This is a genomic window from Neopararhizobium haloflavum (assembly GCF_002750855.1).
GTDB classification, from domain to species: Bacteria; Pseudomonadota; Alphaproteobacteria; order Rhizobiales; family Rhizobiaceae; genus Georhizobium; species Georhizobium haloflavum.
In genome coordinates this window covers 1-50,654 of record NZ_NWUC01000013.1, presented here as the reverse complement: position 1 = coordinate 50,654, position 50,654 = coordinate 1, and the positions used below count along the sequence as shown (strand labels likewise).

At 59.0% G+C, this 50,654-nt stretch carries 53 protein-coding genes and 4 pseudogenes; 23 read left to right on the top strand and 34 right to left on the bottom strand.

The window, feature by feature from the left end; all coding sequences use genetic code 11:
• Positions 1 to 1,213 precede the first annotated feature (1,213 nt).
• The 4 genes from CN673_RS19680 to CN673_RS19665 all read left to right on the top strand — a co-directional run bounded on the left by CN673_RS19680 (position 1,214) and on the right by CN673_RS19665 (position 3,436).
• Positions 1,214 to 1,720 (top strand): YciE/YciF ferroxidase family protein, encoded by a 507-nt coding sequence (locus tag CN673_RS19680; RefSeq protein WP_099868120.1) that lies wholly within the window; start codon positions 1,214 to 1,216, stop codon positions 1,718 to 1,720.
• Positions 1,721 to 2,454: 734 nt separating this feature from the next.
• Positions 2,455 to 2,664, top strand: a complete 210-nt coding sequence (locus tag CN673_RS19675; RefSeq protein ID WP_099868119.1) for a cold-shock protein — start codon at positions 2,455 to 2,457, stop codon at positions 2,662 to 2,664.
• Between the two features lie 135 nt (positions 2,665 to 2,799).
• Positions 2,800 to 3,024 (top strand): hypothetical protein, encoded by a 225-nt coding sequence (locus CN673_RS19670; RefSeq protein WP_099868118.1) that lies wholly within the window; start codon positions 2,800 to 2,802, stop codon positions 3,022 to 3,024.
• Between the two features lie 31 nt (positions 3,025 to 3,055).
• Positions 3,056 to 3,436, top strand: a complete 381-nt coding sequence (locus CN673_RS19665; protein ID WP_099868117.1) for a DUF6481 family protein — start codon at positions 3,056 to 3,058, stop codon at positions 3,434 to 3,436.
• A 273-nt stretch (positions 3,437 to 3,709) separates the two neighbouring features.
• Here CN673_RS19665 and CN673_RS19660 read toward each other — a convergent pair whose 3' ends face one another.
• The 6 genes and pseudogenes from CN673_RS19660 to CN673_RS19640 all read right to left on the bottom strand — a co-directional run bounded on the left by CN673_RS19660 (position 3,710) and on the right by CN673_RS19640 (position 8,907).
• On the bottom strand, positions 3,710 to 4,474 hold the full coding sequence (locus CN673_RS19660; RefSeq protein ID WP_198586076.1) for a Crp/Fnr family transcriptional regulator: 765 nt from the start codon (positions 4,472 to 4,474) through the stop codon (positions 3,710 to 3,712).
• A gap of 89 nt (positions 4,475 to 4,563) precedes the next feature.
• Complete coding sequence (locus tag CN673_RS19655) at positions 4,564 to 4,806, bottom strand: DUF6894 family protein (protein ID WP_099868115.1); 243 nt, start codon at positions 4,804 to 4,806, stop codon at positions 4,564 to 4,566.
• 334 nt (positions 4,807 to 5,140) lie between these two features.
• Positions 5,141 to 5,356: a DUF6894 family protein gene (locus tag CN673_RS21000; protein ID WP_157928972.1), complete on the bottom strand. Its 216-nt coding sequence runs from the start codon at positions 5,354 to 5,356 to the stop codon at positions 5,141 to 5,143.
• A 379-nt stretch (positions 5,357 to 5,735) separates the two neighbouring features.
• Positions 5,736 to 6,017 carry a hypothetical protein gene (locus CN673_RS20995; RefSeq protein WP_157928971.1) on the bottom strand — a complete coding sequence of 94 codons (282 nt, stop codon included), beginning with the start codon at positions 6,015 to 6,017 and terminating at the stop codon, positions 5,736 to 5,738.
• Between the two features lie 249 nt (positions 6,018 to 6,266).
• A complete protein-coding gene (locus CN673_RS19645) occupies positions 6,267 to 7,379 on the bottom strand; it encodes an AI-2E family transporter (RefSeq protein WP_099868113.1) in 1,113 nt (370 codons plus the stop codon).
• 352 nt (positions 7,380 to 7,731) lie between these two features.
• Positions 7,732 to 8,907 (bottom strand): annotated as a pseudogene (locus tag CN673_RS19640) (IS3 family transposase).
• Between the two features lie 118 nt (positions 8,908 to 9,025).
• Between CN673_RS19640 and CN673_RS21395 the strand changes: the two are divergent.
• Positions 9,026 to 9,984 (top strand): annotated as a pseudogene (locus CN673_RS21395) (IS3 family transposase); the annotation flags it as partial.
• A gap of 83 nt (positions 9,985 to 10,067) precedes the next feature.
• On the opposite strand, the gene CN673_RS19630 reads toward CN673_RS21395, so the two are convergent.
• The 4 genes and pseudogenes from CN673_RS19630 to CN673_RS19615 form a co-directional block, all read right to left on the bottom strand.
• Positions 10,068 to 12,140 (bottom strand): recombinase family protein, encoded by a 2,073-nt coding sequence (locus tag CN673_RS19630; RefSeq protein WP_099868112.1) that lies wholly within the window; start codon positions 12,138 to 12,140, stop codon positions 10,068 to 10,070.
• Positions 12,130 to 12,327 carry a hypothetical protein gene (locus tag CN673_RS19625; protein WP_099868111.1) on the bottom strand — a complete coding sequence of 66 codons (198 nt, stop codon included), beginning with the start codon at positions 12,325 to 12,327 and terminating at the stop codon, positions 12,130 to 12,132. Before CN673_RS19625 ends, CN673_RS19630 begins: the two co-directional genes overlap by 11 nt.
• Before the next feature lie 749 nt (positions 12,328 to 13,076).
• A complete protein-coding gene (gene katE / locus CN673_RS19620; protein ID WP_099868110.1) occupies positions 13,077 to 15,179 on the bottom strand; it encodes a catalase in 2,103 nt (700 codons plus the stop codon).
• Positions 15,180 to 15,345: 166 nt separating this feature from the next.
• Positions 15,346 to 16,493: pseudogene (locus tag CN673_RS19615) on the bottom strand (IS3 family transposase).
• Between the two features lie 206 nt (positions 16,494 to 16,699).
• Between CN673_RS19615 and CN673_RS19610 the strand changes: the two are divergent.
• The 5 genes from CN673_RS19610 to CN673_RS19590 all read left to right on the top strand — a co-directional run bounded on the left by CN673_RS19610 (position 16,700) and on the right by CN673_RS19590 (position 20,548).
• Entirely contained in the window at positions 16,700 to 16,996 is a 297-nt protein-coding gene (locus tag CN673_RS19610; RefSeq protein ID WP_099868108.1) for a BON domain-containing protein, read from the top strand.
• Between the two features lie 2 nt (positions 16,997 to 16,998).
• Positions 16,999 to 17,406 carry a DUF427 domain-containing protein gene (locus tag CN673_RS21625; protein ID WP_503128310.1) on the top strand — a complete coding sequence of 136 codons (408 nt, stop codon included), beginning with the start codon at positions 16,999 to 17,001 and terminating at the stop codon, positions 17,404 to 17,406.
• A gap of 127 nt (positions 17,407 to 17,533) precedes the next feature.
• Positions 17,534 to 18,322 (top strand): trehalose-phosphatase, encoded by a 789-nt coding sequence (gene otsB, locus CN673_RS19600; protein WP_099868106.1) that lies wholly within the window; start codon positions 17,534 to 17,536, stop codon positions 18,320 to 18,322.
• A complete protein-coding gene (locus CN673_RS19595) occupies positions 18,319 to 19,704 on the top strand; it encodes an alpha,alpha-trehalose-phosphate synthase (UDP-forming) (protein WP_099868105.1) in 1,386 nt (461 codons plus the stop codon). Before otsB ends, CN673_RS19595 begins: the two co-directional genes overlap by 4 nt.
• Positions 19,705 to 19,772: 68 nt before the next feature.
• Positions 19,773 to 20,548 (top strand): IS5 family transposase gene (locus CN673_RS19590; RefSeq protein ID WP_099868104.1). Its coding sequence is split into 2 segments (ribosomal slippage): positions 19,773 to 20,100 and positions 20,100 to 20,548, totalling 777 coding nucleotides; the frame shifts between segments, so codons are not numbered across the junction.
• A 650-nt stretch (positions 20,549 to 21,198) separates the two neighbouring features.
• Here CN673_RS19590 and CN673_RS19585 read toward each other — a convergent pair.
• The 13 genes and pseudogenes from CN673_RS19585 to CN673_RS19525 form a co-directional block, all read right to left on the bottom strand.
• Positions 21,199 to 21,436, bottom strand: a pseudogene (locus CN673_RS19585) (transposase); the annotation flags it as partial.
• A gap of 323 nt (positions 21,437 to 21,759) precedes the next feature.
• Positions 21,760 to 21,963, bottom strand: coding sequence for a cbb3-type cytochrome oxidase assembly protein CcoS (gene ccoS, locus CN673_RS19580; protein WP_099868103.1), 204 nt, complete (start codon positions 21,961 to 21,963; stop codon positions 21,760 to 21,762).
• The gene (locus CN673_RS19575) at positions 21,960 to 24,176 is read right to left on the bottom strand and encodes a heavy metal translocating P-type ATPase (RefSeq protein ID WP_245410013.1); all 2,217 of its coding nucleotides are present in this window, start codon (positions 24,174 to 24,176) and stop codon (positions 21,960 to 21,962) included. Before CN673_RS19575 ends, ccoS begins: the two co-directional genes overlap by 4 nt.
• Before the next feature lie 37 nt (positions 24,177 to 24,213).
• Positions 24,214 to 25,032 (bottom strand): DUF2189 domain-containing protein, encoded by an 819-nt coding sequence (locus tag CN673_RS19570; RefSeq protein WP_099868101.1) that lies wholly within the window; start codon positions 25,030 to 25,032, stop codon positions 24,214 to 24,216.
• A gap of 11 nt (positions 25,033 to 25,043) precedes the next feature.
• Positions 25,044 to 25,238, bottom strand: a complete 195-nt coding sequence (locus tag CN673_RS19565) for a hypothetical protein (protein WP_099868100.1) — start codon at positions 25,236 to 25,238, stop codon at positions 25,044 to 25,046.
• Entirely contained in the window at positions 25,235 to 26,116 is an 882-nt protein-coding gene (gene ccoP, locus CN673_RS19560) for a cytochrome-c oxidase, cbb3-type subunit III (RefSeq protein WP_099868099.1), read from the bottom strand. The genes CN673_RS19565 and ccoP overlap by 4 nt, the downstream gene beginning before the upstream one ends.
• Complete coding sequence (locus CN673_RS19555) at positions 26,104 to 26,277, bottom strand: cbb3-type cytochrome c oxidase subunit 3 (RefSeq protein WP_099868098.1); 174 nt, start codon at positions 26,275 to 26,277, stop codon at positions 26,104 to 26,106. Before CN673_RS19555 ends, ccoP begins: the two co-directional genes overlap by 13 nt.
• Before the next feature lie 17 nt (positions 26,278 to 26,294).
• The gene (gene ccoO, locus CN673_RS19550) at positions 26,295 to 27,047 is read right to left on the bottom strand and encodes a cytochrome-c oxidase, cbb3-type subunit II (RefSeq protein ID WP_099868097.1); all 753 of its coding nucleotides are present in this window, start codon (positions 27,045 to 27,047) and stop codon (positions 26,295 to 26,297) included.
• Between the two features lie 3 nt (positions 27,048 to 27,050).
• On the bottom strand, positions 27,051 to 28,688 hold the full coding sequence (gene ccoN, locus CN673_RS19545; protein WP_099868096.1) for a cytochrome-c oxidase, cbb3-type subunit I: 1,638 nt from the start codon (positions 28,686 to 28,688) through the stop codon (positions 27,051 to 27,053).
• A 36-nt stretch (positions 28,689 to 28,724) separates the two neighbouring features.
• On the bottom strand, positions 28,725 to 29,189 hold the full coding sequence (locus CN673_RS19540; protein WP_099868095.1) for an RrF2 family transcriptional regulator: 465 nt from the start codon (positions 29,187 to 29,189) through the stop codon (positions 28,725 to 28,727).
• A gap of 483 nt (positions 29,190 to 29,672) precedes the next feature.
• Positions 29,673 to 30,113, bottom strand: coding sequence for a group III truncated hemoglobin (locus tag CN673_RS19530; RefSeq protein ID WP_099868123.1), 441 nt, complete (start codon positions 30,111 to 30,113; stop codon positions 29,673 to 29,675).
• Positions 30,114 to 30,445: 332 nt separating this feature from the next.
• Positions 30,446 to 30,586, bottom strand: a complete 141-nt coding sequence (locus CN673_RS20990) for a hypothetical protein (protein ID WP_157928970.1) — start codon at positions 30,584 to 30,586, stop codon at positions 30,446 to 30,448.
• A gap of 264 nt (positions 30,587 to 30,850) precedes the next feature.
• Positions 30,851 to 31,090, bottom strand: a complete 240-nt coding sequence (locus tag CN673_RS19525) for a DUF6894 family protein (protein WP_099868094.1) — start codon at positions 31,088 to 31,090, stop codon at positions 30,851 to 30,853.
• 159 nt (positions 31,091 to 31,249) lie between these two features.
• Between CN673_RS19525 and CN673_RS19520 the strand changes: the two genes are divergently transcribed.
• On the top strand, positions 31,250 to 31,957 hold the full coding sequence (locus tag CN673_RS19520) for a Crp/Fnr family transcriptional regulator (RefSeq protein WP_099868093.1): 708 nt from the start codon (positions 31,250 to 31,252) through the stop codon (positions 31,955 to 31,957).
• Positions 31,958 to 32,141: 184 nt separating this feature from the next.
• On the opposite strand, the gene CN673_RS19515 is transcribed toward CN673_RS19520, so the two are convergent.
• Together CN673_RS19515 and CN673_RS19510 are read right to left on the bottom strand one after the other, a co-directional pair.
• Positions 32,142 to 32,381 (bottom strand): SOS response-associated peptidase family protein, encoded by a 240-nt coding sequence (locus CN673_RS19515; protein WP_198586074.1) that lies wholly within the window; start codon positions 32,379 to 32,381, stop codon positions 32,142 to 32,144.
• Between the two features lie 7 nt (positions 32,382 to 32,388).
• Entirely contained in the window at positions 32,389 to 32,622 is a 234-nt protein-coding gene (locus CN673_RS19510; RefSeq protein WP_099868092.1) for a hypothetical protein, read from the bottom strand.
• Positions 32,623 to 33,078: 456 nt separating this feature from the next.
• Between CN673_RS19510 and CN673_RS19505 the strand changes: the two genes are divergently transcribed.
• The 4 genes from CN673_RS19505 (at position 33,079) to CN673_RS19490 (ending at position 38,695) form a co-directional block, all read left to right on the top strand.
• Positions 33,079 to 34,734 (top strand): pilus assembly protein TadG-related protein, encoded by a 1,656-nt coding sequence (locus CN673_RS19505; protein WP_099868091.1) that lies wholly within the window; start codon positions 33,079 to 33,081, stop codon positions 34,732 to 34,734.
• 715 nt (positions 34,735 to 35,449) lie between these two features.
• The gene (locus CN673_RS19500) at positions 35,450 to 37,888 is read left to right on the top strand and encodes a heavy metal translocating P-type ATPase (protein WP_099868122.1); all 2,439 of its coding nucleotides are present in this window, start codon (positions 35,450 to 35,452) and stop codon (positions 37,886 to 37,888) included.
• Position 37,889: 1 nt separating this feature from the next.
• A complete protein-coding gene (cueR, locus tag CN673_RS19495) occupies positions 37,890 to 38,282 on the top strand; it encodes a Cu(I)-responsive transcriptional regulator (RefSeq protein ID WP_099868090.1) in 393 nt (130 codons plus the stop codon).
• A complete protein-coding gene (locus CN673_RS19490; RefSeq protein WP_245410010.1) occupies positions 38,279 to 38,695 on the top strand; it encodes a c-type cytochrome in 417 nt (138 codons plus the stop codon). Before cueR ends, CN673_RS19490 begins: the two co-directional genes overlap by 4 nt.
• 107 nt (positions 38,696 to 38,802) lie before the next feature.
• Here CN673_RS19490 and CN673_RS19485 read toward each other — a convergent pair whose 3' ends face one another.
• The gene (locus CN673_RS19485) at positions 38,803 to 39,228 is read right to left on the bottom strand and encodes a DUF7282 domain-containing protein (RefSeq protein ID WP_099868089.1); all 426 of its coding nucleotides are present in this window, start codon (positions 39,226 to 39,228) and stop codon (positions 38,803 to 38,805) included.
• A 119-nt stretch (positions 39,229 to 39,347) separates the two neighbouring features.
• On the opposite strand from CN673_RS19485, the gene CN673_RS21510 reads away from it, so the two are divergent.
• The 3 genes from CN673_RS21510 (at position 39,348) to CN673_RS19475 (ending at position 40,310) form a co-directional block, all read left to right on the top strand.
• Positions 39,348 to 39,470, top strand: coding sequence for a hypothetical protein (locus CN673_RS21510; RefSeq protein WP_280951209.1), 123 nt, complete (start codon positions 39,348 to 39,350; stop codon positions 39,468 to 39,470).
• A 98-nt stretch (positions 39,471 to 39,568) separates the two neighbouring features.
• Entirely contained in the window at positions 39,569 to 39,817 is a 249-nt protein-coding gene (locus CN673_RS19480) for a glutaredoxin domain-containing protein (RefSeq protein WP_099868088.1), read from the top strand.
• 7 nt (positions 39,818 to 39,824) lie between these two features.
• Complete coding sequence (locus tag CN673_RS19475) at positions 39,825 to 40,310, top strand: DUF305 domain-containing protein (protein WP_099868087.1); 486 nt, start codon at positions 39,825 to 39,827, stop codon at positions 40,308 to 40,310.
• A gap of 328 nt (positions 40,311 to 40,638) precedes the next feature.
• On the opposite strand, the gene chrA is transcribed toward CN673_RS19475, so the two are convergent.
• From chrA to CN673_RS19440, 7 genes are all read right to left on the bottom strand, one after another.
• Positions 40,639 to 42,030, bottom strand: a complete 1,392-nt coding sequence (gene chrA / locus CN673_RS19470) for a chromate efflux transporter (RefSeq protein WP_099868086.1) — start codon at positions 42,028 to 42,030, stop codon at positions 40,639 to 40,641.
• Between the two features lies 1 nt (position 42,031).
• Positions 42,032 to 42,847 carry a chromate resistance protein ChrB domain-containing protein gene (locus CN673_RS19465; RefSeq protein ID WP_099868085.1) on the bottom strand — a complete coding sequence of 272 codons (816 nt, stop codon included), beginning with the start codon at positions 42,845 to 42,847 and terminating at the stop codon, positions 42,032 to 42,034.
• Between the two features lie 146 nt (positions 42,848 to 42,993).
• On the bottom strand, positions 42,994 to 43,734 hold the full coding sequence (locus CN673_RS19460; RefSeq protein ID WP_099868084.1) for a class I SAM-dependent methyltransferase: 741 nt from the start codon (positions 43,732 to 43,734) through the stop codon (positions 42,994 to 42,996).
• Between the two features lie 161 nt (positions 43,735 to 43,895).
• Positions 43,896 to 44,618, bottom strand: a complete 723-nt coding sequence (locus tag CN673_RS19455) for a nickel/cobalt transporter (protein WP_099868083.1) — start codon at positions 44,616 to 44,618, stop codon at positions 43,896 to 43,898.
• A gap of 6 nt (positions 44,619 to 44,624) precedes the next feature.
• The gene (locus CN673_RS19450; protein ID WP_099868082.1) at positions 44,625 to 45,062 is read right to left on the bottom strand and encodes a YqaA family protein; all 438 of its coding nucleotides are present in this window, start codon (positions 45,060 to 45,062) and stop codon (positions 44,625 to 44,627) included.
• A gap of 18 nt (positions 45,063 to 45,080) precedes the next feature.
• On the bottom strand, positions 45,081 to 46,400 hold the full coding sequence (locus CN673_RS19445; protein ID WP_099868081.1) for an MFS transporter: 1,320 nt from the start codon (positions 46,398 to 46,400) through the stop codon (positions 45,081 to 45,083).
• Positions 46,401 to 46,413: 13 nt separating this feature from the next.
• Entirely contained in the window at positions 46,414 to 46,689 is a 276-nt protein-coding gene (locus tag CN673_RS19440) for a metal-sensing transcriptional repressor (protein WP_099868080.1), read from the bottom strand.
• A gap of 100 nt (positions 46,690 to 46,789) precedes the next feature.
• Between CN673_RS19440 and CN673_RS19435 the strand changes: the two genes are divergently transcribed.
• The 4 genes from CN673_RS19435 to CN673_RS19420 all read left to right on the top strand — a co-directional run bounded on the left by CN673_RS19435 (position 46,790) and on the right by CN673_RS19420 (position 49,932).
• The gene (locus CN673_RS19435; RefSeq protein ID WP_099868079.1) at positions 46,790 to 47,167 is read left to right on the top strand and encodes a hypothetical protein; all 378 of its coding nucleotides are present in this window, start codon (positions 46,790 to 46,792) and stop codon (positions 47,165 to 47,167) included.
• Positions 47,168 to 47,309: 142 nt separating this feature from the next.
• A complete protein-coding gene (locus CN673_RS19430; protein ID WP_245410012.1) occupies positions 47,310 to 47,963 on the top strand; it encodes a HupE/UreJ family protein in 654 nt (217 codons plus the stop codon).
• 18 nt (positions 47,964 to 47,981) lie between these two features.
• Positions 47,982 to 48,719 (top strand): hypothetical protein, encoded by a 738-nt coding sequence (locus tag CN673_RS19425; RefSeq protein WP_099868077.1) that lies wholly within the window; start codon positions 47,982 to 47,984, stop codon positions 48,717 to 48,719.
• 433 nt (positions 48,720 to 49,152) lie between these two features.
• Positions 49,153 to 49,932 (top strand): DUF4214 domain-containing protein, encoded by a 780-nt coding sequence (locus CN673_RS19420; RefSeq protein WP_099868076.1) that lies wholly within the window; start codon positions 49,153 to 49,155, stop codon positions 49,930 to 49,932.
• A gap of 285 nt (positions 49,933 to 50,217) precedes the next feature.
• Here the strand turns inward: CN673_RS19420 and CN673_RS21600 are convergent, their stop codons facing one another.
• Positions 50,218 to 50,427, bottom strand: coding sequence for a DUF1127 domain-containing protein (locus tag CN673_RS21600; protein WP_370853076.1), 210 nt, complete (start codon positions 50,425 to 50,427; stop codon positions 50,218 to 50,220).
• Position 50,428: 1 nt separating this feature from the next.
• Between CN673_RS21600 and CN673_RS21385 the strand changes: the two genes are divergently transcribed.
• A partial coding sequence (locus tag CN673_RS21385; protein WP_245410008.1) for a hypothetical protein occupies positions 50,429 to 50,654 on the top strand: 226 nt, incomplete at its 3' end.

Here is a 50,654-nt window from a genome sequence, read left to right as displayed (position 1 = left end):
GGGCGACAGCCACCTGTCGGAGGTTCACATCACCCACGCTTCGGTGCGTCGGATCGAATGCGATCCATCCTGCGCCCGGGAGATATAGACTTCCGCCTATGCGTGGGTCGAGCCTGCATCATCCGTTTGAACCTGCGGTTCATAAAGATGGCCTGAGACGGCGCGGGCTCGCAATCCGAGGTAGCGAACCGCTGGATGAAGAGCGCGGCGATGTGCCGTCGGAAACGCTGGCCAGCGCCAGCGTTTCCGACGGCGTCTTGGTCCCCTTCCTTCTGTCGGAGGGCAGCCTAGATAGCGGCAGGTTTCGGATAGCGATCACAACAGCCGGAACGGCGGCAAGGAGGAGCGGATCCGGAACGACGGCTTATCGAAGTTTGTCGCCAAAAGTGGACAGTCCGGCAACGACCCCGGCTCCGCCCCTCGGCGAAAGCCAATACTCAATCGCGTGACGAGATTGTTTATCGGTTCAGATTTCTGAACAGCTCTATAGGGTTAAGCGCCCTGCATGGGCGGCCCGGTAGGCAGGCCGTGCTGCGCGGAAGATGTCAGCGACTGTGTTTCGGCATGCAAAATTGACCCCCTAGACGGGGTTATCAGCGTCCAATTTTGCCCCCCCAATTTTGAAGATGATTAGCGACCATCCCGCCAGTTTCGGCGAGCGGATGGTGCGGGGATGAAGTCGGTGGATACGATAGCTCGGGTTCGGCGTGCTTTTCATGCGCAGGGGTGGTCGTTCAAAAGGATCTGCCGCGGACGCCGATACGGGGTCAAGTTTGTACGCCGATTGACAGTGCAGCGCAGTAATCAGCGGCGCGTTGATCATGATTGCTTCAGGATCGCATCTTTTTGAAGACCAGCCTGCGCACCCTGCAGGGTGACTTCGTCAGGTGAAATGCGGTGTTACCCGTACTTCGCTCCTTGCGGATGTTAAGTGGGGCCGCTGGGCGCCAGGCCGCCGTCCACGGATGTCCGCAACCCCCTTACAGCGAAGCTGCGCCATGTCGGTTTACTCATAGACAGGCCGCGGCTTCGCCAGCCTCGGTGGCGGCTGAGGCGATCGGGATGTGTCGTGCCAGAATGTTTCGGCAATGGCCTTCACGCGGAGGCGAAAGGCCGCCACGAAATTCCCGGCAGGGCGGAACAGCGCTCAAGGCTCGCAGTTTGGTGGTCCCGGTCGCATATTCGCGACCGCCAACCAAAAAGGGACCTCACCATGGCCAAAGAAAAAACGCTGGACGATCTCTTCCACGACACGCTGAAAGACATCTATTACGCCGAGCGCAAGATCCTGAAGGCGTTGCCGAAAATGCAACGTGCGGCGCAGTCGGAGGATCTGAAGGCAGCGTTCGAGAAGCATCGCGACGAGACCGAGGGTCAGATCGAGCGGCTGCAGCAGGTGTTCGAGCTGATCGGAAAGGCCGCGCGCGGGAAAACCTGCGATGCGATAGAGGGCATCATCGCCGAGGGCGAAGAAATCATGGACGAATTCAAGGGGACGGCTGCGCTGGATGCCGGCCTGATTTCGGCTGCTCAGGCTGTCGAGCACTACGAAATGACGCGCTATGGTACGCTAAAGCGCTGGGCAACAGAACTCGGCATGAAGGATGCCGCCAAACTGCTCGACGCAACGCTGCAGGAAGAGATGAAGACCGATGGCGATCTGACAAAGCTGGCCGATGCCAGCGCCAACGAGCGAGCCAAGGCCAGCAAAGCGGCATAGCGCTACGTTGCCGTGACGGACTTCATGTGTCTGGAGTGCGGGGTTTGAGGAGGCGGGACATGTTCCCGCCTCTTCTCGTCAGAGGCGACTCTGTGCGTTGTTGTCGTTCGATGCGTGGCAGTTCCGTCTGACTTGCGCGTTCAATTCGTCTAGACAATCGATGGCATGGATCCGCAAGGCCTCGACATGGTGCCGTTCGGCGCCTGTCAACATGGAGCGTTCAAGGCTCTCGTAGGCCTTGAGAAAACACATGGCCTCAAGGACCTTTTCCGGGTTCTCCTGAAAGTTCAGCGCAATGCGCCGCACCGCAAGACTCTGAACGGCATCGGGTTTTGATTACGTCTGAATATAGCGCCGCAGCTCATCGTAGGTTTCCATGCTCTCACCAATCCGTCGGATCGTCCCTCGCCAAGCTTGTACTCCACGCTGCGGATCGCGCCAAAAAAAATAGATGAAGTTGCATGTTTGAACGCCTCAGGGACGATTTCAGGGGGCGGTCGCGCAGCAGTCGGAAGACCCGGGATTTCGCCCAGGCCTTCAGGGCTTGGTCAGCAAGAGTTGACGGTGGCGGCGGGGTGCTTTATATCGAAATCTATCGATATTTGCTTGCCGAGCTTTGGTTATCGCGCGATTGGCACCGCGCCCTGAACAGACCTCTCTTTCAAAAATCGCACTTACGTGCCTCGTCGCATCCGCGCCGGGGTGGATTCAATTTTGCTAAGAGAGGGTTCATCATGACCACTGGCACAGTTAAATGGTTCAACTCCACCAAAGGCTTCGGTTTCATCGAGCCGGACAATGGCGGACAGGACGCGTTTGTCCATATCTCCGCCGTCGAGCGCTCTGGTATGCGGGAAATCGTCGAAGGTCAGAAGATCAGCTACGAGATGGAGCGCGACAACAAGTCGGGCAAGATGTCGGCCTGCAACCTTCAGGCTGCCTGAAAAGGATTTGCTCTCGCTGACCATGGATAAGCCGGCATCATCGAGAGCATGACACCAATGAAGGTCAGGCCAGTCGCCTGACCTTTTTTATTGCAGCTCGCCACGGCGAGTGCATCAAAAGGAACTGCAATCACCATGAGTGAGCAACACAGCAAGGCGCGTCAATTGGCCGAGATCGCCTTTACCAAGGCGCAATCTCAGTTTCTCGCGAAGGACCGCGCCATAGAGGAAGTCGATACGCTTGTTCATGCGCGCGAGGAAAAGACCCTGCGCCTGAGGAAGGCTCGACTGGCAAAGGATCAAACCGATCGCGCTCGCGTCGCAGCAGCGCTTATTTCCAAGCGCGCCGCTACCGCCTGACCAAGACCACAAGCGAAACCGGATACTCATTTTGAAGAACAATAAACTTCCTGACTTCTCCGACCGTCGCACCGCAGCTGCAGACGCGAAGGCCTCCTTGCTGAAGGCCCACCGCGCCGCCAAAGAAGCTGCAGAGCCGACGCGCCTTGCACGCCAGGCAGAGCGATTGGCAGTCGCTACGGCTCGCGAAGAACGACGCGCCGAGCGCGAACGCATCAAGCGCGATGAGGAAGAGCGTATCCATGCTGAGGCGCTGGAGCGAGAAGCGGCGGTCGAGGCCGCAGCCAAGGCCGAGATCGAAGCGCGTGACAAGGTCGAGAGCGACCGCATCTCCCGCGTTGTCGAAGATGAAGCAGCCCGCAAGGCTGCGCGAGACCTTCGCTACGCCAACCGCAAAGCGAGACAGCGGTAAACGATGTACTTCGGTTCCGCTTAGCGTTGGTGGGGCTGCAGAGTCGGACGTTTCTCATGATTTATCACTTGAACCTAACGGCGACCCATCCCATTTGAACGTCAACGCCGCGCGCTCCGCTTCTTGGTACGGCTCATGCCGGGTTCGGAAGCGTTGAGTGCGCGGCTACTCTTCGAAGACTGCTGACCACGGATGTACTGGCAGCGTCGATCGAAGTGGGAAAGGCGGGGTTCACAGCCCCGCTTTTTTGTTGCCGATCATGTGATCCAACCACTAGCGATTGGCCTGTTTCCGAAAGGCGGACCGCCTCTCGCCCGAACTCAGACGCAGATAATCGTCCGAAAATTGCGCCAATTCCGCTACGGCAGCAGGCCGTAGGATTTCGACCTGACGGTTCTGCCAGTCCAACAATCCGCGCTCTCGCAACAGCTTCAGCGTCCGGTTCACATGAACCGAGGAGAGGCCGAGCATGTCGGCAAGGTCGATCTGCGTGGCAGGCAGAGTGAAACGGTGATCGTCGGCAATTCCAACGGCGCTCAATCGCTGATAGAGCTCACAGACCAGATGCGCCAGATGCTGGTCGGCTGCGAGCCGGCCGAGCGCTGATATCCAGGCCCTCCCGATCGCCGCATCCTTTACGGTTAGCCGCCAGAAAAGCCACATCAGCTGTGGGCTCTCATCGAGCAGCCGTAGCAACTCTTCGTGCGGCACGGTCGCCACCTCACAGGCACCAAGCGCGGAAACTTCGTGATCCATCGTCTCAAGGTGCAGAGAATGGAGATCGACGAAATCGCCGGCGATATGGATGGCTGAGATCTGACGGGCACCATCTTCCATAAAGTGCACCCGGGCAGCAAACCCGTTGATCACCAGGCAACTCTCGCCGGGCTGGCTGCCCTCGGCGACGATGGTCTCGTCGCCCGCGTAAGTCTGAACGCGAAAGGAGAGGGCACGAAGCCTCTCCTCGTCATCGCGTGGTAGCGATCCTTCAACCCGCAGCGCCTTAATGAGTGGTTCGGCCGCGGTCTGGCTGTCCATGATAAGCACTCCTTGCAATATGACGGTCATTGTCCCAGAGCGACAACGCGACGGGATGCCGAGTGCTTCTTCGGCAATTCAGAAAGTGTTCACGTTCCGTTAAGAGCAGTCCTCTTGGGGGTGAGCACATAGCGTGCCAATGGCCCGTCCTCCCGGTCGCGAACTTCGATGATAAGCGGCTCGAGATTATTCTCGAGTAGCTTTTCCTTTGCCAAATCGGCAAGAGCGTGTCTGGCCATTGCTTCAGCTTCGTCACTGCCTGGAAGTTCGATGCCCTCATCGTCGTGGAACAGCACTGCGCCTTCGACCGTATCGAAGAAGTAAGTCGGCATGAGAGCTCCTGCCGTGCGCCAAAAACGGCGAACGATGCTGGCTCGGCATTGTTCCCACCGCTTCACCACCCGAATTTATGCGCGGTTTTTTTGGATCCATTCACCTCGCCCGGTGTAATCAACGACGCGGTCGTCCGTACGACACCAAGCAGTACTACGCAGGTCGGTGCCGAGAATGAATTCCGTCTCAATGGAAGTGGGGGGAAAGCGAGCAAGGCCTTTCGGCGCGTCGTCGCTCAGCCCACTCAGTTTCTGCTCTGCTCATCGGGCCGTGACCGGCTCGCACTCTCCATCCGCGTCATTGGATACGATGGGTGCGGAACGGTCGCTGGCGCTATTCCACGGTTACAGTCGTGCGGAAGATGGCTTGCCCCTTATCGTCTTTCACGTCGATCGCGGCATTTCGAAACGTGCTCGTTTTGACCTGCTCGCGCATCAAATCACTGAGCGCGCGCATGGCCTCCCGTCTTGCTTCCCTACAATCATCAAATTCCAATGAAACTGGAGGTGTCTGATTGCCCGTGCCGGTTACAACGAATTCATAGCGCATTAGCTGTCTCCTTCATGTCGAAAGGATCGCTCATGGCGAATGTTCCCGGCGAACTTCTCGCGGTGGCAATGGAGCGTTTCCATCTCGAATTTTACTAACCTTCAGGTAGCACCCCCGTGCTGTCTGGAACGCCCGTGTCAGACCCTCTCGCGTTGTTGTTGGCCAGCCAAATCGCCCGCCATCATGCTGACGGCCGAGCTTTTCTTGCGTGTCGGCTCAAAGCGACAGCCGCTTGAGGTCAGATAGCGCAACCTCAAAAATCTCCGGGTCGCCGGACTGTTGCCATCTGAATGTTGAGATAGTCACTATACAGTACGGAAGTCTTTGCCGCCGCCACGGACGGACCATGAGGCTCTTGGCTTCCGCAATATCGTTCTTTTCAGGCAACACCGGCGGAGCGGCGATGGAAAACAATTCGTTCTGTGGGGTCATTGCCACCTCCATCATCGTGGAAGTGTTGTCTGCCAAATCTTCGTTGCACAGGAAATGCCTGCTCGGCCTCCTCCTCCTCGCTCCAGCGGGCGGTAACTGCATCGGAAACGATCTGATCAATCGCACGGCAAATAACCGGGTCGAGTGTCTGCTCCAACTCAAGGGAGCGATTGATGCTGCCTTTGGAAAGCCGCGGCGGCTTCACTCTCTGTGGTGGATCTTCTGCCATTGCCGATGTCCCTCCCGAAGCTGGTTCATACACGCCCCACGCCTTGCAGCCCTCATGCATGCACGAGTGGTTCTTGCGGATGGATGGATGGCTCGGCCGGCTTTGCTAATGTCTCGTTGGAAATGTAGCTTCTCATGGCTTGACCGCATAGCATGGGGAAATTCGGATGAGATCGCCAACGGCTCGCACTCAAAGGGGTAGGCCACACACGCCATTCGTCACCTTAGACGGCATACCTGAAAAGGCCGTTTAGTCGTTGCCCGCCCGATTCGCGAAGGTAGCTTCCCTAGAATCACCGATTGCATGCAGTATGCCGGAAAAGCTCGGCAAGTGTTCGGACAGTGTCCGCGCTACAACAAGGATCGGTATGGCAACAAGTATGCCTGCGACGCCCCAAATCCATGCCCAGAACACAACGGACATTACGATAACCAGCGGATTTATTGACAGCCGTCGGCCGACAACGGCTGGTGTCACGAATTGGCCTTCGACCGACGTCAAAATGAGGTATGCAAACGGGACCAAGGCGGCTTGGCTCAATGGGTCAATGGATACAAGAGCGACTGTGCCGAGGATGGCAGCGCCGGCGATCGCGCCGACGTAGGGCATGAAGTTCAATACGCATGCCAGGAGGCCCCACAAATAAGGCGAGGGCATCTCCAGTATCCACATCGTCGCAGCCACCGAGAATCCGAGGCAGATATTGATGATCGTGATGGAGAGTAGATACCTGGATATCTCCCGCTCGATCGAATTGATGGTCTGTACCGCCAGCTTCTTATCCGACAATCGGGGGATGGCGCGCACGATCTTGTCGTAGATCGCTGTGTTGTAAACGAGCAGAAAGAGCGTCAGAACGATTGTGACCAGCACGATGCCGCCCATTGTCGCCAATTCTTCGCCGATCTCGAAAATCAATCCGGGTTCATCGATCCGCACTTTTTGCACATCAGGATCATTCCCACTGCCGCTTAACTCATCGAGTTGGTCGCTCGCACGGGACACGTTCTCTAGCGGCGCACGCAGATGACGCAGTTTCTGGTTCGCTTCATACACGATTGCCGGCGCGCGAGCGACAAAGTCAGAAACGGGCCCGCTCACCACATAGGCTCCGCCCATGCCGATAACCGAGACCGACACAACCAAAAACAGTGCCGAAGCCGCATTCGGCACGCCATGTCTTTGTCCGAAGCGTACCAAGGGGCTCAAGGTCAGGGCAAAAAGCAGTGCCAAGACGACCGGCAGTAGGAAGAGCCTCGCTACATAGAGAAGCCCCAACACCAGGAGTGCAAGAAGGAGTTTCAAAGCGCGGTCGATCGACGACAATTTGAGAAGAAGTTGACTGTCGCGACGACCGTCCATGTATTTACCATTTGGCAGAAGTTCAGGTAGTGGATGAGTGTTGCGTGGTCTTCACTGTGCCGATATTCTTGTTAGTTCTACTTCGTATCCGATCAGCGATGGCAGCGTCGCCCGTTTTTGGGGATCGGCGGATGGCGGTTGTGCGGTGTCCTCCATTTCGCCCATAAACTTGCCGTCAGCCCCCAAAGTTCCATACTCACAACTTGCCCCTTCGCCAGGACGGGCCTTGTCGGCTCGGTGAGCCGAGCGGGAAGCAAAGTTCCCATGGGCGTGTCTCTCTCGACAAATGGGCTGAACGTGTCTGCCGTTCGAAGTGTCGTTGATCGAGATTGTGCTGAGTGACCGGTCTTGTTCAGAGCCACGTCTGAGGGTGGTTGTTAACATAATTTTCGATCCACCCGGCGATCAGTCCGAGAACTGTAGCGGCATTCGGCAACGGCGTCACATGGACGTAGTCGCGCTTCAGGGTCTTAACGAAGGCTTCTGATATGCCATTGCTTTGCGGGCTCTTCACCGGCGTGGGCAAGGCTGGAGGCCAACTGGCGCGGGAAGATGCGCGTCTCTCTGGCGATGTATGGCGAGCCGTTGTCGCTCAGCATCTCGACGGGACGAGGTGCCCTATAGCCACCGAACCGCCCCTCGACCGCCTCCAGCATCTGTCGCGGATGTCCGATCCGCTGATGCCTGCGTTCACCACTACTCGCCAAGCGATGATCTCCCGATCGTTGGCGTCGATGACGAACGCGCTACTGACAATGTCGCCGTCCCAGCAGGTGAACTCGAACCCGTCCGAGCACCGTCGGATGTTCGAGCGCATCGTGATCACCTTGCCCTCGTGGGTCAGCTCCGGCCGCTCGGTATATCTGCGGGCCAGCAAGAGGTTATGCGCCTGCATGATGCGGTAAACGCGCTTGTGATTGACAGGAACAGCGCCCTCCGCCCGAAGCTGGCGGTTCAGGATCACGGTAATGCGGCGATAGCCATAAGTCGGGCGCGCTGCCACCAGCGCAGAGATAAGCGGTAGGACTGCCGCGTCTTGCGCTTTATGGTAGCGCCGACGCGGCTTCGTGCCCCGGCCAGCCGTGCATGAAGATTGGAGCGGGAGACCCCCAGCCACTCGGCCACAACCTTCATCGGGAACCGTCCTTCGGCTTCGGCTGCGGCTGCGCGAGCCACGTCCGTTTTTTTGAGCGGGTCTTGTCCAGCGCCTCCTTGAGGATCTCGACTTCAACTGTCTTTCGCCCGAGTTGCCGTTCCAACTCGCGGATGCGCTCCTCCATCTGACGGACGGCTCGATTGCTGGTCACGTCATCATCTTCGGACACGGCCACAGCTCCTTCCAGCATCAGACGCCGCCAACGATACAACAGTTCGGCGCGACGCCATTCCGGCGGGCGACGACGGAGATGCTTGCGCCTTCCTCCAGTGTCTCCTCGACAATCCGCAGCATCTCGGCAGCTGACCAGCGGCGTCGGCGTCCGCCATCGGTGATAATCTCAATCTCAGACATAAGCACGTGCTTAGGGATATTCCTAAGCCTCCATGGTTATGCTTGAGCCTCCGGTCTGAGGTGCCCCCTTTGAATCGGACCGGTTTTGGCTTGAATTTTCCGCTTATGATCCCTGGATGGGAGAAGGAGCCTTCCAATGAAGGCGTCGAAGCTTTCGGAAGCGCAGATGGCGTTTGTGCTGAAGCAGGCTGAGGACGGCACGGCGGTGGGCGAAGTCTGCCGGAAGGCCGGGATATCGGAGGCGACGTTCTACAACTGGCGCAAGCGTTACGCCGGGCTGATGCCTTCGGAAGTGGAGCGGCTGCGCCAGCTTGAGGAGGAGAACACCAAGCTGAAGAGGCTTGTCGCCGATCTATCCTTGGACAAGGCGATGCTTCAGGACGTGCTGTCAAAAAAGCTCTGAGGCCTGCTCGTCGCCGCCAGCTTGTGGATCAGGGGCGCGAGGTCTGGAAGGCATTGGTGCGCAGGGCATGTCAGGTTCTGCGGATCGACCGCTCTCTCTACACCTACAAGTCCCGGCGGGGGGATCAGGCCGCCTTGAAGCAGCGGATCAAGGATATCTGCCAGACGCGGGTGCGCTACGGCTATCGTCGCGTGCACGTTCTGTTGGTGCGGGAAGGCTGGCCGATCAACATCAAGCGAACTTATAAGCTCTACAATGAGTTAGGCCTTCAGCTCCGCACCAAGACGCCCAAGCGGCGCGTCAAGGCGAAGCTGCGGGAAGACAGGGCGGAGGCGACGAGATGCAACCAGACCTGGGCGATGGATTTCGTTCACGACCAGCTGGCGACCGGAAAGAGGCTGCGTGTCCTGACCATCGTCGATGTCTGGTCGCGCTTCTCGCCGGCCGTCGATCCGCGCTACAGCGACAGGGGAGAAGAGGTCGTCGCCACGCTCGAACGTGTCTGTCGTGAGCATGGCTATCCGCAGTCGCTCTGAGTCGACCAGGGGTCCGAATTCATCTCCCGCGACCTCGACCCGTGGGACTATTAGAAGGATGTCGTCCTTGACTTCTTACGACCGGGCAAACCGACCGACAACTCGATCATCGAATCGTTCAACGGCAAGTTCCGGACGGAGTGCCTGAACTCCTACTAGTTCCTGACGCTTGACGATGCCCGACAGAAGATGAAGCATTGGCGTAGAGACTACAATCCTGCTTCATAACACCCATCTGTCTATGTCGTTGAAGTGAAAAGGTTTTGCTGATTGGGTTGTGATCCCGCGGGGTATTTTAGGTTCTGTCGCGCGCGATGAAGGATCTGCTGGGCTTGCGGCCTTCCGAGTTCTGAACGGCTGAAGATCCACGGACCATCCGGCAGGGGGTGGACGCCTTCGATCTCGCCGGCTTCGGCGGCGAGCCTCAGCGTCTTCGGTGCTACGCCGACGAGACGTGCGGCCTTGTTCAGGTTGAGCCATGGCTCGTTCCCATCCGGTGCCGGCCGGAAGACTGGGATCTTGTGATGCGATCTGTGCGCCGTGACCCGCTCCCGGGTCCAGCGATTGCCATGCCCAGTTACCAGGCCATTGCGGTTGAGAATGCCGGCGATCAGGTCGTCGCTGGCGATCAGCACCAATTGCCGAATGGCCGCGATGATATCCGCGGAAGTGCTGTTGCGCTGTCCGCGGCGCCGCTTCGGCAGGCGAAGTTCGGTATGGGCGCCGCCAATCCAATGGATCAGCAGGACGATCTCGGAGACTTCATCGTCGATATCGGCGACCACCTCGTGAATGACGGTGCGCACGATGCGCTTTTTGAGCCTGGCATCCGTCGTTGGCGTCGACCAGATCGCCCGAAGATCCGCAGCCAGGGCGGTGAGATCCGCTGCCGACACAAGCGACGGCTTCGGCGTCACGGCATTATGAGCGGCGATCTTGCTCTCGACCTCGTCGACATGCGAGAGAGCGCGGTTCCATCGCATCTCCAATTCCGCCGCGACCAGACGGTTCTCAGGATCGGCGGCGTCATATTGACGGAAGGCCCGGTCGGCGGCGTAGCGGGCAGCCTCCAGATCGCGGCTGATGGCATCCCGGACCTGGTCACGACGATTGGCAGCTTGCGCCTCAGCTTCGGCAGCGGCCGCGATTGCGCCCGGCTCGACGACACGCAACAGCGCTTCCTCAATCGCATCGTCGACGCGCAGTCCGCCGAATGCGATGCAACGCGGCCCGCCGTTGTCGAGCAGACCCCGCCAGCAGGAATAGCGCGGGATGTTGTGCTTCGTGCCCGTGTATCGCACCGTGAGCTTTCGACCGCAGCGCCGGCAGCGAACAAGGCCTGCCAACAACGCGTCGCCATGCTTGGGCGCTCCGTGATGCCGGCTCGTAGGCACATTGTCGCTCACCATGGTGCGGATCGCCTCTGCCCTTTCCCAACTTACATAGCCTTCATGGCTGCCCGGGATCAGCGCCAGCCAATCCTCGCGCGGCTTGCGGCGCGCACCCGGTCGAACGGGAGACGAGCCAAATCCCGGTGCGACACCAGACTTACCATAGGCGTAGGCGCCACCGTAGATCGGGTTCTCGATCATCCGGTGGATGGTCGCATAGTTCGGCCTACGCCAGACGACATCGCCATTGTTACGCTTGGCGGGCAAATCCAGCCCATGTTCGAGGAACCACATCAGGGCCTGGCGGGCGCTGCCGAGCTCAGCGACCTTGTCAAAGACCATGATGATCGCTTCCCGCACGCGGCGATCAGGATCCTTCTCGATCCGGTCCCCGACCTTCACGAAGCCCACAGGGGCTGCAACAACGAGTTCGCCACGGCGGGCCTTCTCGTAGCGAGCCGAGAGCGAACGCTGGCGCAAAAGATCGAGCTCGTACTCGTTGAGGCTTCCCTTCAGCCCCAACAGCAGCCGGTCGTTGCCTTGGCGCGGCGCGTAGACCGTCTCCTGGTCGACCAGCACGGTGTCGACGACGCGGCACATCTCGATAAGTTGTTGCCAGTCACGGCTGTTGCGGGCAAACCGCGACACCTCCCGCGCCGCCACCGCCCCAACCTTGCCGAGGCAGACTTCCGCGACCATCCGGTCGAACCCGGCGCGTGCGACGCCGCCGGCGGCAGAGCGGCCGAGGTCGTCGTCGATCGTGTCGATACGAGACCAGCCGAGCGCCGTCAGGCGGTCGCACATGGCATATTGAAGTGTGCCGCTCTCGCGATTGTGCAGGACCTGATGGGCGGACGACTGGCGCACATACAGGATTGCCTTCCGCTCCAGATGATGCAGCCTGATCTTCTCATGCATCATGACGCGCCTCCCTCTCTCCGGGAGAGCGCTCGTCGTCGACGTGGTCGAGGATCAGGCTTACCATCAGCTTCGTCACTGACCGACGCGTCTCGGCGGGCAGCGCCTGCCATCGCGGCGTCTGCATCGTCTTGGCGTCGTTCGGTTTGGAGAACAGATCGAACTGGTATGTCGTGGGCTTGCGCGGCATTGACATCTCTCCGTTTCGTGTCGTGAGAGCCCGATGCTGCGCCTATCGCCTGAGATTGCGATGGGGTATCCGTGTCCCGCAGCAGTGACGCCAAGGCGCCGAGCGCGGCGAGGTCGACGTGCGGAGCAGTCGTGATGCGCCAGCTCGCGCTGACCACCCGGTCGAACATCCACGCCGGAATCTCCAGCCAACGATGCAATGACTGGCCGGAAAGGCTGCAGCGGAGGACCGCTGCTTCGTTCTTGTCGATCACCTCGTGGACAAAGACGCGCCGGCCAGTCCAGGGATGCCATGGGTAATGAAGCTCGCGTTCAAAACCGTTCCCGTGGGCGTTCTGTCGTCGAGTTGTACAACGAGGTCCGTCCTCACAGCGCCATCGGCAACAAGCCGCCGATATCGCTCATGAATGGCTCCGGCGCATCCAATCCGCCATGAGCCCAAGCCCCGAAATTCCTCCAGCCGGGCGGTCTAGATTCCGGGAGCACCTCAGGTCGAAAATGGGGCCAGTTCAACTGTCCGTCTGAAATGGGAGGCAGCTCAATCGCATGCTCCTGTGCATTGTGATGAAGCTCCTGAATGTTGCAGCGGCCGAGAAATCCAAGACGAGTTGGGCTGATAGATTTCATTCACATCATAGAGGCTCCCCGACGGGGGCGCGGAAAGCCTCCGCGCCCCTTCCGAGGTTTTGGCATAACCGCACGGGTGTTGCCGTGCTGGGACGCTTCCCGCGGTGCCCCGCTGAATAGGGATTATTGCTTTACGTTTTGCTCCCGCGTCCAATGCCTCAATGAACGACAGCTTTCGAGAAAGTTGTCGATATCGGCATCGTTTTTCAGCGTGAAAACACCTTTGTCGGGCGCAACCCCCGCCTTCTCGAGCAGCGGCTTAGCTGCCTCGACATGTGCAATGAATTTGCAATGCGCGAAAGCATCGGCGACGAAGTCACGTGCTGTGGCTTCGCCTCTTAACTGTTCGGCTCCTTTAGCACTGACGATTATCGCGATGGCGTCGTAGAGGACTGATGGTCCCCCATCGATCATCTGGTTGCCCTCAATGTGGCTGCCGTCATCTGCTTGGACACCGCCCACACGCGGTGCCACGATTTCCATCATCGCGCCCTCCGCATTCAGAGCGGAAGCTAAACTTTTCACCAGGCCGCCGTCGCAGCCGTCGGTCACCAGAACGCCAACCTTTCGCCCCTTGAAGCTGTTCGGGCCATTCTTGATGATCGACAAAGCATCCGAAACTGGCAGGTCGCGGCGCGGCTTGATCGCTGCATCAACGGGGCTCGGCATTTCCACAATCCCAAGCTTGCTTGCGACTTGTTTCGCGAGATCCTCGTTAATGTTCAACAGATGAGCGACCATACGTTCGCGTATTACAAGCGTCTCTACCTTTGAAAGTTCGAACGTCAGAGCCATCGCGATGTGATCTTGCTCTGTGGCGGTTTGGCTCTCGTAAAACTGGCGCGCCTGACTGTAATGATCGGCAAAGCTCTCGGGGCGAAGTCGCGCCTTCGGTCCGTCACTCTCATCCCTGTATGAGCGGAACCCGCGTGTGGGATCTTCCCGCGGACCTTCATTCCACGAGTTTGGCTGGTAGTTGGCGCGGCCGGTCGGATTGCGCATCGCCATATGCCCGTCTTGCTGGAAGTGGTGAAACGGGCACTTCGGCGCATTGATTGGCAGGTGAGTAAAGTTTGTCGAACCGAGTCGCTTGAGCTGGGTATCCAAATAGGAGAAGTTGCGACCCTGCAGCAAGGGATCGTTGGAGAAGTCGATGCCCGGGGGCACGTTCTGAGTCATGAACGCGACCTGCTCGGTTTCCGCGAAGAAATTGTCCGGCATCCGGTCGAGGACAAGGCGTCCCACCGGCCGTGGTTTGATCAGCTCCTCAGGAATAATCTTGGTTGGATCGAGAACGTCAAAATCATAATTGTCGGCGAAGTCCTGATCGAACAGCTGAACGCATAGTTCCCATTCGGGGAAGTCTCCAGCCTGAATGGCGTCCCAAAGGTCGCGTCGATGGAAATCCGGATCCGCACCGTTGATCTTTACGGCTTCGTTCCAGACGACTGACTGCAAACCGAGCTTCGGCTTCCAAAAGAATTTTACGAAAGTCGATTTATCGTTCGCATCAAGCAAACGGAATGTGTGAACTCCAAAGCCCTCCATGAAGCGAAATGAGCGGGGAATAGCTCTGTCCGACATGATCCACATGATCATGTGCATGGATTCTGGAGTGAGCGAAATGAAATCCCAGAAGTTGTCGTGGGCCGACTGGGCTTGCGGAAACGCCCGATCCGGCTCTTCCTTAACCGCATGAACCATGTCGGGAAACTTGATTGCGTCCTGAATGAAGAACACCGGGATATTGTTGCCCACCAGATCCCAGTTGCCCTCCTTGGTGTAGATTTTGACGGCGAAGCCTCTTACGTCCCGGGCGAGGTCAAACGAACCTTTTGATCCGGCCACCGTTGAGAATCGGACGAAGGCAGGCGTCTTTTCGCCTGGGCGCTGGAAAAGGTCAGCACGTGTGAACTCCGCGAGCGATTCGTACGTCTCGAAATAACCGTGCGCGCCATAGCCCCTGGCGTGGACCACCCGCTCCGGTATCCGTTCGTGATCAAAATGGAAGATCTTTTCGCGGAAATGGAAATCTTCAATCAGTGACGGCCCGCGCTCACCGTAGCGTAGGGTGTTCTGGTCATCGGCGACGGGCCCTCCTTGAGCGGTGGTCAAGATGGGGATGTCTCCCTCCGATGTTTGATGAAGTTCGCCGCCGTTGCCGCGTTCTAGCTTCTGATCGTGAAGCGTCGATATATCGCGTTTGGGAGTTTCGCCGGATGCCATAGGTGATCCCTTCCTAGTGGTTCGCTATCAACTGCCGACCGAACATCTCTCGCGAACGCTTGTTCCAGCATCACTATCCATCCGCTGTGTGGGTATCGGTTGATGCCGATCAGTCACCGGGGACGCTTTGTCATATTGGCCTGCTGCCGGTTTTTCGGACACCCGGTTAAGCTAGCATAGCTCGCTCCTCGAACTCGACGGGGCTCATATAGCCCAGTGTCGAGTGCCTTCACCGAGGATTGTAGAAGCGCTCGACGTAGTCGAACACGTCGGCCCTGGCGTCATCTCTCGTCCTGTAGACCTTTCGGGCTGTCCGCTCGGTTTTCAGCGACGAGAAGAAGCTCTCCATCGCAGCATTGTCCCAGACGTTGCCCGACCGGCTCATCGAACAGGTGATGCCGTGGTCGGCCATCAGGCGCTGGAACTGCTCGCTGGTGTATTGCGATCCCTGGTCCGAATGATGGAGCAAGCTGTCCGGCTTGCCTCGGCGCCAGATCGCCATGATGAGGGCGTCGGTGACGAGCTGTGCCGTCATCTCCGCCTTCATCGCCCAGCCGACGACACGGCGGGAGAACAGGTCGATCACTACGGCAACGTAGAGCCAGCCTTCGGCGGTCCAGATGTAGGTGAAGTCGGCGATCCACTTCTGGTTCGGGGCCGATGCCTCGAAGACGCGGTCGAGGAGGTTGCCTGACACTGCCGCCCGCTCGCCAATGTCCTTCGGCAACCCACGACGGCGCGGCCGGGCACGAAGCCCGTTCTCCCGCATGAGCCTCTCGACACGATGAAGGCCGCAGGAAAGACCTTCGGCCAGAACGTCGTGCCAGACGCGGCGAGCACCATAGGTTCGGTCGCTGCTCTTGAAGCTGCGATCGATCACCGTCACCAGTTCCTCATCCTGCCGCAAGCGGTTGCTGGGGCTTCGGTTGAGCCAGGCATGGAAGCCCGACCGGGATACATCCAGCGCGTCGCACAGCCATGCCACCGGCCAGATCGAACGGTGCCTCGCAATGAAAGCGAACCTCATATCGTTTCCCTCGCGAAGTAGGCTGCGGCCTTTTTTAGGATGTCGCGCTCCGCCCTCAGCTTCGCCACTTCCTTGCGCAGCCGGTCAATCTCGAGTTGCTCCGGCTTCATCTGCCCATGGCCAGGAAACGCATGCTGCGGATCGGCACCGAGCTCCCGGATCCATTTGCGAAGCACGTTCTCGTGCAAATCCAGATCACGGGCAGCCTGCGCCACCGTAACGCCCCGATCGTTCACCAGCCTCACTGCCTCAAGCTTGAACTCGCGGCTGAGCTTCCTTCGTCGCATTCCCATTCTCCAATTCCGTCAAACACCTTATCTCGGTGCCACGAAACCGGCAGCAGGCCATATCCAACAAAACTAACGGGCAGCATCCATCCACCTGCAATCGTTGGAAGTGATCTCCTGGAACATTCATGAAACCTCTCAGTTTGAACCGACCGTTCCACCCAATGTTTTTGACTCTGGCTCACTAACCATCGGAGGCAACGCTCATGTCTTTTAAACCCAGATGCAGCCTGCGTTCAGGAGAACACGTCAATTTCAATGATGACGGGCTCCAATCGGGCTCTGAAGCGGCGAGCTTGGAAAAGAAAATCGCCGATTCCCTAGGCGAGTCACGTTCCTTCGACGCGGCAGATGTCGCCGCCACCGTGACGAACGATCGCTTGGTGCTCACCGGCGAGGTATTGACGCAGGACGATCGGGTGGCTGTGGAGGATTGCGTCCGAACTATCGCTGGGAATTTACCGGTTGAGAACCGTCTCATAGCTCGTCGTGGGAGCCACTGAGCATGCACGTGTCACATCCTGAACTGCCAGCGGGACATCGTCCTTTATCTGAGGCATCGGCAGATCTCGCCTCGCCGGGAGCCAAGATCATGGTGCATCGGAGCCACCGGCGCGTTCAACTACGCTGCCGTGGCGTCGTTATAGCGGTTTCCGAGGCATCAAGTTGGTTAAGGGCAGGCCGGAAGACGTTTTTGCTGCTTCCGCTCCGCGACATATTCCACAATTACTTCCAAATCTCCGACACAGTCGAGCTAGATCCAGGCATCGGCGTTTGGCATGCATCTGACATGATACTCGCCGGCCAACGCCATCAAGCCGCCATGTGGACACTCACCGTAACCACGGACGCGACTGAAGGCCTCTTTTTCCATGCTCGTTTTGATTGTCCCGAAATCTCGATCGACGAGTGAAGGTGGAGCGCATTTGTTGATCGTGGCTGCGGAACAACATGTTCAATCATGACTTAGTGGTCCGATATTCGACGAGTGTTCCAGTCTGCTTATTGGGACACCGTTGTTAACCGGAGCAGGAATATCCATGCTGAAGCCAGCTATCGACGAAGCTGCCTCGTCCGCCGCGGAACTCGCGATCTTTCTGGACCTCGATGGTACGCTGGTTCCCATCGCAACACGTCCTGACGAAATAGTGGTTGATCGGACGACAATCGATTTGCTGGATCAATTGCATCGGAATACCGATGGAGCACTCGCTGTGATCTCGGGCAGGCCGGTTGATAAGCTTCGGTGTTTTCTGGCGCCGGTTACTGTCCCATTGGCGGGGTCACACGGGCTGGAACTGTCCCTGCCAGGTGAGCCGGTTATGAGAAGGCCCATCGACGAAGAGGCGCTGCAAAAGGCCGATCAACGCCTTTGCCGCTTTGCTCAAAGCGATGGCAGGCTGATCGTGGAGCGAAAGTCTTGCTCTGTGGCGCTGCACTATCGGCAGGCCCCCGATAGGAAGGCGAGTTGCGAGCGCCTCATGCAGGACATTCTTAATGCGTTTCCGATGCTCAAACTTATTGCCGGCAAGATGGTTTTGGAACTTACCGCGGGCGAGGGCGACAAGGCCAACGCAATCAAGCAGCTGATGCAGAGACCGCCCTTTGCCGGTCGAGTTCCGCTATTTGCCGGGGACGACGCTACGGACGAGAGCGCCTTTCCTGTGGTCCAGGAACTCGGTGGACTCACCATCAAGGTAGGTACCGGAGAAACGTCCGCCCGATTTCGTTTCGCCGACGTTGAGGCATTTCTGCGTTGGCTGAAGACGCTGTCCGGACGGCTTGACGCGGCCAAGATTTCCCATCAGCCAGAGACGGCCGTGTCATGAGTAGATTGGTAATCGTATCGAACCGTGTGGCCGATCTGCGAAAGCGCACACAGACAGGCGGCCTTGCGGTCGGTCTTGCCGACGCGATGCGCTGTCGTGGGGGACTTTGGTTCGGGTGGAATGGCAAGATCGAGGCTTCGCCGCCCGAACAGCCGCATATCGAACAGTTCGACAACGTACAGATGGTGTCTTTGCCGCTGACGCGTGAAGATTACGAACAATATTATCTCGGCTATGCCAACGCCGTCCTCTGGCCTCTATTTCACTATCGTCTCGACCTGACGCAGCATGATAGAGCCGCATATGCTGGCTACCGGCGGGTGAATGCAATGTTCGCTCGCCATCTCGCTCCGCAATTGCGCGAAGACGACATCGTGTGGATCCATGACTATCACCTCCTCACTCTTGCTGAGGAACTCCGCCGCGTCGGGTGCCGGCAGCGCATCGGGTTCTTCTTGCATATACCGTTTCCCCCGCACGAAATATTGTCGGCGACATCCGAACATTTTGAGCTGATAAATGCGCTTCTGGCGCATGATCTCATTGGCTTTCAAACCAAGGCCGATCTCGAGAATTTTAACAATTATCTGGGCCACCACTTCTCCTGTGCTGGCGACACGTTGTATGGTCAGGCCGACGCGTTTCCCATAGGGATTGATGTCGAAGACTTCTCCAGATTGAGCCAGTCTGCTGGAGACGATATTCTCATCGATCGCATTCGGCGGGGCATTCTTGGACGCTCGCAGATTGTCGGCGTGGATCGGCTGGATTATTCCAAGGGTCTCCCCGAGCGAATGCGTGCCTTCGACAGGCTGCTCGAACTCTATCCAGAGCATCAGCGCACCGTATCCTATCTTCAAATTGCGCCTCCGACACGCGAAGAAGTGGCTGCCTACGCCGATATTCGCGTTGAACTCGAAAGGTTTGCCGGTGCTATCAACGGACGACACGCAGATTTCAACTGGACGCCAATCAAGTACATTCACCGCAACGTATCCCGAGACAAGCTCGCGGGAATTTTTCAGACCAGCAATGTTGGCCTAGTGACCCCGCTGCGTGATGGAATGAACCTTGTGGCCAAAGAGTATGTGGCGGCCCAGGACCCTAAAAATCCGGGTGTTCTGGTCCTCTCACGATTTGCGGGGGCAGCTGAACAACTGGAAGAAGCGTTGCAGGTCAATCCGTACGATATCGACAGCGTTGCAAAGGCACTTCATGCGGCGCTGATTATGCCGCTCGAAGAAAGACAAGACCGCCACACAGCGCTGTTAGCACGCATTAAAAAGCAGGATGCGAAATGGTGGGTGACCACGTTTGTCGAGCGTTTGGGCGCTGTTCAAGTCGATGGCAAAGACACTGATTGCCTAGTCGGTGCCGCTTAGGTCACGTACCCATAAACGGGATTCCCAAGGGCGCTTTGTTGTGATTCCTTTGCTGCAATCTGCAGGAGGTGAACATGGCCCGTTTTGATCTGACGGATTTCGAGTGGTCGGTGATCCAGCCGCTGCTTCCGACGAAGGTGCGCGGTGTGCCGCGCGCCGATGACCGCAAGGTTCTGAACGGCATCTTCTGGCGGCTTCGCACGGGCGCGCCCTGGGCCGATATCCCGGCGCGTTACGGTCCGCACGCGACCTGCGTCAACCGCTTCAATCGGTGGCGCAGGGCGGGCCACTGGGCGCGCATTCTTCAAGCCTTATCCGCCGCTTACGACGGCGACGTGCAGATGATCGACTCGTCTTCGATCCGCGTCCACCAGCACGCCGCCAACGGCCAAAAAAAGACGAGCGATCCCGTTGCATGGGTCGCTCGCGCGGCGGCCTGACCACCAAGATCCATGCGCTTGTCGATGCCGAGGGTCGTCCGATCCGGCTGAAACTGACCGAAAGCCAGGCTCACGACGGCCGCTCGGCCGCCGACATGTTCGAAACGCTGGAGGCCGGGCATATCCTTCTTGCCGACCGCGCCTACGACGGCGACGCCTTGCGCGCGGCAATGGCCGAACGCGGCGCATGGGCCAACATCCGCCTCATGCCGAACCGCGTCAAAACCTTCCCCTTCAGCGCGTGGGTCTACCGCCAGCGCAACGCAGTTGAGCGGCTATTCAATAAACTCAAACACTTCAGGGCCATCGCCACCCGATACGACAAGCGCGACGATAACTTCCTCGCATCCGTCCAACTCGCATCAATCCGCATCTGGCTGCGGAGTTATGAGTCGGTCACCTAGAGTAAATTAACGAGCGTTATGAGTATGAAACGGGCGCGTCCCGTGGCAGTGCAGAATATCCTGATCGATGCGTTTGATAGTACACCTCATTGACGGTATGAGCTCTCTCCATTATTGCGCCGCTGACACTGTGGCCACGCCGGCACAATCTTGGATTCTGCGAAGATCGATAGACGTTCAACATCATTTCCGTCTGAGCCACCTCTGAATGCCTGCGCGTAGACGGTCCAGCGCGGATCGCGGCATTGAGGTGTGCATTCTTGCGTCGAATTGCGAAGGTGGCGCCGGCGTTTCGCCCGGCACAAAAGTCTTAGGAAAACGGTTCTGGAGGCCAACTCCCCATGGCGTATGGCCAAAGCCTCCGTCGTCGTGTTCGTCACTTATCGGTGCACGCAAATTTCTTCTGTGGGGGTAGGCCGGCATCGTTCAGTCCTCCTGGGCTGCTTCCTCCAATCGACTTTGTCGGGAAATGTTCCGCCAATGAACGACGTCGCCCATTCAGTCGGTGTCCGTCATCCACTCGTGCCACGGATTTGGAGGGTGTAGCCGCCAGCATCTCAACGCCGTTAGATCAGTGGCAACACCCCTCCGCATGCGAGAGTAGCAGGTGTTTCTACCGCGCACAGGCGGGCCACGGCCCTGCGACGGTTTTTTAGGATGTCGCGCTCCTCGGTGACGCGCGCCAGTTCCTTCTTCAGACGCCGGATCTCTGTCGACTGATCGCCATCGCCCCCCGATAGCTTCGCGAACTTCCTCTTCCACGTGTAAAGCGAGTGCTGGCTTTCCCCCCAGCCGCCTCGAGACCTCCGCGACCGGGTAACCCCGCTCGGTGATCTGCGCGACAGCATCACGCTTGAAATCGTCACTGAAATTGCCGGTCCCCATCATGGCCTCCTTGCCTCAAAATTAGGGAAGAAGGCGTCCACAAATCTAGGGGCTATTCAGACCTACTTCGCTGTAGTCCCATGCCACGGCATCATCATGGAAGATTAGAACTCGCTTTGCAGGCTTGATGGGAAAGAATTAGAGCAACGTTGAGAACGCAGCAAAAAGGGTCACGGCCACGGCAGCAAGACTGGGGACCATTACCGCCGCTCCCAGAGCGAGTGCCAGCGCCGCCACCCAATCAAACGGTCGATCTGTTGCTGGTGTCACTTTCTGATTCCTTCATCTTGGTTTGGCTGAACGACGACGCCTCGCGAAGCATCAGCCTATTGGCGGAGTTTCTCCGCGTGTTCTTCGTCGCTCGATTTATCGCGGTGGAGGGGTTTGTTCGCGGCGTCGAAAAGTAGGACGCGCTCGGCGGCTCCGTCGAGATCTTCGTATTGGCCGCTCCGCATCGACCAAAGGAACGCCGCCAGTCCTACAAGGCCCATGCTCAGCGCGATCGGAACCAGCCAAGCGAGATAATTCATGCAGCCTCCACAAGGGAAAGCCCGCCACGCCGGAGAATTGGAGCGGCGGATAACCTTTTCCGTGTCAGGCGGAGCGCGTTCGCCACTACTACGACGGAAGAGATCGACATCGCGACCGCGGCCATCAGCGGTGTGACGTGGCCGAGGACCGCCAGCGGCACCACCAACACGTTGTAGCCAACGGCAAGGACGAGGTTCTGGCGCACGAGGCGTCTTGCAGCCTGGGCGACCTCAACCGCCTTCGGGACGGCTTCCAGGTTCTTGCCGAGAAACACGAGGTCGGCAGCATTGCGGCCTACATCCGCCGCTGACGATGGTGCGACGGAGACATGCGCGGCCGCCAGGGCAGGGGCGTCATTCAGGCCGTCGCCCACCATCACCACCTGTCGCCCAGCCGCCTTTAACTCCGTCAGACGTTTGACCTTATCTTCGGGAGTAGCGCCATGGCGAACCTCCCGGATGCCTAGCGCGGCCGCGACCCTGTCGACTTCCTCGGATCGGTCGCCCGAAAGAACCTCGACACTCAGCCCCAAAAGGGCTAGCTGTTTAACCGCTTCGGTCGCGCCGGAACGCAGCTCGTCCGCGATCGCAAACCATCCCGCGGGTTTGCCGTCCTTCGAGAGCCAAACGGCTGCTTCGTCGGAGGCGTCGGTCGGGACGGCGGAAACCCAATTTTTCCGCCCGAGTCTGTAGAAGTTGCCGTTTACGCGCCCTTCGATCCCAAACCCCGGCTCTTCCCGGACATTGTGGACATTTACCCGAGAGGACTTCATCGCGGCGACTGCGCGCGAGGCAGGGTGCCGGGAATATGAGGCGAGAGCGGCCGCAGCCGTTAGGTCTTGTGAGACGATCGTATGGTTTCCGACGCGCATTGTTCCCGCAGTCAGTGTGCCTGTTTTGTCGAAGACGACCGCATCGGCCTCCGCTAGACGCTCCAGCGCGCTGCCGTCCTTCAGCGTGATACCAAGGTCGAACAGGCGGCGTGCGGCGACCACTTGGACCATCGGTACGGCAAGACCCAGCGCGCACGGGCAGGTGATGATGAGGACAGAGATGGCGACGGTAACCGACCGGTGCAAATCGCCGGTCGTGAGTAACCAGCCGGCGCAGGTAAGAAGTGCTAGCAGATGTATAATGGGGGAGTATAGCGCTGCCGCGCGGTCGGCAATGCGGCGGTGACGAGCGCGACCATCCTCGGCTGCCTCCATCAGCCGCGTCATGTCGGCGAGGAAGGAGTCGCGCGCCTTTCGCCCGGCGCGAACGATGAGAGAGCTCTCAAGGTTCAGCGTCCCGGACAGTACGGCGCTGCCCGGATAAGCGATCTCTGGAGCAGCCTCTCCCGTCACCAAAGAAACGTCCAGGCTTCCGGTCCCTTTGACGACGACGCCATCCACGGGGACTCGATCGCCGGGAGCGATCATGACCAAGTCGCCAGCCTCTATGTCGGAGATCTCGCGGAATTCATTCTCTCCACCGGAGCCCACAACTGTCGCGCCGCGAGGCATAAATCTTGCTAGACCCGTGACGGCGTTTCGTGCCTTGCGCCGCATGGCATGGTCGAGCGTGCGCCCGGCCAGCAGGAAGAAGATCAACGACGTCACCGCGTCGAAATAGGCGTGGGGTCTGGCGGTAAAGGTATCATACAAGCTAAGTCCCAAGGCGAGCAGGATGCCAATCGATATTGGAAGGTCCATACTCGCGGTGCGTTTTCGGACAGCATGCCAAGCCGAAGCGAAGAACACTCGTCCGGAATAGCCGACGGCGGGCACGGCAAGGAAGGCCGAAATGAGGTGGAACGAGTTGCGCGTTTGCGCGTCGGCTCCCGACCAAACCGAGACCGATAGCAGCATGATGTTCATGGCCGCAAAGCCCGCTACGGCCGTTGCCCGCAACAGGCGTGACATCTCAGGGTCGCGGCCTTCTTCGACATCCTGCAGCAGGCAGGCGTCGTAGCCGGCAGCCTTGATGGCGGTGAGCAACGGAGGAACGCCTCCTTCCTCCTTCCACTTCACCACCACCCGCCGAGCCGTCAGGTTCACCCGCGCAGCGACGACACCATCGAGCTGTTGCAGTGCGCCTTCGATCGTAGCGATACAGGCCCCGCACCGGGCCTGCGGCACGGAATAGTCCGTCTGAAAGATGCCGCCGCCGAGGTCGCGGCTCGCGAGAAACACCTCACGCGCGGATATGTCGTCGAATCGTGCCAACTTCACTCCGGTCTTGGTGCCCGGCGCGCAGCAGCTCATGGCGTCAAGCCTCCGATCGTGCCACCGCACGGTAGGCGTGCCAGGTGGCGTGGCCAAGCAGGGGGAAGATTACGATCATTCCGATGAGACCCGTGGCGACGCAAACGGCGAAGAGAACGAGCACCATCGCGCCCCAGGCAATCATCGGCTCGAAGTTGTTCCACACAAGTTTCATGCTGGCGGCCATGGCGGTCAGCGCGTCGACTCTACGGTCAAGCATCATCGGCACGGAAAACACACTGATCGCGAATGCGAAAGCCGCGAACAGGCCACCAATGGTGGTGCCCACGACCAGCATCGTCCATCCATAATACGTCCCGAACAGTGCGCCCACAACTCCGTCAAGGCCGGGAAACGCTGTGACGCCGAAGAAGAGTGCCCAGAGGAGAACCGCCGCCCGGTGCCACAGAAGCAGGAGCATGCAGAGGAGCAGGCCTGTGAAGAAGACCTGTGCGCCGGCGCTCGGCCGAACGCGGAGCATGGAGCCAAATCCAGCTTCCCGGCCCTCGCCGATCGCCCGGCTCTTTTCGTAGAGGCCGATAGCGAGGAAAGGAGCGACGATTACGAAGCCAGCAAACGAAGGAAACAGGATATAGTCACGCCCGAAGGCCACGAGCGTCCAGACGAACAGGATTGACAGGAGAAAGACGCCTAGCCCGTATGCGATGCTGGAGCCGGGCCGGTTCCAGAAATCGCGCCAGCCCGCCTTCAACCAGCGGATTCCTTCGAAGAGCGGGAGATGGCGCTGAAGCTCCGGGTCGCGCGTCTCGCCTATTCCCGAGGTCTCGCTGAGCAGCCAGTACGACGTGTCGGTCTCGCCCATCCTCTTCCTCCTCAGCACGCCGACTTGGCGGCACGATAGCCTTCGCCGTCGCCCACGGTTTTCAGATGTTCAACGCAGTCCGGCTGCGACTGGAATGCCACATAGACCAGATGCGCATTCGCGCCTGCGAACAGCAGCAGCCCTGCCGGGATGAGGATCCAGGCCAGCCATGTCCTCTGGCGGAACTGCTTCGCAGACGCGATCATGGCTGCTGCGCCCCCAGATCATGAACGTAGACCGCAAGTGTCCGGATCTCGGCGGTCGTCAGCCGCTCGTCCCATGTCGGCATATGCCCCTGCCGGCCCCCGTGCACGGAGGCGATAATGGTGTCGAGATCACCGCCATACACCCAGTACGGGTCCGTCAAATTGGGCGCGCCCATCTCTTGGCTCCCTTCGGCAGTCTCGCCATGACATGCCGCGCAAGTGGTGACGAACACTTCTTGGCCGGCCTCGATGCGTTCTAGGGTCTCCGGCGTCGAATAGTCCGGATGGCTCAACGAATAGACGTAGGCAGCCACGTTCCTGACTTGGTCGCGCTCGAGCATCTGGTCGCGACCGAAAGCGGGCATCTGGGCTATGCGGCTTTCAGGGTGAGCGGTGTTGATGCCAACGCGCATTGTCTGCTCGATCAGATCGGGGCTACCGCCCCACAGCCAGTCGTCGTCGGTCAAGTCGGGATAGTTCGCGCGCCCCTTGCCGTCGCGTCCGTGGCAGGCGGCGCAGTTGTCGCCAAAGAGTTGCTGTCCCGTATCGCGCACCGTCTCCATCAGTGTCTCATTGGCGAGAATGACTTCATAGGGCTCATTTTCGAGGCGGCTCATCCAAGTCGACCGTTCCTGCTGCGCTTCAACCACCCGTTCCTCGACCGTCGTTCTCTGGTTTACCCCGAGAAGGCCTTTAGTGTAGGTCTCCCCCAGCGGCCACGCGGGAACAAAGAACCACCATGTGATCGCCCAGACATGGGTCACGATCAGGAACATGAGGACACCGCGCGGGACGGGCGTGTCGAGTTCCTTGATGCCATTCCACTCGTGGCCCGTGGTCTCGCGGCCACTGACGGGATCGCGTTCTACTTCTGCCATGGTTCGTCGTCCCGATCGAGGATGCTGTGCTTGGCCCGGTCGAACCGCTGCCGATTGCTGGGCCAGAACGCGTAGACGCAGACACAGAGGAAAAAGGCCATCATATAGAATAGGCCCCAAGTCTTCGAGAACGCGACGACTGTGTCGTAGTCGAAATCCATGACGTTCTCCTGTGCCCTTATTCGATCGGCTCCGGCGCCTCTTCTGGAGCCGCCGTGTCTTGATAGGCGGCATCCGTGAGACGCCCGAGCACCTGCAGATACGCGACGAGCGCGTCCATCTCGGTGACCTGGGTCCTTACGCCGTCGAAGGCGCTGACATTGGTCTCCTCGCCGTAGCGTTCCGCGATGCCGGCGGCTTGGTCCGTATCTGGTGTCGCCTGCCCGTAGGCATCACGGGCGGCGTTTTCGAGCATCTCATCGGTGTAGGGGACGCCGAGCGACTGCTGCGCCGCAAGATGCAGGGGCAGATCTTCCGTTCTCAAGGAGGTACGCGCCAGCCACGGGTAGGCCGGCATGTTGGACTCCGGCACTACGTCGCGAGGATTGGTGAGGTGAGCGACGTGCCAGAAGTCGGAATACTTGCCGCCGATGCGGGCGAGGTCGGGACCGGTGCGCTTCGATCCCCAGAGCATCGGGCGATCGTACTGCGACTCGACCGCGAGCGAGTAGGGACCGTAGCGCTCGACCTCATCGCGCAATGTGCGGATCATCTGGCTGTGGCAGGCATAACAGCCCTCACGGATGTAGATGTTGCGGCCGGCGAATTCCAAGGGCGTGTAGACACGCATGTCGGGTGCTTCTTCCACCGTTTCGTCGATGGTGAAGAGGGGAGCGATTTCGACGATACCGCCGACGCTCGCTGCCGCGATGATGCCGAGCACGAAGAGGATAGCCGATCGCTCGATCTTGCGGTGGAATAACTCAGGCATCCGTCATTCTCCTGGCACGGCGGCGGATGCGACCGGCGCGTCATCCGCGCGCGCGGCGAGTGGGACGGACTTTATCGTCATCCACATGTTGTAGCAGCCGATCACTGCGCCCATCAGAAAGAGCAACCCTCCAACGGCGCGGGCGATATAATAGGGGTACATCGCCACCAGCGAGTCTGTGAACGAATAGGCGAGTGCCCCCTCGTCGGTGTAGGTTCTCCACATCAGCCCTTGGATGATACCGGAGTTCCACATCGCGAAGACGTAGATCAGCGTTCCAGCGATTGCGAGCCAGAAGTGAACCTCGACCAACTTTGCCGAATACATGCGCTCGCGCTTCCATAGATTTGGTACCAGCGTGTAGAGAGAGCCGAATGTGATGAGTGCGACCCAGCCGAGCGCGCCGGCATGTACATGTCCAACGGTCCAGTCGGTGTAGTGCGAGAGCGAGTTCACCGGCCGGATCGCCATAAAGGATCCTTCGAAGGTCGACAGGCCGTAGAAGACCGCGGCGGCCATCATGAAACGCAGCGTCGCGTCGTCCCGCACTCGATGCCAAGCTCCGTTGAGCGTCAAAAGGGCGTTGCCCGCTGACGCCCAGGAAGGCACCAACAGCATCACGGAAAAAGTCATCCCTAGCGTCTGAACCCAGTGGGGAAGAGCGGTGTAGTGCAAGTGGTGCGAGCCCGCCCACATATAGAAGAAAGTAATGCCCCAGAAACTCAGGATCGATAGCCTGTAGGAGAAGATCGGCCGCTGCGCACGAATCGGCAAATAGTAATAGAGCATGCCGAGGAAGCCGGCGGTGAGGAAGAAGGCAACCGCATTGTGCCCGTACCACCACTGCACCATGGCGTCCTGCACGCCCGGCCAGATCGTGTAGCTCTTGGCGTGGCCCCATGAGACGGGGACGGCGAGGTTATTGACGATGTGGAGAATCGCCACGACCAGTATGAACGCCATGAAGTACCAGTTGGCGACATAGATGTGCGGTTCCTTCCGACGCGCGATCGTCCTGATGTAGAGGACGAAATAGGTCACCCAAACGATCACCAGCCAGATGTCGGCATACCACTCGGCCTCGCCGTATTCCTTGGATTGGGTGATGCCGAGCAGGTAGCCGGAGATAGCAAGGATGCAGAAGAGGTTGTAGCCGAACAGCACGAACCACGGGCTTAGCTGGCCGGCAAGCCGGGCGCGCGACGTGCGCTGCACTACATGAAACGAAGTCGCGATAAGGGCATTGCCGCCGAAGCCGAATATCACACCTGTCGTATGGGCAGGCCGCAGACGACCGAAGCTCGACCACGCAGCATCGAATGCCAAATTTGGCCATGCGAGCTGGGCCGCTACCCAGACGCCGACGAACATTCCAAAGACCGCCCAGAACATCGACAGGGCGATACCGATCTTGATGGGGTCGTCGTAATAGGATGTTAGCCTTTCTTCGACCGGCTCAGGCTCGAAGGCCGCCCGGAATATCAACCAGAGGAGGCTGCCGGCAAGAAGGATGACGATCCATCCTTGGGTGCCTAAAGGGTCGGCTCGGCCGAGCGCAGCCATGGCAAGTCCTGCGATCGCGACCAGCACAAGGATGAAAATCGAGATCTCGCGCTCGCCGGAGGTCAAATTCTTAATCATCGCAACGCCATCCCGGTGAAAGCATGTTGTATCCCATCATGACGTGGCCGTAGTGTCGGGGGGTGAAGACCCTTTTTCAAGGATAGCTGAAAGTTCACCCTCGTTTTGTGAAAGATCTGCAAGGGTATATCTGTCGAAAACCGACAGGAATGCCTGCGTCGCCTCCCGCATAACAACCCGCAGTCTGCATGCCGAGGTTATCACGCATGTGCCACCGTCAGGACGCATACATTCGACCAGTGCAAAACCGTCTTCCATTCCCCGCACCACGTCGCCGATATTGATGTTCTCGGGCGGCAATGCGAGAGCAATTCCTCCGGACCGACCGCGAGTTGTCGTGAGGTATCCCAGCCGTCCAAGGTTCAGCGCCACTTTCAGCAAATGATTGCGAGACAGGCCGTAGGAGTCGGCGACGTCCGAAACGGTAACCGGCCCCCGTTCCTGGACAGCAAGGAACATCAGCATACGTAGCGCATAATCAGTATGTAGCGTCAGTTTCATGGGCTACTCGTCCCGGCCTCAGGCCTGTCGCACCATCCTAGTCGATACAACGACACAAGACCGAGGATAGCCAGCCCTACGGCCTTGCATACCTCTAGGCCTGCATAGAGCATGTGGTGCGACGAGGGCGGCAACGATCGCCCGGCGATCACCGTCTCGATACGGGCATCAAGGACTGGCAGAAGCCAATAGGTTTGGACGGCAACGATCACGATCGCAATCCCAGTGAGCAGCATCTCAACTCGCGACGTTCGGGCGGAGAGCACCGCTAGGCCGAGATGAACCGAGAGGCACCATTCCACTTTGGAAAAGGCGGAGAAAGTGACGCGTCCGACCTCCAGGGCGACCGGAAGCTCAAGCGATGATGCCTGGAATTTCACGGGCGTTGCAAGAAATGAAACGCCGATAAGCAATCCCATCCAAGCGATAGCCAGGAAGGCGACGCTCGAATCTGGGAAAGGGCTGGCAGCGCGAGGTGTCAACTCAGCCATCCTTTGAAGGGGACGCGGTCGCGGGCAGTCGGAAGAACATGGCAAGTTTTAAGCTCTTTGCGATCAGCTCTGCTCGCTCCATGAAAATTGCTGCAAGCTTCGGATCACACAGATCCGACACGGTACGTCTGAAGATGCTGAGCCAGATATCGAAATCTTCCTCACGCACCTGATCCAGCTTGAGATGGGCGGGAACAGGTCGGCCGCTATATGCACCGTTCTTGAGGATCACCGCGCACCAGAAATCGGTCATCTTTTCCAGATGCGGCTCCCACGCTTCGCCGATGACATTTGAAAAAATCGGACCGAGACGATCGTTGGTGCGCACCCTGCTATAAAATTCTCGAACCAGGCCGCCAATGAACACGCGATCAAGACCAGGATGGTCCGGAGGCAGTTCCTGCTTTGGCCTAGGGCGATCCGAAAGCCGCATATGCATCTCGCGAAAAGTGGTATTTTCGATACCGCTTTATGCCTTGGCCCGATCCTTTGCAAGGATACAAATGTCGCACTTCAGGTGGATGACAGCTGGAAGTGGTTTGCTTCCGCTGGGCCCTGTATAGGGTATGCCAGTGGTCATGATTTCCCCATTCCTCCTTCTTCGGAAACGGAACGCGGATTTGTCGATCGATCGCGAGGATTGTCGAAGCGCTCGTGAGTTCACCTGAAACGAATGAATAGGCCTGCTGACAAAGATCGTGAGCCGGCAGTCCAGAATCGATGGACAGGATGGCGCAGTTCTATCCCGATCAGCCGAAATCGACTTCAAAGCGCCGATCGCCGCGCGCCTTCACGCGACAGGCGCGGGAGAAACCCGACCATCATGACGCCTATGAAACGGAGAAAGTGGAAGGCTGCGGCAGCCAGTTCTGCGGTCAGATAGATGGCAGCGGTGCTGGTTTTCATCCGCTTCTCCCTCGCGCTCGGCCGACCAACCCATCTCTGCATTTTTATCGATCGAGACGAGCAAAACCAGTTCGATCGACCTGGTCCCCATCATTACACCACCAGCGCCGCAACAACGGTGACGCAACCAGTGAATGCTGCCTTTTGCATAATTGCGAACTACGGCTAGGAAGAGGGGCCGGCGCACCTCCCCCGGCACCCTGCTGGCTTCGGCCAAATTTCGCTCGGCGCCGCTTCGGCTGCCGGGCTTTTTTCTCCAATCACTCAGTGTCGGACAATATCTTCATGAAACTCGACGACGAGGCGGCTAATTGACTGCTTTGACTCACCGACAACGTCCATGACGGTCCGTTTGATCCCGTTTTCTTTCAGGGTTTCCTGGACCATATCGGAAAGTCCGCATCGGGCGTTCGCCATGGCTTCAGCGCTGTTCTCCAGCTCCAATCCAATAACGTCTTCGCAGCAACGGCCGTCCCGATTGGTGTTGAAGTAATACCTGGGCATGTTGGCGTCCTCTTATGATGGGATCGTCCCAACCGATTGGGGAAGAGGATGCTCCCGCTTTGATCAGAATATCTTGAAACGCTAATATCCATTAACATAGCTTGTACTGGGACGCTTCAGCGGCGTGTTATCTGGCTCAATGTCAGGCGAGGATGCTCCATGAACCATCTCACCTATCGATTGCGCGATTTCGCAGACCTTTCCCAATCCGACTGCGATGTTCTGGATCGGCTAAGCGAAACCAACCGCACTGTTTTCGAGCGCGGCTCTTCGGTTGTCAGCGAAGGTGAGCCCGTCGAGAACTGGCACGTCTTTTATGACGGTTGGGCTTACCACTCCAAGCAGCTCGAAAATGGAGATCGACAGATCGTTGGGCTGGTCATACCGGGCGACATCTGCGGCCTCAACCCGGCGATCGTGCAGCGAGCTGATCATACCGTAACCGCACTGACGCGCTGCGAGGTTTCGGTGATCGACCGAAAGACGATGAAGCGGACGCTTGAGACGTCCTCCTCGATCGACAGGGCCATGCAGGTAGCGACATTCGAGATCGAGGCTATTCAACGCGAGTGGACGACCAATGTCGGCCATAGAAACGCCGTTGAAGGTATGGCGCACCTGATCTGCGAGATGCATTTCCGCCTCCGCCAAGCGAAGGTTATCGATGGTGATCGTTTTGCATTGCCATTGACGCAGCAATTGATTGGAGACTGCCTGGCAATCTCGGTCGTGCATGCGAACCGAACCCTGAGTGAACTGCGCCGATTGGGCCTGATCGCTGTTTCGGGAGGAGCGATCATCATCCTCGACCTGGACGGCCTTTACGAGGCCGGCCACTTCGATCCCTCTTACCTCAATATCAGCTGACTTGACGCGACACGCTGCGTGCTCTTGCTGCGTTGATTACGACGGCGCTTCCAGCATTCTCATCGATTTCACGCAGCCAAGGTGCCTCGTTCCGGTAGATGGATCGGAGACGCCTAGCACCCGACGTTGGTCCTCAAGCTTACGCTTCGTGCGTCGCGGTTGTCTGACCATAGAGATGTCTTTCTCAAGGATCGCTTCCATCCTGCCACGCTCCCGCGGCGACGAACTGAATTGCGTTATCGGGCAGTGGACGCTGCAGGCTTGCCGCCTCGGACCATTCGGCCCGCAGCCAGACTTCTATCTCTTCAGCAGTCGTGAGGATGACCGGCATGGCCTTCAGGTGAACCGCGCCGACGATGCTATTGGGTTTGCAGGTCAGGAACCCATAAAGGTCGGCGTTTACTTTGCCCAAGTCAGAAGGCATGGGATGGTCAATAAGGCTGCACCCCGATGGCAACCGCTGCTATTCTGGCTCCAATCGAATGACGCGCCCAGGGATGATTTGCCTCGAGAAAGTCGAACGTGCCACTCCCTTCAATCTTAACGACAGACACCATTTCAAGGAACGTGATGTCGGTAAAGCCAGCGCCGAAGCGGCCAATCGTCAGCACAGGCGCGTCGTCCGGTAGCTCAGACAAGCGTGCAATCAGTTCTCCTACCGTCATCTTCGTCAGCGCCCCACGACTTCTCCTGCCGAACCTTCACAATAGTGGATATGGATAGCCGATCAATTTCTCTGCTGCCACTCTTTTACCCCCCCCCGGCAAGGAGAAGACTAAAAGAGCCTCCGACATCACTCCAACGCCATGATCTCGACAGTGGCGGCGCGGCGCAACAACTACCATGCATCGACCGCCAGCCTAACTCCGCGTCTTTTACAGTTTATGCCAGTTTTGTCACGATGTCGGGAGCCGCTGCAGCTGCGCGTTTGCTCGTGCTGGTGGTCGTTCCAACCGGAGGCTTAGGACTACAAGTTGGTTTGCCCATCTGCGGTGTGGCAAGGCCCGCGCCGTTCACGCATTGTCAACCGCGTTGCATCATGCGGAAGCGGGTTAACACGTTCTTTAGTATCTGAATCTGCATATTCCTCGCAGGGATTTTTCTTGCTTTGGGGGTGTTGGATGTTTGGTTCGTTGCTGAGATGCCGGCGTGGCAACTTCGCGGTCCTCACCGCGTTCGCCCTGCCTGTCATGGTCGGGGCCGTTGGTGTTGCGGTTGACCTTGTTCACCTGCGCCAGGTGAAGACGGAGTTGCAGAACATCACGGATGCGGCTGTTCTCGCCGCCACACGCAAGGCTCTTAGCGATGAGGAGCGCAACAGCATGTTCGAGGACATGCTGAACGCCTCATTGCAATCGCAAGGCTCGGTTCATCTCCTGTCGAGCAGCCTGACGATCGACGAACGTCTCAATTCGCTCGAGGTCACCGGGGAAGCCATAGCACGCATCGACACACTGGTTCTCGGCCAGGCCGAAGAGCAGATCCTTCACATCATCGCCGCTGCTGCACAGTCGACGCGGAAGGTCGAACTCACCATGGTGCTGGATAACACCGGTTCAATGGGGCAGGGCGGCATCGATACGCTGAAAGGAGCAGCGCTCGGCCTACTCAACACCATTGAGGCCAGCGGTGAAGGCAAAGACATCAAGGCAGCTTTGGTGCCCTTCGTGACCGCTGTCAATGTGAAGGGCGATGGCTTCGATCCGGAGTGGATCGATACCGAAGGCGGGGCGCTCTACAATGGCTGGACCTTCCTTGATCCTGCTGAACGCCAGCGCCGTTCGAAGGGACAGCCGACCAAATGGGAAGAGGACTACGCTGTCGCATGCAAAAATCAGGGAGAAAGTGATGAAGCAGAGGGGAAGCGATCTGCTTGTGATCTCATCGCCCAAGCCCAGATCGACTATCCGCACCAGATGGAACTGTTCAGTGCATCCGGCACGCAGTGGAAAGGGTGCGTCGAGGCGCGGCCTTATCCGCTCAACCTTGATCTGACCGAACCGAATCCAGCCAATCCGGATACGCTCTTTGTTCCCTATTTTGCGCCGGACGAGCCGGGCGGGTCCTCATTCACCGGCGGCAACGACGCCAAGTGGTTCAACAACACCTGGCTGAACGATGTCGTGACCGGCAGCGAGCAGAAGGTGCAGCGATCGATCGTCAAGTATATCGAGCCTACCGTCAGATCCGTGGAGGAAGGCAAATCATTGTCCCGCGGGCCCAATCGCTCATGCCCGACGCCGATTGTCGCGCTGACCGCCGATCTCGACGCGGTGCGAGCCGGCGTCAATGCCATGAAGTTCTGGAATGGGTCGGGCACCAACATCGCCGAGGGTCTGGCATGGGGCTGGCGGGTGATCTCGCCAGAGCCGCCTTACACCCAGGCTGCCGCTCACGACCCGGAGAATGTCGGCAAGTTCGTGGTGCTGATGACCGATGGTCGCAATGTCTCCTACGGTGCCAGCAACACGATCAACAAATCCGACTACAGTTCCTATGGCTTCCTTGCCGACCAGCGGATCGCCGGCGTCAGCAGCCAGGGGGATGCCGAGAAGAAGCTCAATGAGTGGACCCTCCAAATGTGTGAGCGCATGAAGAAGCAAGGTATCCATATCTTCACCGTGCTCTACAAAGAAACCGACAAGGGGGTGCAGGACATGTTCCGCGCCTGCGCTTCCAACCCCGCAGATTTCCACATGGCATCCGACACGACGGCGCTTCGCAACGCATTTGCCGAGATCGGCAACGATCTGGTGCCATTGAGGCTCGTGCGTTAGAGACGAGCGCGCGCCTGCCTTTGCCTTAAGGCTGGGGGCAGGGCCAAAGGAGTGAGGAATGCGTCTTGGAGGTTACTGGCGAGCCATCTTGTTTGGAGCGATGGCGATCGCTGTGGTGCTCATCATCGGTGAGTTGATTGCAATGAGTGGTCTATAGCTGTTTGCGGACAAAGTTTGCTGCCGGATATCACGCGGGCCATCGATGCCCTGATCCAGCCACCGGCAGGTCTCCATCAAATAATAACGACTATGCGAACCATCACTGACCGGCATACACTACCATCGGCGTCGAGAGCGATCCCAGGAATGCCTCCCGGATCGCTCGGGGTTTGTAGCGGGCATTGGTCTGGGAGGACGCAGTTGATGCTCGGAGCAGATGTTTACGCCAACAGCTTTGCCAACTGCCATGGTGCCGACCTGGACTGCGAATCCGATTGGAAAATGCGCGATCAGGATGGATACCATCCAGTGCCGTCGCACAGCGAAATTGACCACACCTGGCGTCATCCGCCGGCGAATTAGTGTCCCCGAGTATCAAGTAGGGGATTGCCGAGGCTGTTGGTCTTGGTTGCTATAAGTCACTGATGCCCCATTGTAAAAGAATGTCGACCGATGCGGAGATTTGGTCAGCACTCGGCTATATCGAGGCGCCTTCTTGACATTCCAGTCACTGGAAACATTACCTTGATCTCCAGTGAAAATCGGAGATGCCGATATGACACCGGAAACTTCCAGGGCCAGCACCAATCCGTCGTCTTGCGGACACGACCATCATTATCCTCAAAAGAGTGACCAGGACCATGAAGGTTGCTGCTCGGGACACGGCCACGACGAACCCGTGAGGGCCGCTGGTCCTGGTGAAGCCATCGATCCCGTCTGCGGAATGACGGTGAAGCTCGATGCGGGCAAGCCGTCCTTCGACTGGAAGGGCGAGACCTGGCATTTCTGCTCACAGAAGTGCCACGACCGTTTCGAGGCCGATCCCTATTTCTACCTCTCCGGCAACAGGGCGAGGAAGAGGGAAGGAAAGCCAAAGAGCAATCTTTATACCTGCCCGATGGACCCGGAGATCGTCCAGGAAGGTCCCGGCACATGTCCGATCTGCGGCATGGCGCTGGAGCCGATGGCCGGCGCATCCGATGAACCCAACCACGAACTCATCGACTTCACGCGGCGCATGTGGGTGAGCGCTGCGGCAGCCGTGCCGCTTCTGATCATCGCTATGGGGTCCATGATCGGCCTTCCCGTCAGAAGTTTCATGGGCGAAACGGTCGCGTTGTACGTTGAATTCCTGCTGGCAACGCCGGTCGTCCTTTGGGCCGCGCGCCCCTTCTTCCATCGCGGCTGGACGTCGCTCAAGACGCGTAAGTTCAACATGTGGACGCTGATCATGCTCGGCGTCGGCGCGGCCTATGCCTACAGTGTGGTGGCCACGTTCCTGCCGGGGCTGTTCCCGCATGCCATGCGCATGGGTGGGCATGTGCCCATCTATTACGAGGCGGCTGTCGTCATCGTCGCGCTTGTCTTCGTCGGCCAGGTGCTGGAACTGCGCGCCCGCGAACGCACCGGCGACGCCATCCGCGCGCTGCTCAACCTTGCCCCGAAAACGGCCCGCCGCGTGACGCCGAACGGTGATGAATACGACGCGCCGCTGGAAAATATCGTAGAGGGCGATCGCCTGCGTGTGCGCCCCGGCGAGAGCGTGCCGGTCGACGCCATCGTCATCGAGGGCCGCTCGTCGGTCGACGAGAGCATGATCACCGGCGAGCCGGTCCCCGTCGAGAAGACGGGGGGTGACCACGTCACCGGCGGAACGATCAACGGAAATGGCGGTCTCCTAATCGAGGCGGCGAAGGTCGGCGACGAGACGATGCTCGCGCGCATCGTCGAGATGGTGTCCTCGGCGCAACGCTCCCGTGCTCCGATCCAGGGGCTCGCTGACAGGGTTGCCGCCATCTTCGTGCCGACGGTCGTCGCGGTCGCTATCGCGTCCTTCGCCATATGGCTCATCGTCGGACCGACACCCGCCTTCACCTTCGCCATCGTCTCGGCCGTCTCGGTCCTCATCATAGCCTGCCCCTGCGCCCTCGGCCTCGCGACACCGATGTCGATCATGACGGCGACCGGCCGAGGCGCGCAGGCGGGCGTCCTGATCAAGGACGCCGAGGCACTCGAACGCATGGCGCGCGTCGACACGCTGGTGGTCGACAAGACCGGCACATTGACCGAGGGCAAGCCCAGGCTCACCGATGTCGTCGCGCTCGGCGGCATGAAGGAAGACGATGTGCTTCGGTTCGCTGCCGCGCTGGAAAAGGGGTCGGAACATCCGCTCGCCGATGCCATCGTCACGGGCGCTTCAGGGCGCGGCGTAGAGGTATCAGCGGCCGCCGATTTCGAGGCCGTCACCGGAAAGGGCGTCAAGGGCAGCGTTGACGGACGCTCAGTCGTGCTGGGTAACCGCGCTATGATGGAGACATCCGGCGGTTCGACCGTGGCCGGTGACGAGGCGGCCGACCAGCTCCGCCGCGAGGGCAAGACGGCGATGTATGTTGCTGTCGACGGCACGCTCGCCGGTCTCGTCGCCGTCGCCGATCCGATCAAGCAAACCACGGCGGCCGCCATCAAGGCGCTGCACGACGCAGGGCTCACCATCATCATGGCAACCGGCGATAATGAGACGACCGCGCGTGCCGTTGGCGAAAATCTCGGCATTGATGAGGTTCGCGCTGGCGTGCTGCCTGAAGACAAGAAGGCGCTCGTCGACGAGCTTCACCGTGCGGGCCGCAAGGTTGCGATGGCGGGCGACGGCGTCAATGATGCACCCGCGCTCGCCGCCGCCGAGGTCGGGATCGCCATGGGAACGGGCGCGGACGTTGCCGTCGAAAGCGCCGGGATCACCCTTCTGCGCGGCGATCTCAACGGCATCGTCAAGGCCCGCCATCTGGCGCGGGCGACGCTTGCGAACATCAAGCAGAACCTGTTCCTCGCCTTTGTCTACAACGCGGCGGGCGTACCGATTGCAGCCGGTATTCTCTATCCGGTCACGGGAACACTTCTCTCGCCGATGATCGCCGCCGCCGCGATGAGCCTCTCCTCGGTCTCGGTGATCTCCAACGCGCTGCGCCTTCGTGCAGTGAAGCTGGGAGCTGAATGACATGAATATCAAGACCGCGGGCATACAATCGAACCTCCCGCCCAAAACCATCCGCTACTATGAGGACATCAACCTTATCCGGCCAACGCGGGCCGAGAATGGCTATCGGGACTATTCGGTCCAAGACATCCATCGCTTGCGCTTCCTCCAGAGGGCGCGGAGCCTCGGCTTCACCATTGAGGAATGCAGGCATCTGCTTTCACTCTATGACAACAAGAACCGTGCAAGCGCGGATGTGAAAGCGATGACGTTGGAGAAGATCGATCAGGTCGACCGGAAAATCGAAGAACTGAATGCGCTGAGGGCGACGCTTTTTCATCTTGCCCAGAATTGCCATGGCGACGGTCGGCCGGATTGTCCGATCATCGAGACCCTTGCCGGGGAAGCGCATTGAGCCACGCACACGGGATCGCTCTCAGCGCTGCGGTTGGGCTGGTCGGCCTCGGCATCTTCTTGGCAATGCAGACTTCAGGTCCTCCCGCTTCCGGCAAGGCCATGACGGTCGTCACCGTGCCTGAGTTGCCACGCCAGGCAGAGCGGGGCCGGGCCGCATTCGACGAAAGCTGCGCGTCCTGCCACGGGCAGAATGCAGCGGGGCGGGAAGGCGTCGGGCCACCGCTCGTGCATCGAATATACGAACCGAGCCACCACGCCGATGCCGCATTCCTTGTCGCAGCTCTAAACGGCGCCCGCCAGCATCATTGGGAATTCGGCAACATGGAGCCAGTCGACGGCGTTTCGGAAGCCGAGGTTCGCGACATCATCGACTATGTGCGCAGTCTGCAGCGGGCAAATGGTATCGAATGAGACCTTGTGAGCCAATCGACAGATCAAGCTCAGATTCTCCTGCGAGAAAAATGGGCCGCGCGATGGGATCAGAGCGGCCCATGATGGAGTTGAACTCCGAAGCCGGATTACATCCCGCCGACGGCGAACGGCAGCGCGTAAGGCGTGTTGTCGGGACGCATGCCGGGGGTGTCGACGTCGGTCATGCCTTCGGCGAAGTCGTAGGTGCCGTTGTCGTTGGTCTCATAGTGGATCATCGCGACATATTCGGTGCCTTCCATGGCTCCGCCCTCGACCTCGACCGTGACATTTTCACTGTCACCGGCCGCGACCGCGGTGTGACCGATGGACGCCGGGACCACTGGTTCACCATCTTCGACGGCGTGAATGACGACGTAGCCATCCTGATCGATCTTCACAGACGGGAAAACCACCGCGCCGTCTTCAATGGTCGCGCCGTCGACGTCGATGTTGAGATGGTCGGCATAGGCGATGCCGCCCACCGCGAGCGAAGCCGTTGCTGCAGCTAGGATCGTCTTCATGAACGTTCTCATCTTCACACTCCCTTTGTTGGACGTTCCGGGGATGGCCGGAGTCAGAGTGACTACGAGGAAGCAGAAGCGAAAGTTTCGACAACAAGAGACAGATGGCGAATGAGCGAAGGAGGAGACCGATGATGGAGGATCAGATGGGAAGCGGCGGCATGATGTTCGGCATGGGACTAACCTGGCTGCTGGTGATCGTTGTGTTGGTGCTGGTTTCGGCCGCTGCGATCAAATTTCTTCTGAAGAAGTGACGTTTTTCGGATTTCGGATTTTGAATCCTTCGTGGTGAACAAACGGAGGTCATCGGCGTTGCGCGCAAGTATCACCTGCTCCATTGGAGAGTATCGATATGGATGCAAATGCACCACGTCGGGCCGAGCTGCACCGCATGGCGACCGACGAGCACATCTGCCCTTTTGGGCTCAAGTCGCGCGACCTTCTTCGCCGCAAAGGTTATCAGATCGATCACCACGAGTTGACCGTTCGTGCCGAAAACGACGCCTTCATGGAAACGCAAGGCGTGGAGACAACGCCGCAGACCTTTATTGATGGCGTTGGTAGCAATGGCCGTCTCAACGCTTTTCAATTAGGAGGCTAGTTCCAACATGACCTACGGCCGCTTCTTCGCGATGATCGCCACTTCGACGGTGGTGATGTTCGTTTTGATGTACCTCAACACCTATGCCATCGACCACGTGACTTACAGTCAGACGCGCACCTGGATGGCAATCTATATGGGCGCGGTCATGGCGATCATCATGCTCGCTTATATGTGGTCGATGTATGAGAACTCTGCCCTCAACATTGCTATCATCGCAGTCAGCGCAGTGGTCTTCGCAGCCAGCCTATGGTTGGTCCGTAGCCAAGAGACGGTCGGCGATGTGTCATACATGAAGGCGATGATTCCGCATCACTCCATCGCAATCATGACCAGCAAACGCGCCCAGATACGCGACCCTCGCGTCCGCGAACTGGCCGACGAAATCATCGAAGCTCAAGTTCGCGAAATCGAAGAGATGAAGCGACTGATCAGCGAGCTCGAAGCCAACCCGGTTCCTCACGACGGACCAAACTTGCCCGCGAAGCCCTAAAAAAGGGCCACATATCTGCGTCTCAATCTGATCGCAGTTCTGGATTGGATCCTTGCAGACTATGGGCGCGGTCGATTTCTTTCAGATTATCGACGCGAAGCAGTGTACTCACGAGTTTAATTTGAACCTGGCGTGCCCGGTCCAGCGCATCCTCTAGGGGGTCTGAGCGGAGGTCGAATTAGCGACTAAGCGGTCTGAACTGTGGTCCGGTATCGCATTAGTTTGTAGGAAGTGGTGGGTCGAACTCGCCTAGTCGGCAGAGCAGCAGGGTGACCAAGAATAGGGCGTTCTGGGACAGCAGTGCCGCCGGCATTGACTGGTCCGATTGTCACAACGAGAGCACGGCTCCCAACAGAGCGCAACCAAATAGGACCTTAATCATCCCCATCTTGAATCCGAACACCGCCACCACGGCAGCGGCGGTCAGCGCGAGCGCCGTCCAGTCGACCGTATGGAGAAGCGGAATTTCGATTTCGGTTCCCAATCGGCGCCAGATCGTGACTTCACGGAACAGCGTGTGGATCGAGAACCAAATGGTGAGGTTCGCAATAACGCCCACGACTGCGGCGGTGATTGCCGTCATCGCGCCGGTGAGCGCCACGTTGTCGCGCAGTCTCTCGATGAACGGCGCGCCTAGAAAAATCCAAAGGAAGCAGGGAACGAACGTCACCCATGTCGTTAGGATCGCGCCGAAGGTCGCTGCGACGAGCGGGGTCGATCCACCCGCCTCTCGGTAAGCGGCAAGGAACCCGACGAATTGCACTACCATGATGAGAGGGCCGGGTGTCGTCTCGGCCATGCCCAGCCCGTCCAGCATCTCCCCTGGCTCCAGCCAGCCGAAATTCTGAACCGCCTCCTGCGCGACATAGCCAAGGACGGCATAGGCCCCGCCGAAGGTCACAACTGCCATCTGGCTGAAGAAGACGGCGATCTGGGTGAAGACATCGTCTGGTCCTAGGGCAAGCACGAGCGCGGCGACGGGGAGCAGCCATAAAGCCAGGAGAACTCCCGAGATGCGCAGCGACCAACTGACACTCGGGCGGGCGTGGTTGGGAATTCCGCTGCCGAGCGCGGTGTCCGTATCGGGAACCGCCGACTCCTTACCCGAACCATGCCCGCCGCCGAGGCGAAACCACGGTGAAGCCGCTCGACCGCCGACATATCCTATAAGTCCGGCGATCAGGATGATGACCGGGAAAGGAATATTGAAGGCGAAGATGGCAACAAACGCGACGATGGCAATGGCGACCATCGCCGGGTTTTTCAACACGCGCCCACCGATCCGCAACATAGCCTGCAGCACAACAGCAAGGACAGCTGCCTTAAGGCCGAAGAACAGTCCTTCGACCAAATCGACGTCGCCATAGATGACATAAGCGAAACTCAAGGCGAGAATCGACAGGAAGCCGGGAAGGATGAAGAGTACGCCCGCAACCACTCCGCCTTTGGTCCGGTGAAGAAGCCAGCCGACATAGATCGCCAGTTGTTGTGCCTCCGGGCCGGGCAACAGCATGCAATAGTTGAGCGCGTGCAGGAATCGGCTTTCCCCGATCCATCGCTTCTCCTCGACGAGAATGCGGTGCATAACCGCGATCTGCCCCGCCGGGCCGCCGAAGCTGAGCGCGGCAATCCGCGCCCACACGCTAACCGCTTCCCTGAAGGGGATGTTATGGCGAGAGTTGTCGGCAGTCGCCGGATCGGACTTGGTAATCTGATCCATCTCAGACTCCCGGCCGAGTGTGCGGCCAGTTGTGGGTCTCGCCGGTTGCGTCTCTGCACCAGCGATAAAAGGCGTCGTAGAGAAGCATTCCCGCATCGAGCTGGTCGAGATCGTCGGCGAACATACGCGACAGTCCAAGCGAGGCTGCCAGCAGGCCTGGGGCTTCTGGGGCAATGTCCGGCCGTGAAGTGTCCGCACCCCGCACTATGGTCGCCAGATGCAACAGCGGCTTTATCGAAAGGCCGAACTCCTCGACCATGACGTCGAAGGTGCACAGATCACCGCGATGGCTCCAGAAGACGCCTTCGATATCGAACGGGGCTCCGCCAAATCTTTCGGCCACGGCCAGGACTTCGCTGGGGGTGACGAACAGGAATATGGCGTTGGGATCGACGAACCTCCGTATCAGCCAGGGGCACGCGATCCGGTCGATCTTCGGGCGCGCCCGGGTGACCCATATTGTCCGGCCGTCGCTTTTGGTCGTCGCCAATTTATCCACCGGGATGAGAGGTTGATGCGCATCGCGCCAAGCCTCGAATCCTCCTTCCAGGATTTCGGCGGGGAGCCCGTTGGCGCGAAGAAGCGCCCCGATGCCCTCGCTCAGCTTGTGGCCTTGCTGGCAATACACAATTGAGGGACCGTTTACGGAACCAATCCAATCTTTGAGACAGTCCGCATTGCGCCGCCGTGCCGACGGGATCAGCCGCTGGTCTTCCTCGAAATCGGCTTCCGTCCGGAGATCGATGAGTGTTGGACATTTTGGCGTGCCGACGAGACGGGCGAGCTTGTCAACGGAGATTGCTTTTGTGGATGACATGATGCGTCCTCCCGTTTCAGGGGTTTATGGACGCGATGCTTGGGCTGTCGCCTCGTGGGGAGACCGCATTTCCCCATGCACTTTCATCTCGCTCCTCGATCGAACTGTCAAGAAGCCAATCAGCGATCAGAGATTGGAAAAAGCCCTCAGTCTGAGTGAGTATCAACTGGACCAGCGCGCTTTGCCAGCGCCATCAAAGTCCATCCGAGGCCAAGGCGCTCTTTCAGTCGTTCCACGCGGGTGCCCAGCAATAAGCGGATCGGCAGATTGAGTTTGCGCGAGTTTACCACGCGCATCACGCCCTTGTTGGCTTTCGGGAAGACAGAGAAGAGCTCCAGTATCTCGAAATCATCGGCGAGCAGGGTCTGAAGCTCATCGGCATCGACCCAGCGGCGCAACTGTCCGGGCGCCGGTGGCGCTATTGCATTGAAACGCTGGAGAACTGTTCTGTTCTGTGTCGCCATCATGAGATATCCGCCAGGCTTGAGATGGGACGCCAGCTTGTGGACGAAGGCCTTCTGGTCACGGACATGCGATAACACCTCCAAGGTGACGATCACGTCGAAGATTTTTGTGCCGAAATCGATCTCCATGAAATCGCCCGCGACGAACCGCACTTGCGGATTGCGGAGGTGAGCACGGTCAAGCACCTCATCCGACAGGTCTGTCGCCGTCACCTGGACGAAAGACAACAGCTGCCCGCACAGCCATCCGCTCCCGCACCCCACCTCGAGAATGGCTTGATCGTTGCGACCGAGCGCGTTGAACCAGTCCCGAACGACATCGCCTTGGCGAAGCGACACGTCCTGAATGGATGCTTCGCGGTGAGTGGTGTTCCAGCGATTCCAGAACTGCCGTTGAAGATCAATTGGCGTGGTTTGATGCATGCGACACCTCTCTATGAAAAACAGAGGCTCTCGGGCGGGATCGAACCTTCTTGCGCGACCTTCTCTAACGATGTGGAGCTTCACTTTCCATTGGTAGAAGGGTGCTCAATTTGGAGGGCATTACCCCTTCGGGTGATTAAAATGTCACACGAGACGACTGGCTAGCTTACGTGGAAGAGCGTCGCGATCCCGACCGCTGTGAGGCTCACGCCAGCTCCGCCTTCCAGCAAGCGCCCGAGCGTGTAGAGCTGGTGGGTTGATCTTTGCGCGAAACTCACCAGTCCATCGCGGAAGGTGAGTGCACAGACAGCAACAATCGAAAGCGTAAGGGCGACGCCAGCCAACATCATCAACGCGAATGCGAGTCCTGCTTCGATAACTCCCAAGCTCATCGCGAAGGTCATGACAAAGAGTGTCAGCGGACAAGGGATCAAACCGGCGGCGACGCCAGCAGCGATCCCACGGCCGCCGGTTTGGTCGTGCGATGATCCTCTGATCGCGCGCATCATCATCCAAAGCCCGATCAGCAGGAGCATGCCTCGACTGATATCTTCGAGCAGCGGCGCGCGTCCAATGCTGCCGAACGCGATGGAGACCAGTGGCAGGGAGAAGACAGCGATCAGGATAGACATGCTCACATGCGTTGCCGACAGTGCCAATGAGATGCCGAGACCGCGAACAAGAGAAAAATGCGACCCCACCAGATAAGTCGCCAGTACAGCCTTGCTGTGGCCTGGCGTCAGCGCGTGGACGGCTCCAAAAACAATTGCCATCGGAAGGAAGCCTGCAAAGGCGAGCCAGTTGCCGTCCTCGGAGAAGGCTCTGATGTAGTCCGCGAAGGCGGTGTATATCTCCCGCTGAAGGTCGATGAGTGTCTGGAGCATCACATCCTACGACCAGTTCAATGTGGCCATCATCAGGAGACCGTAACGCGTGGCCTTGGCGAGCGTGACCAGGACGAGAAAGGTTACGAAGGGTGTTCTCAGCAGTCCGGCGACGACGGTCAGCGGATCTCCGATTACCGGCAGCCAGCTCAAGAGCAGCGTCCATTTCCCGTAGCGACCATACCACAATGACGCCCGATCCAGCGCCCGCTCGCTCACGGGAAACCATCGTTTGTCGCGCAGCTCGTTGGCAAAGCGGCCGATGAGGAAATTGACGCAGGAGCCAAGCACGTTGCCGATGCTCGCAGCCGTCAGCAATCCCAAGGGATCGAAACGGTCTGTCAGCAGGAGGCCGACGAGGACGGCTTCCGATCCCGCCGGAACCAGAGTTGCTGCAACAAAGGCGGTGAGGAACAGACCGCCGTAGGCTCCGAGATCATCCATCTGATGAGGCTGCCGCAGTCATCGCTCGCGCGGCCATTCGTGATGCAGATTGTCGATCATGAAGATATGGGCATGGCGGTGACGACCGAGGTGATGCCCTTCCTGCAGATGCGGATCGTCCGGCGGCAGGTCGTCATGCGTGTGTTCGATGACGTCGCTGTCATCGGCTGGCCAGAGCCGGAAGGCGAGCAGGAGTCCGGCAAGAGCGGTTCCCGACAGCACGAGGAATGTCGGCGCGAGGCCAACTACCGCCCCGAACCAACCGGCGAACGGGTAGGTCAGTAACCAGCAGGCGTGCGATAGCGCGAAGTGGGCGGCAAAGACGGCCGCCCGGTCTCCTGGCTTTGCCGAGCGCCGCAGCAGTCGTCCAGACGGCGTCTGAGCGACCGAATAGCCGACCCCGAGACACAGCCAGATCGCCATCAGGGCTTCGAAGGACGAGATCAGCGGTCCCACCGCGAGGCCAAGCGCCAACGCGAGCACGCCGGTCAGCATGACCGTGCGGTCCGCGAACCGGTCGAGCAGGCGCGGCAAGGTCAGCGCGGCGATCATCGAGCCTCCGCCGAAAGCGGCAAGCGCCAAGGCGACGGCGCGCTGGTCGAGCCCGAGAGCGCCCTGAACGAGAACCACCGTGTTGACAATGACCATTGCTCCTCCGGCCGCCACCGACAGGCAGATCGCCAACAAGCCGCGAAGCCTCGGGGTGGCGAGATAAATGCGGCTGCCGCGCGTCGTGCGGTCGTAGATGCCGCGCCTGTCGGTCGGCTTGGGGCTGGGCAGAAGAACCGAAACCACGAGAAGCGCCGAGGCAAGGAAACCAACTACCGTCCCTAGGAATAGAGCGTGGAACGAAACGAAAGCCAGCGCGACAGCCGCCAGCGTGGGGCTGATCAGGTTTTCCAGATCATAGGCCAGCCGCGAGAGCGAAAGTGCATTTGTGTATTCCTTTTCATCGGGCAGGATGTCCGGAATGGTCGCCTGAAACGTCGGCGTGAAGCTGGCCGACGCCGCCTGAAGAAGGAATATGAGGATGTAGACCTGCCAGACCTCCGTGACGAAGGGCAGGATGAGCGCCACGCCCGCCCGCACGACATCGAGAGCGACGAGAAGTGTCCTGCGCGGCAGACGTTCGGCAAACGCTCCGGCGACAGGGGCTATCGCTACATAGGCGACCATCTTGATCGCCAGAGCCGTACCCAGCACCGCCCCAGCCTGCTCCCCTGCGAGGTCGTAGGCCAGAAGGCCGAGCGCGACCGTCGCGAGCCCCGTTCCGAGAAGCGCGATCACTTGCGCCAAGAAGAGATGGCGGTAGGTCCGGTGGGAGAGAACGCCGAGCATGAAGCCAACCTGTTCAGAGATACTTCGCGATGGCCTTGAACTCGTCGAAGACTTGCTTGTGAGCTCTCGGCACCGTCACGTCCGGAAGATCCAGGCAATGGTCGATATGATCCTGGATGAAGGTGCGCTTGGCCTGCTGGACGGCCTTTTCGACAGCCTGCATCTGCTGGGCGACATCGAGACAAGGCCTGCCTGCCTCGATCATGGTGACGATGCTGCGCAGGTGCCCTTCGGCGCGCCTCAGCCGTTTGACGATATCGGGATGGGATGCATGCGCTTGGTTGATCATCTCGATAACCTATCCCCGAGGGGAGGATATGACAACGCCATTTTCTTGCCATCGAATTAAGCGAAACGACTTGTTAGTCAAAGGGGGATATCTCTAGCGCATGCGTTTTCATGTTGTCAGCGCCGTCCGCAGAGCCGCCGTCGCACTCGTGATGGTGCTGGCGCTCGTCGCCATGCCTGTGGGCAGTTCAAGCGCACATGATCCATGGCAGGCGGCGATGGTGGAAGCCGAACGGCACAAAGCGCTGGAGCGTGAGATTCAAGAGCACGGTCACGTTCACGATGATGGTGCGTGGGATGAGCAGTACACCGGCCATTTGCACGGACACAATGCGACCGACCACGCCCATGACACGCCCGCATCCCCGCCGCCCTTCGTGACAGTCCAGATGACCAGGCAGGCCTTATGGGCCAAGCCTGTGCCCGACGATAGGCCGCATGCGCGCCCTTACGAGATTGAGAGGCCGCCACGGGCCTGATGTTTGACGCCGCCTTCGCGCGGGAATCGAACGACATCAAACGTGGAAGTTTCCAATGCACATTCTGCCTGTTTCAGGGCGTTTGCGTTTGCCTCGTGCACTCGCATCGCCACTGACTGCGAGCACGCTCGCATTCCTGCTGATGCTGGCTTTTGCCGGATCGGCATGGGCGCATGCCGTTACGGCGGGCGACCAGGGGTACATTCAGGAAATCAGCGGGGTGAACCTCATCCCGTTCATCTATCTCGGTGCCAAGCACATGGTCACGGGATACGATCACATCCTTTTCCTGCTCGGTGTGATCTTCTTCCTTTACCGGATGGAGCACATCGCCATTTACGTGACGCTGTTCGCCATCGGGCATTCATCGACCATGCTGCTCGGCGTTTATTTCAATGTCGGCATCAACAGTTACATCATAGATGCCATTATCGGTCTGTCGGTCGTCTATAAGGCTCTCGACAATATGGGGGCCTACCAACGCTGGTTCGGGTTCCAGCCGAATACCAAGGCGGCGACTCTAATCTTCGGTCTGTTCCACGGCTTTGGTCTGTCGACCAAGATCCTCGAGTACGACATCGCCGCCGATGGACTCCTGCCCAACCTCCTCGCCTTCAATGTTGGAGTCGAAATTGGCCAACTCCTGGCGCTTGGAGCAATCCTCATCGTGATGGGGTTCTGGCGCAGGACGCCGAGCTTCTTCCGTCATGCCTACACCGCCAACGTCGCCATGATGGTCGCGGGCTTTATGCTCGTCGGCTATCAGATCACCGGCTTCTTCGTGACCCAATCCTGAACTGAAGGACTTTTTCTCATGTATAACAGTGATATGCCCACACGCGCCGAACTGCCCTCGACGGCCAGGCTTCTTCGCTCGACCGGCATCGCGCTCGTCACCGCATCTGCACTTTTGGTGACGGTTGTCCTGCCATCCGAATACGGTATCGACCCGACAGGGGTCGGCAGTGCGCTCAATCTTACCGAGATGGGCGAGATCAAGATGCAGCTCGCCGAAGAAGCTGAGCAGGACGCGGCGATAAACGCCGCCAATCGAACGGTCGTCCCGTCTGGCACCGAAGGCGTCAACCGGTCAGTCGAACAGAATGCGGCAGAATTGCCTTCCGTTGCGCCTGTCGCGCCACCACCGCCCCCCAGCGTGCCGGACGAGCAGTCTTCACTCTTGAGATCCCTGACGGGACTTCTGATTTCACCTGCGGCCGCGCAGGCTGCCGAGATGCGAGAGGATGAAATGACCATCACGCTTGAGCCGGGCGAAGGTGCGGAAATCAAATTGACGATGGTGGAGGGCGAAGTGGCGGCCTTCGCCTGGGCTGTCTCTGAAGGCGGTGCGGTCAACTACGACACACATGGCGACGGTGGAGGCCAGAGCATCAGTTACGAGAAGGGCCGATCAGTTGCCTCCGACCAGGGACAACTCACGGCCGCATTTAGAGGAAAGCATGGCTGGTTCTGGCGAAATCGGGGAGACGAAACCGTGTCGCTGACCATCAGGACGAGCGGCACCTACACGGCAATTGAACGGCTGGTCTGATCAATGTGGGGCGGCGCGTTCGAGCGCCGCCTCCTTCTCAACGACCAGTCTGGAATGACGTTGAACAGTCGCTTATTTCCAATGGTGAGGTCGGTTGCAGAATGGCGGCTGTTCTGAACAACGCTACTGAACTGGACTCGCTGGAAGCGACCGCAGAGCGCAAGCGCTGGTAGCGCTAGAGCATCATCAGAATACCCATAGGCCAGTGATGTGCTGCACGAAAACGGAGAGCGCGGTTGGGGGGATGACCAGCAGTATGGCGAAGAGAAATTGCATGGATCGAGTGTGATCATCGCTTCACCATCTATGATAGGCGCAAAGCCAGTTTCCCACATAGGGACTGCAGTCGTTCAAATGCCGCCGATCGCATTCACAATCCGGCAAGATGCATAGTGTTTGAGTGGGCGGAGTTTGAACGATTGGGGTCAACATCATGGTCAAGTTTTTGCGGCATCCGGTTTTCGGCGATACGACTTTGGAGGACGAGCTTCCGGATGACCCAATTGTAGTCGACGATGATCCGTCTGACGATAACGCTGTCGACGGTGACCACTCGGTAGACGAGGACGCGTCCGACGACAGCGATGACGATGATCTGGCGGACGATGAGCCGGTCGACGAATCGGATACTGGCAGCGACGAAGAGCCGGGTGACGATGAACCATCCGACGACAGCGGATCCGAGATCGTCGTCCTGCCTGGTAAATCGAAGCAGGTGACGATTACGATCGACCCAGAGACGGGTGCCCGGACGATCGAAAATCCAGCAGTCATACTGGTCATCGAAAAGAATGAGAAGGCACGCCTCGATTTTGAGGACGGCACGCTCGATTTCGACGCAGACGGACATGCGGGGAAGGCCTATCGCCTATATGAAGCCGCGTTCGACCGTGATCCGGATCCGGCTGGGCTCGGCTTCTGGGTTCGCCATCTGGAAGAAGGTGACGGCAATTTCGTCGCGATGGCCGCGCTTTTCCTCAAATCCGAGGAGTTCCAGGGCAAGTTCGGCGCGCTCGAGGATGATGAGGCGTTCGTCGAGATGCTCTATCAAAATATCCTTGACCGTGCCGGGGAGGCGGAAGGGATCGCGTATTGGGCGCAGCAGATCGGTGCCGGGGCGGACCGTGCGGCGATGCTGGCGAACTTCGCCGAGGCCGATGAGAATAAGGAAAATCTGGCGAGTGAGATCGACGCTGGCATCTATTATGTCTGAGGCGTTTGCTCAGCAAAAAGAACGCACGTGCTCTGATCCCTGAGCGCTGGACCTTGCTGAACTCGAGTTTTCCTCGCGAAGGTACCTTGGCTGGGACGAGCGGATCATGATGAAGACATCGAGGTTTTCGTACGCGCAGAAGGCGTTCCTTTAGATGCAGGAAGCGGCCGGGTTCCCTGTTACGGAGATCTGCCTGCGGGCGGGGATCAGTCAGGCGACTTCACTTGAGGGCATCAGCGCAAGCACATGAATGCCGACATCGGTTCGTTCGGCGTGCACTCAAGCTCATGGTTTTGGCTCGGAGCAACACCGTCCTCGAAATTCGACGACGTTCGACGTTGGGTCATTCATCGTATCGCGACAACGACCGTCATGCCCTTTGCCATGACCGGGCCGACCGTCAGATTCCGAATGAAACAACTCAGCGACCGCCCAGGGAATCTCAACGCGCTGGACGCCGATGTCATTGAGCTGCCGATCGTCGAGTGACTGGATGATGGCGATGGCCTTCTTCTGCCGCCAGCTGCGAATTGCCGCAGCAAGAACCTTCCTGATTGAAGTCCGGCTGTGTTCGCCTTCGGAATTGCGGGAAGCGAGTGTTTCCGGTCCGGGTTCGGGGAGATGTGACATTGACTCATCCTCTCAATGGCTGCGGAGCTGCCAGCTTCACGCTCGCTCTCAAAGGAGCCACTTCCAGAAAAAGAACGCGCTCATGCTCGCGC

Coding starts and splice junctions, on each gene's coding strand:
- CN673_RS19670 (WP_099868118.1), top strand. CDS start 2,800: ATGAGTGAGCAACACAGCAAGGCGCGTCAATTGGCCGAGATCGCCTTT.
- CN673_RS19595 (WP_099868105.1), top strand. CDS start 18,319: ATGAGTAGATTGGTAATCGTATCGAACCGTGTGGCCGATCTGCGAAAG.
- CN673_RS19555 (WP_099868098.1), bottom strand. CDS start 26,277: ATGGATTTCGACTACGACACAGTCGTCGCGTTCTCGAAGACTTGGGGC.
- CN673_RS19540 (WP_099868095.1), bottom strand. CDS start 29,189: ATGAAACTGACGCTACATACTGATTATGCGCTACGTATGCTGATGTTC.
- CN673_RS19455 (WP_099868083.1), bottom strand. CDS start 44,618: ATGCTCCAGACACTCATCGACCTTCAGCGGGAGATATACACCGCCTTC.
- CN673_RS19530 (WP_099868123.1), bottom strand. CDS start 30,113: ATGCGGCTTTCGGATCGCCCTAGGCCAAAGCAGGAACTGCCTCCGGAC.
- CN673_RS19570 (WP_099868101.1), bottom strand. CDS start 25,032: ATGGGCGAGACCGACACGTCGTACTGGCTGCTCAGCGAGACCTCGGGA.
- CN673_RS19675 (WP_099868119.1), top strand. CDS start 2,455: ATGACCACTGGCACAGTTAAATGGTTCAACTCCACCAAAGGCTTCGGT.
- CN673_RS19505 (WP_099868091.1), top strand. CDS start 33,079: ATGTTTGGTTCGTTGCTGAGATGCCGGCGTGGCAACTTCGCGGTCCTC.
- CN673_RS19420 (WP_099868076.1), top strand. CDS start 49,153: ATGGTCAAGTTTTTGCGGCATCCGGTTTTCGGCGATACGACTTTGGAG.
- CN673_RS19655 (WP_099868115.1), bottom strand. CDS start 4,806: ATGCCGACTTACTTCTTCGATACGGTCGAAGGCGCAGTGCTGTTCCAC.
- ccoO (WP_099868097.1), bottom strand. CDS start 27,047: ATGCCTGAGTTATTCCACCGCAAGATCGAGCGATCGGCTATCCTCTTC.
- CN673_RS19465 (WP_099868085.1), bottom strand. CDS start 42,847: ATGTCATCCACAAAAGCAATCTCCGTTGACAAGCTCGCCCGTCTCGTC.
- CN673_RS19680 (WP_099868120.1), top strand. CDS start 1,214: ATGGCCAAAGAAAAAACGCTGGACGATCTCTTCCACGACACGCTGAAA.
- CN673_RS21625 (WP_503128310.1), top strand. CDS start 16,999: ATGCACGTGTCACATCCTGAACTGCCAGCGGGACATCGTCCTTTATCT.
- CN673_RS19565 (WP_099868100.1), bottom strand. CDS start 25,238: ATGATCGCGTCTGCGAAGCAGTTCCGCCAGAGGACATGGCTGGCCTGG.
- ccoS (WP_099868103.1), bottom strand. CDS start 21,963: ATGAATTATCTCGCTTGGCTGGTTCCGATCGCGCTGAGCATGGGCCTT.
- ccoP (WP_099868099.1), bottom strand. CDS start 26,116: ATGGCAGAAGTAGAACGCGATCCCGTCAGTGGCCGCGAGACCACGGGC.
- CN673_RS19510 (WP_099868092.1), bottom strand. CDS start 32,622: ATGACGGTAGGAGAACTGATTGCACGCTTGTCTGAGCTACCGGACGAC.
- CN673_RS19660 (WP_198586076.1), bottom strand. CDS start 4,474: ATGGACAGCCAGACCGCGGCCGAACCACTCATTAAGGCGCTGCGGGTT.
- CN673_RS19450 (WP_099868082.1), bottom strand. CDS start 45,062: ATGGATGATCTCGGAGCCTACGGCGGTCTGTTCCTCACCGCCTTTGTT.
- CN673_RS19440 (WP_099868080.1), bottom strand. CDS start 46,689: ATGATCAACCAAGCGCATGCATCCCATCCCGATATCGTCAAACGGCTG.
- cueR (WP_099868090.1), top strand. CDS start 37,890: ATGAATATCAAGACCGCGGGCATACAATCGAACCTCCCGCCCAAAACC.
- CN673_RS19520 (WP_099868093.1), top strand. CDS start 31,250: ATGAACCATCTCACCTATCGATTGCGCGATTTCGCAGACCTTTCCCAA.
- CN673_RS19645 (WP_099868113.1), bottom strand. CDS start 7,379: ATGGACGGTCGTCGCGACAGTCAACTTCTTCTCAAATTGTCGTCGATC.
- otsB (WP_099868106.1), top strand. CDS start 17,534: ATGCTGAAGCCAGCTATCGACGAAGCTGCCTCGTCCGCCGCGGAACTC.
- CN673_RS19610 (WP_099868108.1), top strand. CDS start 16,700: ATGTCTTTTAAACCCAGATGCAGCCTGCGTTCAGGAGAACACGTCAAT.
- CN673_RS19430 (WP_245410012.1), top strand. CDS start 47,310: ATGCTGGCTTTTGCCGGATCGGCATGGGCGCATGCCGTTACGGCGGGC.
- CN673_RS19445 (WP_099868081.1), bottom strand. CDS start 46,400: ATGCTCGGCGTTCTCTCCCACCGGACCTACCGCCATCTCTTCTTGGCG.
- CN673_RS19500 (WP_099868122.1), top strand. CDS start 35,450: ATGACACCGGAAACTTCCAGGGCCAGCACCAATCCGTCGTCTTGCGGA.
- CN673_RS21510 (WP_280951209.1), top strand. CDS start 39,348: ATGATGGAGGATCAGATGGGAAGCGGCGGCATGATGTTCGGCATGGGA.
- katE (WP_099868110.1), bottom strand. CDS start 15,179: ATGGCATCCGGCGAAACTCCCAAACGCGATATATCGACGCTTCACGAT.
- CN673_RS20995 (WP_157928971.1), bottom strand. CDS start 6,017: ATGGCAGAAGATCCACCACAGAGAGTGAAGCCGCCGCGGCTTTCCAAA.
- CN673_RS19525 (WP_099868094.1), bottom strand. CDS start 31,090: ATGCCCAGGTATTACTTCAACACCAATCGGGACGGCCGTTGCTGCGAA.
- CN673_RS19625 (WP_099868111.1), bottom strand. CDS start 12,327: ATGCCGCGCAAGCCCACGACATACCAGTTCGATCTGTTCTCCAAACCG.
- CN673_RS21000 (WP_157928972.1), bottom strand. CDS start 5,356: ATGCGCTATGAATTCGTTGTAACCGGCACGGGCAATCAGACACCTCCA.
- CN673_RS19485 (WP_099868089.1), bottom strand. CDS start 39,228: ATGAGAACGTTCATGAAGACGATCCTAGCTGCAGCAACGGCTTCGCTC.
- CN673_RS19515 (WP_198586074.1), bottom strand. CDS start 32,381: ATGCCTTCTGACTTGGGCAAAGTAAACGCCGACCTTTATGGGTTCCTG.
- CN673_RS20990 (WP_157928970.1), bottom strand. CDS start 30,586: ATGAAAACCAGCACCGCTGCCATCTATCTGACCGCAGAACTGGCTGCC.
- CN673_RS19425 (WP_099868077.1), top strand. CDS start 47,982: ATGTATAACAGTGATATGCCCACACGCGCCGAACTGCCCTCGACGGCC.
- chrA (WP_099868086.1), bottom strand. CDS start 42,030: ATGGATCAGATTACCAAGTCCGATCCGGCGACTGCCGACAACTCTCGC.
- CN673_RS19630 (WP_099868112.1), bottom strand. CDS start 12,140: ATGATGCATGAGAAGATCAGGCTGCATCATCTGGAGCGGAAGGCAATC.
- ccoN (WP_099868096.1), bottom strand. CDS start 28,688: ATGATTAAGAATTTGACCTCCGGCGAGCGCGAGATCTCGATTTTCATC.
- CN673_RS19435 (WP_099868079.1), top strand. CDS start 46,790: ATGCGTTTTCATGTTGTCAGCGCCGTCCGCAGAGCCGCCGTCGCACTC.
- CN673_RS19480 (WP_099868088.1), top strand. CDS start 39,569: ATGGATGCAAATGCACCACGTCGGGCCGAGCTGCACCGCATGGCGACC.
- CN673_RS19475 (WP_099868087.1), top strand. CDS start 39,825: ATGACCTACGGCCGCTTCTTCGCGATGATCGCCACTTCGACGGTGGTG.
- CN673_RS19460 (WP_099868084.1), bottom strand. CDS start 43,734: ATGCATCAAACCACGCCAATTGATCTTCAACGGCAGTTCTGGAATCGC.